General features: G+C 70.2%; 51 protein-coding genes (1 of these 51 cut by a window edge). 28 read left to right on the top strand and 23 right to left on the bottom strand.

The window, feature by feature from the left end; translation table 11 throughout:
* From H9633_RS05485 to mnhG, 7 genes are all read left to right on the top strand, one after another.
* A protein-coding gene (locus H9633_RS05485) for a LacI family DNA-binding transcriptional regulator (protein ID WP_071641067.1) crosses the window boundary here: on the top strand, positions 1-974 show its 3' portion. The gene continues 100 nt to the left of window position 1, outside the view; the window shows 974 of its 1074 coding nt (coding positions 101-1074); the start codon falls outside the window, past its left edge; it ends in the stop codon at positions 972-974.
* Between the two features lie 104 nt (positions 975-1078).
* Positions 1079-3997: a Na+/H+ antiporter subunit A gene (locus H9633_RS05480; RefSeq protein WP_191712390.1), complete on the top strand. Its 2919-nt coding sequence runs from the start codon at positions 1079-1081 to the stop codon at positions 3995-3997.
* Positions 3997-4605 carry a Na(+)/H(+) antiporter subunit C gene (locus H9633_RS05475; protein ID WP_191712389.1) on the top strand — a complete coding sequence of 203 codons (609 nt, stop codon included), beginning with the start codon at positions 3997-3999 and terminating at the stop codon, positions 4603-4605. The genes H9633_RS05480 and H9633_RS05475 overlap by 1 nt, the downstream gene beginning before the upstream one ends.
* Entirely contained in the window at positions 4602-6155 is a 1554-nt protein-coding gene (locus tag H9633_RS05470) for a Na+/H+ antiporter subunit D (RefSeq protein ID WP_071641073.1), read from the top strand. The genes H9633_RS05475 and H9633_RS05470 overlap by 4 nt, the downstream gene beginning before the upstream one ends.
* Entirely contained in the window at positions 6155-6724 is a 570-nt protein-coding gene (locus tag H9633_RS05465) for a Na+/H+ antiporter subunit E (protein WP_191712388.1), read from the top strand. The genes H9633_RS05470 and H9633_RS05465 overlap by 1 nt, the downstream gene beginning before the upstream one ends.
* 11 nt (positions 6725-6735) lie before the next feature.
* Positions 6736-6990, top strand: a complete 255-nt coding sequence (locus H9633_RS05460; protein WP_225211250.1) for a monovalent cation/H+ antiporter complex subunit F — start codon at positions 6736-6738, stop codon at positions 6988-6990.
* The gene (mnhG, locus tag H9633_RS05455) at positions 6987-7385 is read left to right on the top strand and encodes a monovalent cation/H(+) antiporter subunit G (protein WP_191712387.1); all 399 of its coding nucleotides are present in this window, start codon (positions 6987-6989) and stop codon (positions 7383-7385) included. The genes H9633_RS05460 and mnhG overlap by 4 nt, the downstream gene beginning before the upstream one ends.
* Before the next feature lie 217 nt (positions 7386-7602).
* Here the strand turns inward: mnhG and H9633_RS05450 are convergent, their stop codons facing one another.
* The 6 genes from H9633_RS05450 to argG form a co-directional block, all read right to left on the bottom strand.
* A complete protein-coding gene (locus tag H9633_RS05450; RefSeq protein WP_071644825.1) occupies positions 7603-8364 on the bottom strand; it encodes an alpha/beta fold hydrolase in 762 nt (253 codons plus the stop codon).
* A gap of 99 nt (positions 8365-8463) precedes the next feature.
* Positions 8464-11106 (bottom strand): penicillin acylase family protein, encoded by a 2643-nt coding sequence (locus H9633_RS05445; RefSeq protein WP_191712386.1) that lies wholly within the window; start codon positions 11104-11106, stop codon positions 8464-8466.
* Between the two features lie 104 nt (positions 11107-11210).
* Positions 11211-13394, bottom strand: a complete 2184-nt coding sequence (locus tag H9633_RS05440) for a YhgE/Pip domain-containing protein (protein WP_318247203.1) — start codon at positions 13392-13394, stop codon at positions 11211-11213.
* Positions 13391-16351 carry a YhgE/Pip family protein gene (locus tag H9633_RS05435; RefSeq protein ID WP_191712385.1) on the bottom strand — a complete coding sequence of 987 codons (2961 nt, stop codon included), beginning with the start codon at positions 16349-16351 and terminating at the stop codon, positions 13391-13393. The genes H9633_RS05440 and H9633_RS05435 overlap by 4 nt, the downstream gene beginning before the upstream one ends.
* Complete coding sequence (locus H9633_RS05430; protein ID WP_191712384.1) at positions 16348-17031, bottom strand: TetR/AcrR family transcriptional regulator; 684 nt, start codon at positions 17029-17031, stop codon at positions 16348-16350. Before H9633_RS05430 ends, H9633_RS05435 begins: the two co-directional genes overlap by 4 nt.
* A 188-nt stretch (positions 17032-17219) precedes the next feature.
* Entirely contained in the window at positions 17220-18650 is a 1431-nt protein-coding gene (gene argG / locus H9633_RS05425; protein WP_071644635.1) for an argininosuccinate synthase, read from the bottom strand.
* A gap of 129 nt (positions 18651-18779) precedes the next feature.
* Between argG and H9633_RS05420 the strand changes: the two genes are divergently transcribed.
* Entirely contained in the window at positions 18780-19487 is a 708-nt protein-coding gene (locus H9633_RS05420) for a ZIP family metal transporter (RefSeq protein WP_191712383.1), read from the top strand.
* A gap of 97 nt (positions 19488-19584) precedes the next feature.
* Here H9633_RS05420 and H9633_RS05415 read toward each other — a convergent pair whose 3' ends face one another.
* The 3 genes from H9633_RS05415 to H9633_RS05405 are packed head-to-tail and all read right to left on the bottom strand — an operon-like array spanning position 19585 to position 22680.
* On the bottom strand, positions 19585-20553 hold the full coding sequence (locus tag H9633_RS05415) for an acetylxylan esterase (protein WP_191712382.1): 969 nt from the start codon (positions 20551-20553) through the stop codon (positions 19585-19587).
* 5 nt (positions 20554-20558) lie between these two features.
* Positions 20559-21722, bottom strand: a complete 1164-nt coding sequence (manA, locus tag H9633_RS05410; RefSeq protein WP_191712381.1) for a mannose-6-phosphate isomerase, class I — start codon at positions 21720-21722, stop codon at positions 20559-20561.
* 34 nt (positions 21723-21756) lie between these two features.
* On the bottom strand, positions 21757-22680 hold the full coding sequence (locus H9633_RS05405; RefSeq protein ID WP_191712380.1) for an N-acetylglucosamine kinase: 924 nt from the start codon (positions 22678-22680) through the stop codon (positions 21757-21759).
* Positions 22681-22831: 151 nt separating this feature from the next.
* Between H9633_RS05405 and H9633_RS05400 the strand changes: the two genes are divergently transcribed.
* Complete coding sequence (locus H9633_RS05400; RefSeq protein ID WP_071644638.1) at positions 22832-24370, top strand: FAD-dependent oxidoreductase; 1539 nt, start codon at positions 22832-22834, stop codon at positions 24368-24370.
* A 49-nt stretch (positions 24371-24419) separates the two neighbouring features.
* Here H9633_RS05400 and H9633_RS05395 read toward each other — a convergent pair whose 3' ends face one another.
* From H9633_RS05395 to H9633_RS05365, 7 genes are read right to left on the bottom strand one after another with little or no spacing between them, the layout of a single operon-like run.
* Positions 24420-25529 carry a phage holin family protein gene (locus H9633_RS05395; protein WP_191712379.1) on the bottom strand — a complete coding sequence of 370 codons (1110 nt, stop codon included), beginning with the start codon at positions 25527-25529 and terminating at the stop codon, positions 24420-24422.
* Positions 25523-26293 carry a hypothetical protein gene (locus H9633_RS05390; RefSeq protein ID WP_191712378.1) on the bottom strand — a complete coding sequence of 257 codons (771 nt, stop codon included), beginning with the start codon at positions 26291-26293 and terminating at the stop codon, positions 25523-25525. The genes H9633_RS05395 and H9633_RS05390 overlap by 7 nt, the downstream gene beginning before the upstream one ends.
* Positions 26290-27342 carry a VWA domain-containing protein gene (locus H9633_RS05385; RefSeq protein ID WP_191712377.1) on the bottom strand — a complete coding sequence of 351 codons (1053 nt, stop codon included), beginning with the start codon at positions 27340-27342 and terminating at the stop codon, positions 26290-26292. The genes H9633_RS05390 and H9633_RS05385 overlap by 4 nt, the downstream gene beginning before the upstream one ends.
* Positions 27339-28343, bottom strand: a complete 1005-nt coding sequence (locus H9633_RS05380) for a VWA domain-containing protein (RefSeq protein ID WP_318247202.1) — start codon at positions 28341-28343, stop codon at positions 27339-27341. Before H9633_RS05380 ends, H9633_RS05385 begins: the two co-directional genes overlap by 4 nt.
* 11 nt (positions 28344-28354) lie before the next feature.
* Positions 28355-28843, bottom strand: coding sequence for a hypothetical protein (locus H9633_RS05375; RefSeq protein WP_191712376.1), 489 nt, complete (start codon positions 28841-28843; stop codon positions 28355-28357).
* Complete coding sequence (locus H9633_RS05370; RefSeq protein ID WP_191712375.1) at positions 28830-29720, bottom strand: DUF58 domain-containing protein; 891 nt, start codon at positions 29718-29720, stop codon at positions 28830-28832. The genes H9633_RS05375 and H9633_RS05370 overlap by 14 nt, the downstream gene beginning before the upstream one ends.
* Before the next feature lie 5 nt (positions 29721-29725).
* Positions 29726-30751, bottom strand: coding sequence for an AAA family ATPase (locus H9633_RS05365; protein WP_191712374.1), 1026 nt, complete (start codon positions 30749-30751; stop codon positions 29726-29728).
* 289 nt (positions 30752-31040) lie between these two features.
* Here H9633_RS05365 and H9633_RS05360 point away from each other — a divergent pair, with 289 nt between their 5' ends.
* From H9633_RS05360 to H9633_RS05330, 7 genes are all read left to right on the top strand, one after another.
* Positions 31041-32327, top strand: coding sequence for an adenylosuccinate synthase (locus H9633_RS05360; RefSeq protein WP_191712373.1), 1287 nt, complete (start codon positions 31041-31043; stop codon positions 32325-32327).
* 25 nt (positions 32328-32352) lie between these two features.
* Positions 32353-33528, top strand: coding sequence for a lactonase family protein (locus H9633_RS05355; protein ID WP_191712372.1), 1176 nt, complete (start codon positions 32353-32355; stop codon positions 33526-33528).
* A 101-nt stretch (positions 33529-33629) separates the two neighbouring features.
* On the top strand, positions 33630-35039 hold the full coding sequence (locus tag H9633_RS05350; protein ID WP_191712371.1) for a dihydrolipoyl dehydrogenase family protein: 1410 nt from the start codon (positions 33630-33632) through the stop codon (positions 35037-35039).
* A 103-nt stretch (positions 35040-35142) separates the two neighbouring features.
* Positions 35143-35964, top strand: a complete 822-nt coding sequence (locus H9633_RS05345) for an ABC transporter ATP-binding protein (protein WP_191712370.1) — start codon at positions 35143-35145, stop codon at positions 35962-35964.
* Positions 35961-36632, top strand: coding sequence for an ABC transporter permease (locus H9633_RS05340; RefSeq protein ID WP_191712369.1), 672 nt, complete (start codon positions 35961-35963; stop codon positions 36630-36632). The genes H9633_RS05345 and H9633_RS05340 overlap by 4 nt, the downstream gene beginning before the upstream one ends.
* Positions 36629-37357, top strand: coding sequence for an ABC transporter permease (locus tag H9633_RS05335; protein ID WP_191712368.1), 729 nt, complete (start codon positions 36629-36631; stop codon positions 37355-37357). The genes H9633_RS05340 and H9633_RS05335 overlap by 4 nt, the downstream gene beginning before the upstream one ends.
* 20 nt (positions 37358-37377) lie before the next feature.
* Positions 37378-38298, top strand: coding sequence for an ABC transporter substrate-binding protein (locus H9633_RS05330; RefSeq protein WP_191712367.1), 921 nt, complete (start codon positions 37378-37380; stop codon positions 38296-38298).
* Between the two features lie 63 nt (positions 38299-38361).
* Here H9633_RS05330 and H9633_RS05325 read toward each other — a convergent pair whose 3' ends face one another.
* A complete protein-coding gene (locus H9633_RS05325; RefSeq protein WP_191712366.1) occupies positions 38362-39648 on the bottom strand; it encodes an AI-2E family transporter in 1287 nt (428 codons plus the stop codon).
* Between the two features lie 93 nt (positions 39649-39741).
* Here H9633_RS05325 and H9633_RS05320 point away from each other — a divergent pair, with 93 nt between their 5' ends.
* The 7 genes from H9633_RS05320 (at position 39742) to H9633_RS05290 (ending at position 45208) form a co-directional block, all read left to right on the top strand.
* Positions 39742-40083: a hypothetical protein gene (locus H9633_RS05320; RefSeq protein ID WP_191712365.1), complete on the top strand. Its 342-nt coding sequence runs from the start codon at positions 39742-39744 to the stop codon at positions 40081-40083.
* A 4-nt stretch (positions 40084-40087) separates the two neighbouring features.
* Positions 40088-40393, top strand: a complete 306-nt coding sequence (locus tag H9633_RS05315) for a chorismate mutase (protein ID WP_191712364.1) — start codon at positions 40088-40090, stop codon at positions 40391-40393.
* Between the two features lie 125 nt (positions 40394-40518).
* The gene (locus tag H9633_RS05310) at positions 40519-41412 is read left to right on the top strand and encodes an SIS domain-containing protein (RefSeq protein WP_191712363.1); all 894 of its coding nucleotides are present in this window, start codon (positions 40519-40521) and stop codon (positions 41410-41412) included.
* Between the two features lie 33 nt (positions 41413-41445).
* Positions 41446-42432, top strand: a complete 987-nt coding sequence (locus tag H9633_RS05305) for an ROK family protein (protein ID WP_191712362.1) — start codon at positions 41446-41448, stop codon at positions 42430-42432.
* A complete protein-coding gene (locus H9633_RS05300) occupies positions 42429-43541 on the top strand; it encodes a 1-phosphofructokinase family hexose kinase (protein WP_191712361.1) in 1113 nt (370 codons plus the stop codon). The genes H9633_RS05305 and H9633_RS05300 overlap by 4 nt, the downstream gene beginning before the upstream one ends.
* The gene (locus H9633_RS05295) at positions 43538-44404 is read left to right on the top strand and encodes a class II fructose-bisphosphate aldolase (protein ID WP_191712360.1); all 867 of its coding nucleotides are present in this window, start codon (positions 43538-43540) and stop codon (positions 44402-44404) included. The genes H9633_RS05300 and H9633_RS05295 overlap by 4 nt, the downstream gene beginning before the upstream one ends.
* 30 nt (positions 44405-44434) lie before the next feature.
* Positions 44435-45208 (top strand): DeoR/GlpR family DNA-binding transcription regulator, encoded by a 774-nt coding sequence (locus H9633_RS05290; RefSeq protein ID WP_191712359.1) that lies wholly within the window; start codon positions 44435-44437, stop codon positions 45206-45208.
* A gap of 30 nt (positions 45209-45238) precedes the next feature.
* On the opposite strand, the gene H9633_RS05285 is transcribed toward H9633_RS05290, so the two are convergent.
* The gene (locus tag H9633_RS05285; RefSeq protein WP_191712358.1) at positions 45239-45721 is read right to left on the bottom strand and encodes an Lrp/AsnC family transcriptional regulator; all 483 of its coding nucleotides are present in this window, start codon (positions 45719-45721) and stop codon (positions 45239-45241) included.
* A 157-nt stretch (positions 45722-45878) separates the two neighbouring features.
* Here H9633_RS05285 and H9633_RS05280 point away from each other — a divergent pair, with 157 nt between their 5' ends.
* Entirely contained in the window at positions 45879-47102 is a 1224-nt protein-coding gene (locus H9633_RS05280; RefSeq protein WP_191712357.1) for an NAD(P)/FAD-dependent oxidoreductase, read from the top strand.
* A 189-nt stretch (positions 47103-47291) separates the two neighbouring features.
* On the opposite strand, the gene H9633_RS05275 is transcribed toward H9633_RS05280, so the two are convergent.
* From H9633_RS05275 to H9633_RS05255, 5 genes are all read right to left on the bottom strand, one after another.
* Positions 47292-48095 carry a MerR family transcriptional regulator gene (locus H9633_RS05275; protein WP_071643648.1) on the bottom strand — a complete coding sequence of 268 codons (804 nt, stop codon included), beginning with the start codon at positions 48093-48095 and terminating at the stop codon, positions 47292-47294.
* Between the two features lie 301 nt (positions 48096-48396).
* The gene (locus H9633_RS05270) at positions 48397-50283 is read right to left on the bottom strand and encodes a DUF5107 domain-containing protein (RefSeq protein WP_191712356.1); all 1887 of its coding nucleotides are present in this window, start codon (positions 50281-50283) and stop codon (positions 48397-48399) included.
* Positions 50284-50311: 28 nt separating this feature from the next.
* Positions 50312-51112 (bottom strand): ABC transporter permease subunit, encoded by an 801-nt coding sequence (locus tag H9633_RS05265; protein WP_191712355.1) that lies wholly within the window; start codon positions 51110-51112, stop codon positions 50312-50314.
* Positions 51109-52062 carry an ABC transporter ATP-binding protein gene (locus H9633_RS05260; RefSeq protein ID WP_191712354.1) on the bottom strand — a complete coding sequence of 318 codons (954 nt, stop codon included), beginning with the start codon at positions 52060-52062 and terminating at the stop codon, positions 51109-51111. The genes H9633_RS05265 and H9633_RS05260 overlap by 4 nt, the downstream gene beginning before the upstream one ends.
* The gene (locus tag H9633_RS05255; RefSeq protein WP_191712353.1) at positions 52059-52712 is read right to left on the bottom strand and encodes a TetR/AcrR family transcriptional regulator; all 654 of its coding nucleotides are present in this window, start codon (positions 52710-52712) and stop codon (positions 52059-52061) included. Before H9633_RS05255 ends, H9633_RS05260 begins: the two co-directional genes overlap by 4 nt.
* A 159-nt stretch (positions 52713-52871) precedes the next feature.
* On the opposite strand from H9633_RS05255, the gene H9633_RS05250 reads away from it, so the two are divergent.
* The 4 genes from H9633_RS05250 (at position 52872) to H9633_RS05235 (ending at position 57588) form a co-directional block, all read left to right on the top strand.
* Positions 52872-53993 carry a class I SAM-dependent methyltransferase gene (locus tag H9633_RS05250; protein WP_191712352.1) on the top strand — a complete coding sequence of 374 codons (1122 nt, stop codon included), beginning with the start codon at positions 52872-52874 and terminating at the stop codon, positions 53991-53993.
* 371 nt (positions 53994-54364) lie between these two features.
* Positions 54365-55699, top strand: coding sequence for a quaternary amine ABC transporter ATP-binding protein (locus H9633_RS05245; protein WP_191712351.1), 1335 nt, complete (start codon positions 54365-54367; stop codon positions 55697-55699).
* Entirely contained in the window at positions 55696-56625 is a 930-nt protein-coding gene (locus H9633_RS05240) for an ABC transporter permease (protein WP_396654501.1), read from the top strand. Before H9633_RS05245 ends, H9633_RS05240 begins: the two co-directional genes overlap by 4 nt.
* A 51-nt stretch (positions 56626-56676) precedes the next feature.
* Positions 56677-57588: a glycine betaine ABC transporter substrate-binding protein gene (locus H9633_RS05235; RefSeq protein WP_191712940.1), complete on the top strand. Its 912-nt coding sequence runs from the start codon at positions 56677-56679 to the stop codon at positions 57586-57588.
* Positions 57589-57671: the final 83 nt, after the last annotated feature.

The following is a 57671-nucleotide window of genomic DNA, read 5'->3' as shown; positions in this document are numbered from 1 at the left end:
TCGCAGACGCGACGCGCAAGAAGGTCGTGGCGGCTGCGGCCGCCCTCGGATACACCGGCCCCGACCCCCGCGCCGCCTCGCTGCGCACCGGTCGCAGCGGAATCGTCGGCGTCGTGCTCGGGGGAGACCTGCGGCATGCTTTCCTCGACCCGGTCACCACGGTGATGATGGACGGCCTGACCGATGCGCTGGCGTCGATCAGCACGGGCATCCTGCTGCTGCGCGACGACCCGCGTGACGACGAGCCGCCGGCGATCGCCGACGCGCCCGTCGACGCCGTCGTGCTGATCGGATGCTCGACGCGAGCTCGCGAGGTGCTCGAGGTCGTGCGGCAGCGTGGACTGCCGGTGGTGGTGATCGAGGGCGACGCAGGAGACGACGTGCCGCAGGTGACGCTCGACAACCGCGAGGCGAGCGCGACGATCGCTCGGCACGTGCGCGAGCTCGGCCACCGGCGCGCGGCCACCATCACCCTGGCCCTGGACCCCGTTCGCGAGCGTGCACCGCTCACGGCCGAGAGGGAGGCGGCGGCCACCGTCTCCATCACACTCGACCGGCTGGCAGGCTTTCGCGAGGCGTTCCCAGACGGGACGGGGATCACGGCGGCGGGCAGCCTGGTCGACGAGGGGTATCTCGCCGCGCGCACGCTGCTCGCCGAGACGGACGGGACGCTGCGCGCCGACCGGCCGACCGCGATCGTGGCGCAGAGCGACCTGCTCGCCGTGGGCGCCATCCGCGCCGCCGAGGAGCTCGGCCTGCGCGTGCCCGACGACCTCACGGTCGTCGGCTTCGACGGAATCGCCGCCGACGGTCTCGGCTCGCTCGAGCTCACGACGATGGCGCAGCCCGCGCTCCAGAAGGGTCGCGCAGCAGGGGAGCAGGTGGTCCGGATGCTCGAGGGCGAGCCGGGCGAATCCGTGCACTTCGCGTGCGAGTTCCGGGCCGGAGAGACCGCCGCGCCGCCCGCTCACTGAGCTCAGATGACGACCCGTCGCGTCATGAGTGCAGACGGACCCGTAGAATAGAGTCACATCGCCCGCCTGTGCCGGAAGGCCTCGACGAGCTTGAGGAGCCGCTTATGCTGTTGCTCCTCGCCGTGTTCCTGGCCGGGTCTCTTCTTCTCCCCGTCCTGGTGCGCTGGCTCGGAGCACAGGCGTTCGTGCTCGGGGCGCTCGTCCCCGCGGCGGCCTTCGTACACGCTCTCACGCAGGCCCCACAGGTGCTGGGCGGAGGCGATGCCCCGTTCGAGCTGTACCGGTGGATACCGCAGCTCGGTCTCGATCTGTCGATGCACATGGACGTGCTCGGGTGGGTGCTGACGCTGATGGTCACCGGCGTCGGAGCCCTCGTGCTGCTCTACTGCCGCTGGTACTTCTACGACGACGGGCGTGAGGTCGGTCAGTTCGCCGGTGTTCTGCTCGGCTTCGCCGGAGCGATGTACGGGCTGGTCCTCACCGACGACCTGGTGATGCTCGTGATGTTCTGGGAGATCACCAGCATCCTGTCTTACCTGCTCATCGGCCACTACCGGCGACGCGCGGCCAGCCGACGTGCCGCCCTGCAGGCACTCCTGGTCACCACGCTCGGCGGGCTCGTCATGTTCGTCGGCGTGATCCTGCTCGTCGTCGACGCCGGCACGGCCAGCATCCGGCAGCTGCTCGCCCTCGCCCCGACCGGACCGATCGTCGACGTCGCGATCGTGCTGCTGCTCATCGGGGCGATCTCGAAGTCGGCCCTCTTCCCGTTCCACTTCTGGCTCCCCGGCGCGATGGCGGCGCCCACGCCGGTCAGCGCCTACCTGCACGCCGCAGCGATGGTGAAGGCGGGGATCTACCTCATCGCGCGCTTCGCGCCGATCTTCGCGCTCTCGGCTCCGTGGCGTCCGATCGTCATCACGCTCGGGGTGCTCACGATGCTGCTCGGCAGCATCCAGGCGTTGCGCGAGACCGATCTCAAGCGCATCCTCGCCTTCGGCACCGTCAGTCAGCTCGGCTTCTTCGCCGTCGTGGTCGGCTACGGCACCCCGGCGGCGGGGCTCGCCGGCCTCGCCCTGGTCATCGGGCACGCCCTGTTCAAGTCGGCGCTGTTCCTCATCGTCGGCGTGATCGACCGCCAGCTCTCCACGCGCGACATCGACGAGCTGTCCGGGGTCGGGCGCCAGGCGCCGGTGATGGCGACCGCCGCGTTCATCTCGGTGGCCTCGATGATGGGCGTCGCCCCGACGATCGGCTACGTCGCCAAGGAGTCGACCCTCACCGCGCTTCTCGAGGACGCCCTGCACGGCTCCGTCTGGGGGTGGGTGGCGCTGGTCGGGGTCACGATCGGCGCGATCCTGACCGCCGCCTACGGCTGCCGGTTCCTGTGGGGTGCGTTCTGGCGCAAGAATGATGCCGACGGCGCACACCTGCCTGAGACGCCCTGGCCCGATCCGCCGGTGGGCTTCCTGTCGGCGCCGATCGTGCTCGCCGGTCTCACGATCACCGCAGGCATCGGCGCGCCCGCCGTCGACGTCGCCCTGCAGGGCTACGCGAGGACGCTCGGCTCGGGCGAGCCCGGTCACCTGGCGCTCTGGCACGGGCTGGAGCCTGCGCTGCTGCTCTCGCTGGGCGCGATCGCCGCGGGCATCGGGATGTTCATGCTCAGCATCCGCACCGGGTGGGACCGTCGCCGTCGCCTGATGCGCTTCACCGCCGCCGACGCGTACTACCTGGTCATGCGCGGCGTCGACCGCCTCTCGGTGCTGACCACCAGCGTCACGCAACGCGGTTCGCTGCCGCTGTACGTCGGAACGATCTTCGTCGTGCTGCTCGCCGCCGAGGCGACCGCGCTCGCCGCCGCGATGCCCGAGCGGCTCGCCCTCTCGGCCTGGCACACACCTGTGCAGATCGTCGTCGCGCCCGTGATGGCCGTCGCCGGCATCATCGCCGTGCGTGCCCGCAAGCGCTACACCGGTGTCGTGCTCGTCTCGGTCACCGGGCTCGGCATGGTCGTGCTCTTCGCGACGAGCGGTGCGCCCGACCTCGCACTCACGCAGATCCTCGTCGAGACCGTCACGATGGTCACCTTCGCCCTGGTGCTGCGTCGGCTGCCCTCGCGCATGGGTGAGCACAACGCCTCGGTCGGTCGGATCCCGCGGGCTGTGCTCGCCGTGGGCGTCGGGGTGGTGATGGCGTTCGTGGCCATCGTCGCCACCCAGGCGCGCATGTTCGACCCGATCTCGATCGACTTCCCGCAGCTCGCCTACGACCTCGGGCACGGCAAGAACGTCGTCAACGTCGCTCTCGTCGACCTGCGCGGGTGGGACACGATGGGCGAGCTGAGCGTGCTCGTGCTGGCCGCGACAGGTGTGGCATCCCTCGTCTTCGTCACCCACCGCGCCGACCTGCTCTCGGCCACCCGCGACCTGCCCGAGACGAAGCGCCGCTCGACCGCGCGCCGGCCCATGGTCGAGACCGACGAGGGCCTGCGGTTCCAGACCGCGGAGAACAGCGGCGCGCCCCGCGCGTGGCTGGTCAGCGGCCAGCAGATGAAGGCCGAGAACCGGTCGATCCTGCTCGAGGTGATCGTGCGGGTGCTGTTCCACACGATCATCCTCGTGTCGATCTATCTGCTCTTCGCGGGCCACAACCTCCCCGGCGGGGGTTTCGCCGGCGGCCTGGTCGCGGGAATGGCCCTCGTGATGCGCTACATCGCCGGTGGGCGGTGGGAGCTGGGCGCCGCCGCCCCGACCGACGCCGGACGACTGCTCGGCGGGGGACTCATCCTCGCGGTTGGCGCCGCCCTGCTGCCGCTGTTCTTCGGCATGGCGCCGCTGCAGAGCACGGTGTGGGAGGCGGAGGTACCGCTGCTGGGACACCTCGAGTTCGTCAGCTCGACCGTCTTCGACGTGGGCGTCTACCTCGTCGTCATCGGCCTCGTGCTCGACGTGCTGCGCAGCCTCGGCGCCGAGGTCGACCGACAGGCTCTCGAGGTGCGCAGCAAGGGGGCGGTGACCTGATGGACGTCTCGCTCACCCTCATCGTGATCATGGGCGTGCTCTTCGCCGCCGGGGCCTACGCCATGATGGAGCGCAGCCTGACCCGCGTGCTCATCGGCTTCCTGCTGCTCGGCAACGCGACCAACCTGCTGCTGCTGATCGTGATGGGCGTGCCCGGATCTGCGCCGTTCTACGGCGAGGAGGGTCCGGTGAGCGACCCGCTGCCGCAGGCGCTCACGCTGACGGCGATCGTCATCACCTTCGCCGTCTCGGCGTTCCTGCTCGCTCTCATCTACCGGTCATGGCAGCTCGGACAGGCCGACACCGTCGAGGACGACCTCGGCGACATCGCGGTCCGCGAGCGCACGGACGCGGAAGAGGATCTGTTCGACGACGAGTCCACCGCCGAGGAGGAGTCCGCGACGACCGACTTCGTCGGCGTCACCACCGCGCCGATCACCGTGCTGAACATGCGCGATCACCCCGCCATCGTCGACGATGCCCCGGTGGACGTGCCGGACGCGCCGGCGCCCGGGTCCGACGCGCGCACCGCGTCGCGACCCCGGGATGACGCGGCCCCCCGGGCCGACGAGGCTCCCCGGGCCGACGAGGGCGAGGACAGATCATGAGCGCACTCGTCCCCCTGATCGTGATGCTGCCGCTGCTCGGCGCGGCCGTCACGCTGATCTTCGGCCGCAACCCCCGCCTGCAGGTCGTGGTGACCACCGCCACGCTCGTGGCGGTCTCGATCATCGCGGCGGTGCTGCTGGTCACGGTGGACGCCTCGGATCAGCCACTGGCCGTCTCGGTGGGCGGCTGGCCGGTGCCGTTCGGCATCATCCTCTACGTCGACCGTCTCGCTGCGCTGCTCGTGCTCATCTCGAGCATCGTGCTGCTCGCGGTGCTGCTCTTCTCGATCGGTCAGGGTGCCGCAGACGGCGACGAGGAGACGCCGATCTCGATCTTCAACCCGACCTACCTGATCCTCGCCGCCGGCATCTTCGACGCGTTCATCGCCGGTGACCTGTTCAACCTGTACGTCGGATTCGAGATCCTGCTCGTCGCGTCGTACGTGCTGATCACCCTGGGCAGCACCGAATCCCGCATCCGCACCGGAGCGGTGTACATCGTCGTCTCGCTCGTGTCGTCGATCCTCTTCCTCGCCGCGATCGCGATGATCTACGGCGCCGTGGGCACGGTGAACATGGCTCAGGTCGCCGAGCGCGTCGCCCAGCTGCCGCAGGAGACCCAGCTGGTACTGCACCTCATCCTGCTGATCGCGTTCGGGATCAAGGCCGCCATCTTCCCCGTGTCGTTCTGGCTGCCCGACTCGTACCCGACGGCGCCCGCACCCGTCACGGCCGTGTTCGCCGGCCTGCTGACCAAGGTCGGCGTGTACGCGCTGATCCGCACCGAGACCCAGCTGTTCGCGAGCAACGACATCAACACGCTGCTGCTGATCGTCGCGCTCGCCACCATGGTGATCGGCGTGCTCGGCGCCGTGGCGCAGGCCGAGCTGAAGCGGATCCTGTCGTTCACCCTCGTCAGCCACGTCGGCTACATGATCTTCGGTCTCGCGATAGCGACGGAGGATGCCATCGGCGCCACGGTGTACTACATCGTGCACCACATCGTCGTGCAGACCACCCTGTTCCTCGCTGTCGGGCTCATCGAGCGCAAGGCGGGCAGCACGTCGATCCTGCGCGTGAGCGGGCTGATGAAGGCGGCGCCGGTACTGGCCCTGCTGTACTTCGTGCCCGCCATCAACCTGGGCGGTCTGCCGCCGTTCTCGGGTTTCATCGGCAAGGTGGCGCTGTTCGAAGCGGCTGCGAACGTGGGCACCCCGTTGATGATCGTGCTGATCTTCGGTGGCATCCTGACATCGCTGCTCACGCTCTACGCCCTGATGCGCGCGTGGAACCTGGCCTTCTGGCGCGAGGACGACGGGGGCGTCGAGAACGACGGCCGCATCGAGTACCTCGGCAATGCCCCGGCGGCCGACGAGCAGGGCGAGACCCGCGAGATCCCCGCGATCATGACGTATGCCACGGCAGGCATGGTCTCGGTGACCGTGGCGCTGACCGTCTTCGCCGGTCCGCTCTATGCGATCTGCGACCGGATCGGCACCGGCCTGCTGCAGCCCGTGACCCTCGAGCAGATCGACGAAGGGACGGGCTGATGAAGACCGACACCCGCCGCCGGATCATCCGCGACATCCTGCTCCAGCTGCCGTTCATGATCTGGCTGGTGCTGCTGTGGATGCTGCTCTGGCAGCAGTTCACACCGCTGGCGGTCGTCACGGGCATCCTGGTCGCGGTCTTCGTCACCCGCGTCTTCCGGCTGCCCACGGTCGAGCTGGTCGGCCGCGTGAACGTCTGGCACTCCCTGGTGTTCATCGTGCGCTTCGTCGGCGCGGTGGTCACGGGGGCGATCAGCGTGACCATCCAGGTGTTCGACCTCCGGCGCCAGCCGGGAGCCGCGATCATCGCGATCCCGCTGCGCTATGCCGACGACATCCTCACCACTCATGTCGCCGTGACCGCCTCGCTCATCCCGGGGTCGCTGGTCGTGGAGAGCGACCGCGACCGACGCATCATCTACCTGCACGTCATCGGCGTGCGCACCCGCGACGAGGTCGACAGGTTCCGCGAGGGAGTGCTCCGCTGGGAGCGCCGCATCGTGCGTGCCGTGGGCACGCCCGAGCAGTACCGGGCCCTGAAGGCCGACAAGAGCGGAGGCGCACGGTGAACCCGCTGATCATGATCATCCTCGTCGTGTTCGGCATCGCGGCGATCCTCGCCGTGATCCGCATCGTTCTCGGCCCGTCCATCCTCGACCGCACCGTCGCGTCGGATGTCCTGCTCACGGAGGTGATGTGCGTGCTCGGCGCCGACATGGCGCTGAACGGCCACACGCGCAACATCCCGGTGATGCTGATCATCGCGGCGGTCGGCGTCTTCGCGTCGATCTCGGTCGCCCGCTACGTCGCACGAAGGGACAACACGACACCATGACCGTGACATCGTTCCTCGAGATCGCCGTGCCGGCGCCCGTCGCCGAGACCATCGCTCTGGTGCTCGTGCTGTTCGGCGCGATCCTCTGCCTGTCGGCCGCCGTCGGCCTGCTGCACTTCCGCGATGTGCCCAGCCGCCTGCACGCGGGCACCAAGCCCCAGGTGCTGGGCCTCGTGCTGATCTGCCTGGCGATCGCCGTCTCGCAGCGCACGATCGGGGGCATGCTGCTCGGGCTGGTGATCGTGATCCCGGTGATCCTGCTGCAGTTCGCGACCGCGCCGCTGTCGGCGCACATGGTGGGCCGGCAGGCGTACCGCAACGGCACGATCCAGGCGCACACCCTCGTCGTCGACGAGTACGCGGAGTCGAAGCAGACCCCGCCCGCCGCCGGCTGAGCCGGTCGCGCCCGCCGCCGGGCGGCTGACGCCCCGGTGCCCGCTCGGCTGAACCGTTGACGATCCGGGGGCCGACACTCCACATGTCGGACCGATCCCGGGCATCCGTCCGACATCTGGAGTGTCGGCCCCCGGGGTGTGAACCGGGGACACCCGCTGGGGCGGCACCGGGGGCGCGGCCGGAGGGGGACGGCGGACGCCGCGGAACCGGGCGGGGTCAGAGGTCGCGGATGAAGTCGCGGATCGTGTCGGCCGCGCCACCGGAGTCGCTGATCAGCGTGCCGTGGCCATGGTCGGGGATCTCGACGAACCGGGCATCCGGAACCATGTCGACGATCTCGCGGCACCAGGTCATCGGGGCGAGCGGATCGCGCTGCCCGCGCACGACGAGCACCGGCACACCCACCCGCGGATACGCGTTCTCGGGTCGGTGCACGATCGTCGCCTTCATCTTGCGCAGCAGATGCGGTCCGCCGCGCAGGTACTCGCGCGCTCCTCGCCACAGCACTTCGGGACGCTCGTGCAGCAGGTCCCACAGCAGATATCCGGCTTGAGCCCGGATGCTGCGCGACGCGCTGTTCACCGTCGGGCCGGCGAGCACGAGCGCAGAGACGACATCCGGGTGGCGCACCGCGATCTCGGCGGCGATCTGGCTGCCCATCGAATGCCCCATGATCACCGCGTCGTCGATGCGGCGGCTGCGCAGGTACGCGGCGACGAGATCGGCGTGACGCTCCATGGTGAGCGTGCGTGCGGGTTCGGGCGCCTCGCCAAAACCCGGCAGGTCGAGACCGATGATCCGACCCCCGAGGCGCGAGGTGAGGTCGAGGTACACGCTGCGGCCCATGCCGATGCCGTGAACCAGCACGATAGGGCGCGGACCGGCGCCGAAGTCCTCGTGCACTAGCGTCGCGCCGGCGTAGGCGAACTCGCCGATGTCGGCGACGGTGCCCTCGGGTGCGAGCAGGCGTTCGGGCATCCCTCTACGGTACCCGGCCGCGGATGGGCGTCATCCGACCGACATCCCTCTTCGTCACCCGGCCGGGGGTGGACGTCACCCGACCGACATCCCGGAGCGCTACCCGGCGGGGGTGAGCACCAGCCGATCGACGGCCGCCTTCTGCACCGCCTTCGTCGAGAACGCCCACGGCTTCTGGATGCCCTTGGCCCAGTCTCCGGTCTGGTCGGTGTAGTGGGAGTTGAACGCGTGCCCGCTGGCGCCGGTCAGGTGGTTCCAGGTCGAGGCGTCGAAGTCGTCGAGGTCGATGACCATCCGCATCGACGGCACGGTGACCGTCGCGTACGACTCGCCCAGCCGCCAGCCGGTGGCGTTCACCACCGAGGCGCCGCCGCCGACCGGGTAGGGGCCGCGGTTGAAGAGCATCTCGATCGGGGCGATGCCCGAGGTGCCGAGGGTCGAATGGGTCAACGAGAGCGCGTGCAGGTCGCCCCAGCGCCACGCGGTCACGTCCTCGCCCTGCAGCTCTGCGAGCTCGTCGTAGGCCTGATCGGCAGACAGCGCGAGCATAGACTCCATGTCGTCGACGCCGAGGCGCGCGTTCTGCCACAGCGGATCCGCCGGATCCTCGAGCATCTGGCCCACGACGGTGAACAGGCGCCCCTGGTCGCCGACCGGCATCGAGACCTCGCGGTCGATGAACAGGTTGTGCACGAGGTTCGACCAGAGCACGTTCGCGTAGGCCGCGGCGGGGGAGTCGGGGGCGTTCTGCACGTCCCACGTGCGCAGCAGGTCGACGGCGGCCTTCGGCCCCGTGCGCTCGACCGGCACCGCATCCATCGCGGCCGCGAGCTGCTTGCCGATCCACATCTCATCGTCCATCTGGATGTCGCGCATGTCCTGCGCGGTGAGTGGGGCGGCCGCGGCGCGGCGCTCGATCAGGTGCGCGATGCGCGCGGCGCGGTACCCGTAGTCCCAGTCCTTCGAGAGGAAGTAGTCGTAGTCGTCGCCGACGATCGCATTGTTGGCCGTGACGATGTAGCCCTCGCGCGGGTTGTACCACACGGGCAGCTCGTCGAACGGGATGAAGCCCTGCCAGTCGTAGCTGCTGTCCCACCCCGGCTGCGGCAGGGTGCCGTCGCCGGCGCCGCGGACCGGCAGCCGCCCCGGCGCCTGGTATCCGATGTTGCCCTCGAGATCGGCGTAGATCAGATTCTGCGCGGGCACGTCGAAAAGGGATGCGGCGCGGCGGAAGCCCTCGAAATCCTCCGCCATGTTCATCGCGAACAGGGCGCTGGAGGTGGTGCCGGGGTCGAGGGCCGTCCATCGCAGGCTGACGGCGGTGTCGCCGGACGGGATCTCGGGTGCGCCCGCGAGCGGCAGCGCAGCGTCCGCGTCGCCGACCACGGGGTCCTCGCTGATGGCGGTGAAGTCGTCTGCGAGGCCGGAGATGATCGGGCCGTGGGCGGTGCGCCGGATGGTCAGCGGCACGTCGTCGCCGCCGGCGACCTTGATGACATCCTTCTCGATCTCGAGCGGGACGAGGGCGCCGTCACGCCAGTACGAGTCGCCGTCGATCTTCTCGACGTACAGATCGGCGACATCGGTGGTCAGGTTCGTGAACCCCCACGCGATCTTCGCGTTGTGCCCGATCACCACGCCCGGCATCCCCGAGAACGAGAACCCGCCGACGTCGAACGGGCAGGCCTCGCTCACCTTCCGACACTTCAGCTGCACCTGATACCAGACCGACGGCAGCGCGGCGCCCAGGTGCGGATCATTGGCCAGCAGCGGCATCCCGCTCTCGGTCAGATCGCCGGACACGACCCACGAGTTCGACCCGATGCCCTCGCCCGCGCCACCGAGCAGCATGCTGGCGGCCTCGATGACGCTGTCTGCCTCGTGCCACTCGACGGTGCGCAGCGCGTCGGTGATCTCGGCCTCGCCGCCCGTGGAGAACGATGCCGGAACCGCGTCGGTCGCGACCGGATCGACGGGCGAGATCTCGGGCACGATGATCGGGTTCTTGTCGAACGGGTAGTCGGGGTAGAGCTTCTTCACCAGCTCGCCCGTCTGCTCGGCGGTGTCGCCGGCGTCGACGAGCCGCGCCGCGAGCAGGGCGCGATCGGTCTCGTCCTCGATGTTGGTGCGGAGGTCCCAGGCCATCGCCTTCAGCCACGCGACGGAGTCGGCGGGCTCCCACGGCTCGGGGCGGTAGTCGGGGTTCTGCATGCCGAGAACGGCATACTCGAGAGACAGCTCGGCGCCCGACCGCGACGACAGGTAGGCGTTCACGCCGTCGGCGTAGGCCTGGTAGTAGCCGAGCGTCGTCTCGTCGAGCGCCTCGACCTCCTGCTCGGCGACCGTGCGCCAGCCGAGCGTCCGCAGGAACTTGTCGGTGCCGACCTGCGAGGCGCCGAACATCTCCGCCACGCGTCCCGAGGTCACGTGCCGGCGGAAGTCCATCTCGAAGAAGCGGTCCTGTGCGTGCACGAAGCCCTGGGTGAACAGCAGATCCTCGGCGGTGGAGGCGGTGATGGTCGGGATGCCGCGGTCGTCCCGCTGCACGGTCACCGACTTCTCCAGACCTTTCAGCGCCAGCTCTCCCGACGTCTGCGGGAAGGATCGCTGGATCGTCCAGGTGAGGAAGAATGCGGCGGCGACGGCGATCACCACGAGGGCGGCGACGACGAGGAACGCGATTCTTCCGATGCGGGCGGCAAGGCTGCGGGGTCGCCTCGCAGCGGGGATATCAGTCGTCATCGGCGGAAGGTCCTCAAGGGTAGGTGGGACTGCGTGTCACGTAGTCCGGGTGCGCGTCTCGGGAAAGCGCGCGCCCTGGCATACTACCCATTCACCGAACGAGATCACATGAGCTTCGTCGACTGCAGGGCCGCCAGCATCTTCTGATTGCTGCGGATGAACGGGCGTCGCAGCACCAGGCCCAGCAACAGGGCGGGAACGGCGAACGCGAGCAGGCAGCCGAGCGAGATGACGTAGTCGTTCTGGTGGATGCCGGCGATGGTCGAGCGCATGGCGTTCACCGCATGCGTCGCGGGCAGGAACGGGCTGATGCTCTGGAACCACGGCGGCAGCACCTGCAGCGGGTACGCGCCGCCCGATCCCGAGATCTGCATCACCAGCAGAAGCACTGCCAGCGCTTTGCCGGCGTTGCCGAAGGTGACGACGAGCGTGTAGATGATCAGCGTGAACACCAGCGACGCGACCCACCCGGCGAGGATCAGCAGGAGCGGATGCCGCGGCTGCACCTGCGTGAACAGCACGCTGCCGAGACCGAGCAGCGAGCTCTGCAGGAATCCGACGACGGCGAAGATGCCGAACCGGCCGAGGTAGGTCTCGGTGGGGGAGAGCTCGGGCAGTCCCGTGGAGCCTCCGCGCGGCGGGTCGACGCGGATCGCGACCGCGGTCAGCAGCGCACCGACCCACAGTGCCAGCACGGTGTAGAGCGGCGTCATCGCGGCGCCGAAGCTGATCACCGAGTACACCGGCACGCGGGTGAGCTCGACGGGCTCGGCGAGATGCGTCGCGAGCGCGTGGGGATCGGCGCCGATCAGCTCGGTCAGCTCGGTCAGATCGCCGGTGTCGCGAGCGGTCGCGAGCGCCGAGGCGAGCTCGTCGAACCTGGCCGCGGTCTCGGTGAGCGAGTCGGAGATGCCGGCGGTGAGCGCCTCGGCGTCGGACAGCGCCGAACCCGTCGACGAAGAGCCGGTGAGCGAGCCGGCGGTGCTCGACAGGTCGCTGCCGATCGTGTCGACGCCGGTGCTGATGCGCGCGAGCGTCGATGCGAGGGCGTCGAGCTTCGGGCGCAGGCTGTCGGTGTACGAGCGGCGCGCGTCGTCGACCGCGGCCTTCGCCTGAGCGGTGAGCTGCTCGATCTCGGCGCGGGTGCTCTGGCTCGCGGTGCCGGCGATCGTGATCTGCGTCGCGGCCTCGTCGAGGCGCTCCTGCAGCGCCGTCTGCCGCGCGACGGCCGCGTCGATGGCCGACACCGATGCGTCGAACGCGTCGAGCGCGGTCTCAGGCAGCAGCGGCCGCACGTCCCGCACGAGTCCGTCGCGCAGGCTCTGCAGCTGATCGACCTGAGTCTGCACTCGGTCCGCCAGGGCGGTGATCGTGCGCGCCGCGCTCGCCGACTGCGTGTCCATGGTCTCGAACACCTGGTCGATGCTGTCCGACACCGACTGGTAGCTGTCGGACGTGCCTTTCAGCGCGGCATCGAGCGATGCGGTGGTCGACGACAGCACGTCGTCGAGCGAGGCGGCGGCGGCCGTCCCGCCGCCGAGCGCACCGCGGGCGTCGCGCAGCGCGTCGCCGGAGGCGCTCACCAGGCCCGAGGCGCTGTCGACCAGTGGTCTGCTCGACGAGATGAGCGACGTGAACATGTCGGCGGTCCCTGCCCCTGCGCGCAGCTGCGCGGCGACCGATTCGACTCGCGCCTGCAGCCTCGACAGCGCCGCCTGGGTGTCGGCGTCGTCGAGGTAGTTCGACAGGGAGGTGATGATGTTCAGCCCGGCTTCGCTGAGCGTCTCGGTGAACACCTCGTTGATGCTCTTAGTGACTTCGCTGGCGCCCTGCCCGGTGATCTTCGGGGCGAGCGCGTTCTTCTTCTCGTTGAGGTAGTAGTCGATGCGGGTGCGATCGCCGTCGTTCGCGTAGAACGTCATCATGTCGGCGCTGAAGGTCGTGGGCAGCACGATCGCCGCGTAGTACTCGCCCGACCGGGTGCCGTCGATCGCGTCGTGCTTCGAGGTGATGACCCAGTTCAGGTCGTCGTTGGCGCGCAGTACCGACACGACCTGTTCGCCGACGTTGATGCGCAGCGGCATGAGGTCGCTCTGATAGCCGTCGTCGGTGTTCGCCACCGCGACAGTGAGGTTGCGGGTGTTCTCGAACGGGTTCCAGCTCGCGATCACGTTGAACCAGGTGAACAGCGACGGGATCACGACGAGCCCGAAGAGGACGATGACGGCCATCACGCTGCTCATCGCCCGTCGGAGGTCGTGCCGCATGACGGCGAGGACGTTGCTCACTTGTCGTCCTCCATCGGGTCGGGCCGGTCGGGTTCATCGGATGCGGGACGGTCGGGTGCCGGTTCCGGATGCTCGGCGACCGGCGGGGCCGCCGGCTCGGCGACAGGCTGGGCCGCCGGTTCGGCGAGATCGGCCCGGTCACCGGCATCCACGGTCTGCGGCGCTTCGTCGGCGAACAGCTCGTCGAGGGCGATCGTGTCGTCGTCGGGGCCGGTGGCGTCGACGCTCCGCTGCTCGGGAGGGGCGTCGGGTCGGGTTCCCGGATGCTCGAGCACCGCCGTGCGCGTCGACGTCGCGGCGTCACCACCGGCAGACGTCGCCGCCGCGGCGGCATCGGCGGAGACGGCGGGACCCACGGAGGGTGCCGAACCGGCATCCGGGTCTGCGAGCACATCGCGCCGTGCGGAGTTCTCGACGGCGAGGGCCCGGCGCAGCTCGGCATCCGGCATCTCGCCCACCTCGGCGGCCTGCTCGATGCTCTGCCTGATGTACTCGAGCGCGACGAGGAAGCCGATCAGCAGCAGGCACCAGAGCGCGCCGAGACCGAGCACGACCGCCTTGGCGCCCGGGATCAGCCAGCCGCACAGGGCCAGCACGACCACACCCGCGGCGCCGACGAGCAGTGTGAGGCGCAGGCGCGTCGCGTAGTGCTCGCTGAAGCGCCGCGCGCGCTGCGCGACGTCGGCGCGGAAGCCGTCGCCGTCGGTGAGCGCCCGGATGATCTCCGGTGTGCGACGGCGTCCGGTGATCTGCACGTCTTCGCTGACCATCAGCTCGGTCTCGGCCAGACGTCGGTTGAAGAGCAGCGTGAAGTTGCCCAGGCGGCCCCGCAGGAACAGCCCGAGCCCCCACGCCAGCGCCACGAAGATCGCCAGCATGCCCATGAAGCCCCACCAGTGACCGCCGTAGAAGCCGCTGATGGCCTCGCGCATGGCGTCGATACCGTACGTGAACGGAAGGAAGGGGTACAGCGCGCGGAAGAAGTCGGGCATCATCTCGATCGGGTACAGCCCCGAGGCGCCTGGGATCTGGACGATGACCAGCAGGATGCACAGGCCCTTGCCGACGATGCCGAAGCACACCGACAGGGCGTAGATGATGCTGAGGTACGCGAGCCCGATCAGCACGCCGGTGCCGACATAGGCGACCGGGTTCGCGGTCTGCACCCCGATCACGAGGTTGCCGACGCACACCAGCACCGCCTGGAACACGGCGATCGTGGCGAACAGCAGCCAGCGGCCGATGTAGGCCCGGCGCACCGTGATGCCCTCGACGCCCTCTCTGTCGACCTCGACCCTCATGATCACCATCAGCACGAATGCGCCGATCCAGAGCGAGAGATTGGTGAACAGCGCAGCCATCGCCGAGCCGTAGGCAGCGGTGGGGAACATCGTCTTCGTGTTCACCTCGACGGGCGATGCCATGAATCGCGCGATCTCATCGGGCTCGAGGCCGCTGACCGCGCTGAGCCTGTTCCAGATCTCGGCGGATCCGAGGGCGAGCACGTCGGTGCGAACGGTGCCGAGCGCGGTCTCGGCGGTGGCCAGGTCGCCGTCGAACGCGGCGAGAGCGTCGGCCGTGCCGGCGAGCTGACTCTTCAGGCCCCCGAGCAGGCTCTGCGCCTGGGCGACCTGGCTGCGCTGCGCGCCGAGAGCCGAGGAGAACGCATCGGCGCTCGCCGCGAGCTGCGACATCACGCGGTTCAGCTGCGGCACACTCCGGGTGAGGGCGTCGCGGATGGCGGTCGCCGAGGTGGCGGCCTGGCCGACGGCGCCGTTGACACTGTCGGCAGCGCCGGTCACGGCGGTGATCGTGCTCGACACGTCGGCCGTCAGCTGCGTGAGGTCGGCGAGCACCGTCTGGTCGGCCGCGATGCGCTGCTGCAGACCGACGATCGCCTCGCTCAGACGCTGCGCGGCAGCGGATCCGGGTTCGGCGCGCTCGAGCGCCGCCTGCAGCTCGTCGAGGGCGGCGGCGTTGGTCTCGATCACCGCGTTCAGATCGTCTGCGGTCGTGCCGACGGCGGCGTTCGCCTGCTGCAGACCGGATGCCAGGGTCGCGATCGAGCCGTTCATCCTCGCGGCGGCATCGGCGATGAGCGTCGAGCCCGAGACGTATGCAGAGGTGACGCTGTCGGTGACGGCGAGCAGCTCCTGCTGCGCCTCTCCTGCGATCTGCTGCGCCTGCGCCACGGCCGTCTGCACGTCGGCGAGCGTTCGGTCGACCTTGCCGAGAGAGCGCGATGCCCGGTCTATGCCGTTTGCGGCATCTATCAGCCCTGTCTGCAGGTCGGCGAGACGCTCGCGAGCTGAAGAGACCTTGCCCGTCGCCTCGTCGAGCGCCCCCACGGTGGAATCCCGTGCGCCGGTGAGGCGGCCTTCGGCATCCAGCCCCGCGTCCTTCAGCTGCTCGCTGACCGCCTCGGCGACCGTCGAGACGAAGGTGCTGTTGATCTGGTTGTCGAGAGTGGACGCGCCGACGTCGGTGATCTTCGGCGCGATCGCGCTGGCCTTCTCGTTGACGTAGTACTTCAGCTCGGGCCGGGTGAACTCACCGGTCGTGATGCTGACGAAGTCGCGGCTGAAGTCGGACGGGATGATGATCGCCGCATAGCTGCGTCCGCTGCGCACGGCATCCATCGCCTCGTCCTCATCGACGAAGTCCCAACCCAGCTGATCGTTCTGCCTCAGCTGTTCGACGAGTTCGCCGCCGATGTCGATGCGGCCTGTGAGCTCGGACGACGCCCCTGCGTCCTGGTCGACGATCGCGACGCTCACCTGCTGCGTGTTCGAGTACGGGTCCCAGAACGCGACGATGTTGAACCAGGCGTACAGCGACGGGGTGACGATGACGCCGATGATGATGATCCACGCCTTGCTGACCCGCGCCAGCCGGCCGAGGTCACGGCGATAGACGCTCCAGGCGTTCGGCCTGACGGCGGTGCTCGTGCCGCTCACGCGGGGCTCTCCGTGATGGCGGGGTGCGCGGCGATGGCGGGGTGTTCGGTGATGTCGGGGTGTTCGGTGATCTCGGGGTGTTCGGTGATGTCGGGGTGGGAGGCGAGCAGCTCGTCGGTCTCGCGCCACGACAGCCCGGCGATGCTCAGCACGGTGCGGACGGCGAGGTTCGCGGCGCCGCTGCTGGAGGCGTCGGTGCGGGCGACGACGGTGCGCGCGATCTCCTCGATCAGGCGCGAGAGCGTCGGGGCTGCGAGGTCGGTGCGGAAGCTGCCGTCATCCTGACCGCGCTGCACGAGCTGTGCGACGGCCCGGCGCAGCGGCGCCAGGGCGGAGGCGGTGTGCTCGACGTGAGCTTCGTCGAGGGCGAGCGCTGCGCTGACCTGCACGTGCGCGGCCTCCTGCCACAGACGCGCGGCGAGGCGGGCGAGGGCGATGCGGGCATCGGCGTCGGTGATCGATTCGGCGATCGCGTTGAAGCGCTGGGCGCCGGTGCTGATCAGCTCGCGGATCAGCGCGTCACGGTCGTCGAAGTGACCGTACAGGGTGCGCCGGCTCAGGCCCGCGCTGCGGGCGATGACGTCGACGCTGGCGTAGGGATCGAGCGCGAGCGTGCTGCGAGCGGCGTCGAGGATGCCGGCGCGGTTGGCGCGTGCGTCGGAACGAGGTTCACGGGGCATGCTTCGATGTTAGTTATGTTGCACAGTGGTGTGCAACATAGTGCGGTGAACTCTCAGCGACGCCGGTACGAAACGGGGCCGACACTCCAGATGTCGGACGGTCCCGCGAGAAGCGTCCGACATCTGGAGTGTCGGCCCCCGACGTGGCGGCACGGCCCCGCCCGCGTGGGGCGACCGGGGCGTGGGGATCAGTCGGTGCCGGAGTCGAAGGCCGCACCCTCGGATGCCAGGTCGACCGCCTCCGCGAGCTGCTCGTCGTCGCTCTCGGATGCCGAGATCTCGGCGGCCTGACCGGCGGTGACCTTGCCGACGAGCTCGCCCGTCGCGCCGCCGACGAGGCCGAGGCCCGCGTACTGCTCGAGCCGCGAGCGCGAGTCGGCGATGTCGAGGTTGCGCATGGTGAGCTGGCCGATGCGGTCGACCGGGCCGAACGCCGCGTCGCCCACGCGCTCCATCGACAGCTTCTCGGGGCCGTACGAGAGGTTCGGCGAGACGGTGTCGAGGATGGTCCAGTCGTCGCCGCGGCGCAGGCGCAGGGTGACCGTGCCCGAGATGGTGAGTCCCACCCAGCGCTGGATCGACTCGCGCAGCATGAGCGACTGCGGCTCGAGCCAACGACCCTCGTACATCAGCCGGCCGAGGCGACGGCCCTGCTCGTGATAGGTGGCGAGGGTGTCTTCATTCAGGATGCCGTTGACCAGGCGCTCGTAGGCGATGAACAGCAGCGCCATTCCGGGGGCCTCGTAGATGCCGCGCGACTTCGCCTCGATGATGCGGTTCTCGATCTGGTCGCTCATGCCGAGCCCGTGGCGTCCGCCGATGGTGTTGGCCTCCATCACGAGGGCCACCGGATCGCTGTACTCGGTGCCGTTGATCGCGACCGGGCGGCCGCCCTCGAAGGTGACGGTGACGTCTTCGGTGTCGATCTGCACCGACGGGTCCCAGAACTTCACGCCCATGATCGGGTCGACGGTCTCGAGCGACACGTCGAGGTGCTCGAGGGTCTTCGCCTCGTGCGTGGCGCCCCAGATGTTGGCATCCGTCGAATACGCCTTCTCGGCCGAGTCGCGGTAGGGGAAGCCGCGCTCGACGAGCCACTCGCTCATCTCCGCACGCCCCCCGAGCTCGGTGACGAAGTCGGCGTCAAGCCAGGGCTTGTAGATGCGCAGGCGCGGGTTGGCCAGCAGGCCGTAGCGGTAGAAGCGCTCGATGTCGTTGCCCTTGTACGTCGAGCCGTCGCCCCAGATGTCGACGCCGTCGTCGCGCATCGCGCGCACGAGCAGCGTGCCGGTGACCGCGCGTCCGAGCGGGGTGGTGTTGAAGTACGTCTTCCCGCCCGAGCGGATGTGGAAGGCGCCGCACTGCAGCGCGACGAAGCCCTCTTCGACGAGTGCCGTCCTGGCATCCACCAGTCGCGATTCCTCGGCGCCGTACTCGAGCGCACGGCCGGGGATCGAGGCGATGTCGCTCTCGTCGTACTGCCCCAGATCGCCGGTGTACGTGTAGGGCACCGCGCCCTTCTCGCGCATCCACGCGACGGCGACGGAGGTGTCGAGCCCTCCGGAGAAAGCGATGCCGACCTTTTCGCCGACGGGGAGGGACTGGAGCACCTTGGACATGGCTTCAAGTCTATCGGCGCGCGGCGTGTCGCCCCGGCCCCGTTTCTCCCCTTCGAATCGCTTGAATGGCGGCAATCCGGGCCGCCGAACCGCCATTCAAGCGATTCGAAGGCGGGTAGCCTGGGCCGCATGGGCCAGGCGGTGCTGTGGGGCGCGGTTGCGGCAGCGCCGCTGCTCGTCGGGGCGCTGCTGGCGCTGGTGCGCCGGTGGCCCGATCGGCTGCTCGGCATCATCCTCGGTTTCGGCGCCGGTGCGCTGATGGCGTCGATCGCCTTCGAGCTGTGGGAGCAGGGTGTGGATCTCGGCGGTCACCTGCCGCTGATCATCGGCGTCGCCGCCGGGGCGCTCTGCTACTACATCGCCGCGCGGATCCTTGATGCGCGGCAGGCGAAGAAGAAGGCGGATGCCGGTGGCGGGGCGCTCGCGATCGGGGCGCTGCTCGACGGCATCCCGGAGCAGCTCGTGCTGGGCATCGGACTCGCGTCCGGCGAGGGGGTGGGCGTCGCGCTGATCGTCGCGATCGTCGTCTCGAACCTGCCGGAGTCGATCGGCTCGGCCTCGGACCTGCTTGCCGACGGTATGCGGCGCAGCCGCGTGGTGCTGCTGTGGGCAGGGGTGGCCGTGCTCTCCGTGCTCGCCACCGCAGGCGGATTCGCGCTGGCATCCGTCGTCGACAACAGCTTCCGCGCCGGGGCCAACGGATTCGCCGCGGGAGCCCTGCTGGTCATGCTCGTCGACTCGATGGTGCCCGAGGCGCAGAAGAAGGCGACCGAGTCGACGGGGCTCGCGACGGTCATCGGCTTCGCGTTCGCCGCCTGGCTCGCGCTCGCCGCCTGACCCGCCGGCCCGGACCCGCCTCCGACGGGCGCTCAGCCCAGACGCTCAGCTCAGACGCTCAGCCCAGACGCTCAGCCCAGACGCTCAGCTCAGACGCTCAGCCCAGACGCTCAGCCAGCCACGCCGCCTGGCGCTGCCACTGCACGCCGAGCCCGCCCTCGTGCTCGTTGAACGCGTACTCCACGACGTCCGCCCCGCCGCGGTGATGATTGGCCGCGGCGAACACGGTCGATGGCGGGCATACGGGATCCATCAGGGCGACCGAGTACAGCGCAGGAGCGTCGGCCCGCGCGGCGAAGTTCACGCCGTCGAAGTACGACAGGGTCTCGAAGGTCTGCGTCACGGCATCGCGATGCACCGCCAGATAGCGCACGATCTCCTGGTACGGATCGCTGTCGGTCAACCCGACCGCCCGCTCGAAGTGGCAGAGGAACGGCACGTCGGGCATGACGCCGACGAGCCCGGGGGTGAGACCGGCGGCGGCGATCGCGATGCCGCCGCCCTGGCTGCCGCCGGTGACCGCGATGCGGTCGGCGTCCACCTCGGGGAAGGCGCGCACGGCGTCGATCAACAGCGCGGCGTCGGTGAACACGCGACGGTAGTAGTACTGCTCCGGGTCGTCGATGCCGCGAGTCATGAACCCGGGAGCCGAGGCGCCGGTGCCGTGCGGGTCGGGGGTCGAGCCGCCGGTGCCCCAGCCGCTGCCCTGGCCGCGGGTGTCCATGAACACCCACGCGTACCCGGATGCCGCCCAGCCGAGGCGCTCGTGCGGCAGCCCGCGCCCGCCGCCGTAGCCGTTGTACTCCACCACCGTCGGCAGGGGTCCGGTCGCGCCGGCGGGTACGACGTACCACCCGCGCACGCGGTCGCCGCCGAACCCGCTGAACGTCAGGTCGTACACGTCGACCAGCGTCAGGGGCGTCTCGACTCTGGTGCGCTCGGCCGGCGCGGCCAGCCGGCGCGACGAGTCGAGCGTGCGCTGCCAGAACGCGTCGAAGTCGGCGGGCTCGGCGACGGTGGGCCGGTACGTGCGCAGCTGGACGGGAGACAGATCGAAGCGAGGCATGACGATCAGCCCGCCGCCACGAACAGGCGTCCGGCGCCGGTGATGCGCACCGTGGCGGGGCGCGAGATCAGCGCCGCGCGACCACGCGGCATCGCGATGTGCTCGTCGTCGGATGCGAGCTCGAACTCCCCGTCGGTCGCGAGCGCGATGCCCGCGCCGTCGAGCACGATCTCGCCGTCGGATTCGATCGCGTACAGCTCGAACCCGGGAACGTCGTCCGTGCCGCGCTCGACCGGGCGGAAGACGCGGAGACCGTCGGAGACGACCTCGGGAGCGAGCCGCGGGTCGCCGCCTTCACGAGCGTCGAGAACTCGGTCGAGTTCGACCTTGTCGATGTGCTTGCCGGTGAGACCGCCGCGCATGACGTTGTCGCTCGGGCCCATCAGCTCGATGCCCGAGCCGCGCAGGTAGGCGTGGATGTTGCCCGCCGGCAGCCACAGCGCCTCGCCGGCGCGCAGCGTGAGGTGCTGCAGCATGAGCGCGCCGAGGATGCCGGGGTCGGCCGGGTGCGCCTCGGCGATCCGCGCGAGGAGCGCGAAGCGGGCATCCCGTTCCGCGACCGCGGTCACGGCCGTGACCAGCGCCGGCAGGCTCTCATCTCCCGAGAGCAGCCACAGGAACGCCCGGCGGATGCCGTCGGCGCCGGCCAGGTGCTGCTGCCAGGTCTGCAGCGCCGCCGACGCGTCGGGCGCAGCGTCGATCAGCCCGGCGAGAGTCCGCAGGTCGGCCTGCACCTCGGCGGCGGGCCGGAAGCCGCACAGTGCCTCGAACCCGTCGTGCAGCGCGACGATCAGCTCGGGCTTCGCGTGCGGGTCGCGGTAGGTGCGGTGCGGGGCGTCGAGCGGGATGCCGCGGGCGTTCTCGCGGTCGAAGCCCGCCTGTGCCTGTGCGGTGCTCGGGTGCGCCTGCAGAGACAGCGGCTCTGCCGCGCACAGCACCTTCAGCAAAAACGGCAGGGTCGCCCCGGTCTCGCTCTCCCACGCCTCGAGCGTCGACCACGGAGCGCCGCCGACGATCCTGCTCGGCGCGGACGGGTGCGCGCCGAGCCACAGCTCGGCCTCCTTGCGTCCGGTCGGTGCGGTGCCGCGCACGTGCGCGACGCCGTCGACCAGCCCCCAGGCGTAGTCGCGGGGCGTGTTGTCGATCTCGAGGAACAGAGGGTTCGTCATGATGCGGCTCCGATCGGGTGGTCAGGTCGAGGTGTCAGCGGGTGCGCTCGGCGAAGCGCTCGTGCAGCGGATGCCCGGGGCCCAGGTGGGCGAGGGCCACGGCGCCGCCGAGGCCGGACCCGGCGGCCGGGACGAACCTGGCATCCGGGCGCTCGGCGCGCACGGCCTCCTCAAACGCCGAGCGGACGAGGTCGGAGCCGAGGACGCCGCCGATCGCTCCGACGGCGGCATCGGCCGGCGCGTCGGTGACCCTCAGCGCCGCGAGCACAGCTGTCGCGAGCTCGGCTGCGGCGGCGCGGCAGATGCCGATCGCGACGTCGTCTCCGGATGCCGCGTGCGCGGCTGTCGGCGCGGCGAACGATGCCACGGTGCGCACGCGATCCTCCGACGACTGCAGGGCGACGTACGCGGTCTCCAGGTCTGGCCAGCGCTCCTTCACGACCGCGGTCAGCGCCGTCGCGGGGCCGCGCCCGTCGTGCGCGCGCATCACGGCATCCAGGGCCGCTCGGCCGATCCAGTACCCGCTGCCCGCATCTCCCATGATGTGGCCCCAGCCGTCGACGCGGGTGGAGTGCTCCGGCCCGACGCCGAGCGTGACGACCCCCGTGCCGGCGGCCACCACGGCGCCCTGCCGGTCGCCGAGCACCCCGAGGAACGAGGTGACCGAGTCGTGGGTCACGACGATGCGGTGCACGTCGGCGAGATCAGGGTGCCGCATCAGCGCATCCGCCTCGGCCTCGGCGGAGGTGAGACCCGAGACGCCGAAGGTCACCGTGTGCGGCGCCTCGTTCGTCACACGGGTGACCTCGGCGACGACGGCCGCGAGCTGAGCCAGCAGCGGCCGGTCGGTGAGCACGCCGGGGAACAGCCACTCCTGAGCGGTGTCGTCGGGTGCGACGAGGCGGGTCTTGATGCCCGTCTGGCCGGCGTCGATGGCGAGAAGCGTGTGCTCGGGCACGTGGACTCCCTGTTGATCGAGGGCCGCGACGCGGCCAGAAGCCAGCGTAGGACACCCGCCGTGCTCGCGTCGGTCGTGATGTCAAGCCCTGTTGCTCGCCACCGCGCTCACGGTGTACTGGGACTCACTCGCCCCCAGCGAAGGAGACACCGTGACGTCCTTATGGCTCGACGACCAGCGTGAGCGCATTCCCACCGACGCCTTCGAGCCCGACGCCCGCTACGACGCCGTGGTCGCCGGAGCGGGTCTCACCGGACTGACCACCGCCCTGCTGCTCGCGCGAGCCGGCCTGTCGGTGGCGGTGCTGGAGGCCCGCTTCGTGGGTGCCGCGGCGACCGGCAACACCACCGCGAAGCTCAGTCTGCTGCAGGGAAGCGTGCTCTCGGGCATCCGCTCGCGCGGGTCGGATCGGGTGCTGAAGGCCTACGTCGAGGGCAACCTCGAGGGGCAGCAGTGGATGCTGCGCTATCTCGGCGAGCACGGCGTCGCCGTCGAGCGTCGCGATGCGTTCACCTACGCGGGAACCGAGGACGGTGCGCGTTCGATCGAGAAGGAGTACGAGGCGTGCCTGGCGGCGGGACTCGACGTCGAGCGGGTGAGCGAGCTCGAGCTGCCGTTCCGCGTGCACGGCGCCATCCGACTTCGCGAGCAGGCGCAGTTCGACCCGATGGACGTGCTGCGCGCGCTCGCCGCCGATCTGCGCGAGCGGGGCGGGGTGATCGTCGAGGGCGTGCGGGTGAAGGACGTCGACACCGGCGAGCCCAGCCGGGTGATCACCTCGGTCGGCGACGTGCACGCCGGCACCGTCGTGCTGGCCACGGGTGTGCCGGTCCTCGACCGGGGCCTGTACTTCGCCAAGCTCAAGGCCAACCGCTCCTACGCGCAGGCGTACCGGATGCCGGACGCCGCCCGGATCCCGCAGGGCATGTACCTCTCGGTCGATGCACCGACCCGGTCGCTGCGCACCGCCTCGCACGACGGCGAGCAGCTGCTGCTGGTCGGCGGCAACGACCACGACGTGGGCCGCGCGGCCGATACCCAGGCCCTGGTCGACGATCTCGAGCACTGGACGCACCGTCACTTCCCCGGCGCGGAGCGCACGCACGCCTGGGCTGCGCAGGACTACCAGTCGCTGAACATGGTGCCGTTCGTCGGCTGGATGCCGCGCACCGGCAAGCACGTCAAGATCGCCACCGGCTACAACAAGTGGGGCATGACGAACGCCGTCGCGGCGGCGCTGAGCATCACGGCGGAGGTGCTCGACGGCAGCATCCCCTGGGCGCAGACGCTGCACCATCGCATCACCACGCCGAAGGATCTCGCGCAGGGTGCGGTCGCCGGCGCGGAGGTGGCGCGCGACGCCGCGACCGGGTGGATCTCGGCCGAACGGCATCCGCTGCCCACGACGCCGCCCGCGGAGGGCGAGGGCGTCGTGGGCAGCGCGGGGATGAAACCGGTGGCGGTCTCGACCGTCGACGGCGTCACCTGCCGCGTGTCTGCCGTGTGCACGCACCTGGGCGGCATCGTCACCTGGAACAGTGCCGAGCGCTCGTGGGACTGCCCGCTGCACGGCTCGCGCTTCGCCGCCGACGGCACGGTGCTCGAGGGTCCCGCGGTCGACGATCTCAGGCTCGTCGACGAGCCGGAGCTGCCCGGCGACGAGCACGTGCCGGTGGCAGACCTGCCGTAGGGCGGTTGTCAGGCCGGATCTCGGGCGCCGCGGGAGCGCAGCTCCGACCTCAGAACCCCGGGTACTCCTGCAGGCGCTGCTCGAACTCGGCCCGGTCGGCCTCGGGCAGCACGCGGCGGGCGAAGACGATGAGCTGGATGCCCTCGAGGGGCTCGCCCGTCTGCGCCGCGATCGCCTCGCGCTGCAGGCGGAACTCCCCGGTGGGGTCGTTCGACAGGTCGTACGCGTACGCGTAGAAGCGCATCGGCCCGGGGTAGGTGTCGCCGTAGTACTCCCAGGTGTGCTGCCGGGACGGCTCGGTCGAGCCGTACAGCTTCGCCACCATGTCGGGCGAGATGCCGGTGTCGATCTCGTTCAGCGGGTACAGGTCGCTGAGACCGCGCTCGAGGAGCACCTCGCCGATCGCCTGCATGACCTCGCGTTTGCGTGCGTCGTCCTGCACGGGCTGCTCGGTCGTCCACGCCGTCGACGTGTACCGGCGCAGCATCGACTCACCGCCGTACCCGTTGCGCTCGGGGCTCACGTCGACCGTGCCGCTCTGCACCCACGTGTAGCCGTAGCGATCGCTCAGCCGGGCGCGGATCGCGGCCATCAGAGCGTCGCCCTCGGCCTGCACCTCGTCGAGAGACGGTCCGTTCAGGGCCTCGTCGGGCGAGTAGTCCTTCACGCCGGGATACGCCTCTTCGTGCCGCTGCTGCTCGGACTTCGTGCCGCCGTACGCCTGGGTCGCCGAGGAGTACAGGGCGCCCACGGCGCCGACGGTCGCGACGTTGCAGACGAGCGAGACGGCCAGGGCGATCGCCCCCAGCATCCGGCCGCGTCGGGTGAGCAGCGCCGCGACGATCACGCCGACGATCGCGAGCTGCAGTACGAGCAGCGTCACGCCGTACAGCGCGTCGGTGCCGCCGGCGAGCATGAGCAGCAGCAGGATCACGGCGAAGACGGCCGTCGCCGAGATGGCGGCGAGCCCGACTGCGTTGACCCCCGTCTTGCGGACGGCCGCCGGGTCGGTGTATGTGACTCCGGATGCCGTGGGCAGGCCGGCCGCGGCATCCAGCCCTCCCCGCGCACGGGCAGCGCCCGCGTAGCCGCCGACCGGGGGCAGGGGAGGGGCGCCTTCGGAGCCGCCGACGTATCTGCTGCGCTGATGATCTACCACGGCTTGTCCGTTCCCCCACCGGAGCCGTCGTCGCCCTGCCCGCCGCCGAGCTGGTCCTCTCGCTCCTGCGCGCCCTGATTCAGGCGGTCCTCGATGTCGTCGAGCTTGTCCTGCGGCGTCTCTCCCTGCTCTCCCTGGTCTGGCTGCTGCGGCTGCTCGGGTGGCGGCTGCTGGCTCTGACGCTGCTTCTCCTGCTGGCGCCGCTGATTCTCGTCGAGCGTGTCGCTCATGTCGCGGTTCGGCTGCGGCGACTGCTGCTGGGCTGCCTCGCTGCGGCACTCCTCCGGCGTCTCGACGGTGATCTCGAGCGCTTCGCCGTACAGCTCGGCGGCTCTCGCGGCGTCGCCGTCGGCCTGCGCGGCGTCGCCCTGCCGCTCGACGACGAGCGACAGGTTGATCAGCACGGGGCACACCTGCAGCCCCTGGGCGAGGGGCAGCGCGCGCTCCAGCTCCGTCCGGGAGGCACCGAGCTCGTCTGCGCCGCCCAGCGCCGTGCCGATGTTGTACGGCGCGGCGAACGGCTCGAACCAGTTGGCGATGTCCTGCCCGCGGGCGGCCGACTCCGACTCGGCGTACGCACCAGACACGAACGTGCTGATCGACGTATGCGCGAACGCGTACATGCTCAGCAGCTTGGCCACGAGCAGCAGTGCGGCGAGCGTGAGGGGGAGGGTCGCGATCGCGACCCAGCGGCGGATCCGACGGCGGCGCCGGTTGACGGCCAGCAGGGCCGCAGCGGCATCCGCCTGCGATGGCGTGCTCATCCGATGCCCCCCTTCGGCGGCGTCGGGGCCGGCGGCGTCGGGGCCGGCCGCGCCGGCATCGGTGGCGCCGGGGCCGGCTGCGGTCGGGCGAGTCCGCGCAGCCGCACGACCGAGATGGTCGCGAGCGCGACCTCGACCGCCAGCATCGCGATCAGCGCCAGCGCCCCGATCCAGTACAGCTCGACGACGTTGCCGACCTCGCCGGAGGCCGCGTAGTCGGTGGTGCTCGTCGGCGCTTCGGGCAGGTCGATCTCGGCATCCGCCGCCCTGGCCCGGTACTCGATGCCGAGCTGCTCGGACACCCGGCGCAGGTTGTCTTCATCGATCACCGACCGGGCGGGCTGTCCCTGGTACTCGATGTATCCACCGCTCTCCGAGCCCTGGCCGGTCGTCTTCCGCATCGGCCCGCCCTCGGCGGTGCCGTAGCCCAGCACCGCCCCGCCGTCGACGTACTTCGCGCTCGAGGCGAATGACTCCGGCTCGCTCGACGCCGTCTGCTCGCCGTCGCCGAGGTAGAACACCATTCGCCCGCGCTCGGGCGACGCCTCCGCCGCAGCCGCGAGCGTGTCGGCCAGCATCCGGTTCGCGATGCCGATCGACGATCCGCGCGACTGATCGGTCACCTCGGGCCGCAGCACGTCGAGCGATGAGATGAGCGCGGTCGCATCCGTCGTCAGCGGCAGACGCAGCTGCGCGGCCGCGTCGAAGCTGATCAGCGCGAACCGCGCCCCCGGGTACTCGTCGACGATGGCCTGCACGTCGGCGCGGACGCCGTCGATGCGGGGGCGGTCACCTGCCCAGTCCTCGGCGACGATGCTCGCCGTCGTGTCGACGACGATCACGACATCGGTGTCGGTGGCGAGGGTCTCCGAGGTGCCACCGGGGATGCCGGGCCGCAACAGCATGACGAAGACGACGACGATCATGCCCAGGCGCAGCGCCCACAGCCCGCGCGAGGGCCCCCTCACGAGTGCGCGCACGACGAAGAACGCCGGCACCGCGCACAGCAGCGCGAGCAGGATCGGATGCAGGACGGGCTGGAGGATCACGGGCGCCTCCCTCCGGCATCCCGAACCACGCTCAGCAGCACGACGAAGCCGAGCACCGCCACGAGCATCAGCGAGATCCACAGGTTCGGGCTGTCCACCAGGATCACCTGCGCCTGACCCTTCAGCGTCGTCGCCTCCTGCTTCTGGATCTCGGCGATGATGTCGCCCACGGTGGTGGTCGCCCGCAGCGCGTACGACTGCCCGCCGGTGAGTGCCGCCGCGTCGGCCAGCTGCGCGCTGACCTGCGCGTCCTTGCCCTGCACCGGGTTCAGGGCGAAGACACGCACGCGCTGCTCCTTCGCGTACTGCGCCGCCTCGTCGAGCGTGAGGATCGACGCGCCCGCGAGCTCGTTGTCGGTCGCGAGGATCACCGAGCGGCTGCGCTCGTCGTCCTGATGGTCGAAGCGCATCGTGCACGCGGCGAGGCCGTCGCCGATCAGCGAGGCGCCGGGGCCGTTGAGCGTGCCGACCCAGTGCTCGGGCGTCTCGTCGACATAGTCGAAGCTGCTGCGCACATTCTGGAGTTGCTCCTTCACGAACGCGTAGTCGTCGGTGAGGGGGAACACCTGCACGGGCGAGCTGTTGAAGATGGTCAGTCCGATCCGCTCGCCCTCGAACCCCTCCAGCAGCTCTTTGAAGACGCTGAGCACCTCGACGTCGACGTCCGACATCGATCCCGACACGTCGAGGCAGAGCATGATGTCGCGGCTGGCGTTCACGGGCTGCACGGTCTTCGGCGCCATCGGACGGGCGGCGACGACCCCGCCGAGCAGCACGGCGATCGCGCCGAGCGCGACGATGCCCGACAGCAGCGCCGTCCGCCGCCGCACCGCGGCGCGGAACGAGGGCAGCGCGCGCAGTCGCTCCGCGCGCGAGACCAGTGCGGCCGGCCGGGCGTCGGCACGTCGGCCCGAGCGGATGCCGATGACCGCCCCCACCGCGACGGCTGCGGCGAGCACGCCGAGGGCGACCAGCGGCATCCACCAGATGTTCAGTGTCACGTCGTCACCCCTCAGTGCCAGCTCGTGACGACGGTGCGCGCGGCGTCGGCGCCGTAGACCGGATCGATCGCGGGTCCGCGCTGGAAGATGCTCGGGTAGTAGTGCCGGCGGATCGCGTCGATGAGGGCGGGATCGACGCCGCGAGCGACGAGATCGTCGAGCGCGAGCACCGGCGCCTCGAGCCCGGAGTACTCGTTGACGAACGCGCGCACGGTGCGGCTCAGCTCGAGATTCGCCTGTCGCGGCGTCATATTCCCCGAGCGGTATGCGTCTTCGATGCGCTGGACGTCGGCCAGGTACTCCCCGCGCAGCTGATCGAGGACCGCCGCTGCCGGCGGTGCGAGTGCGGCCTCTCCCGGCAGGGTGATGCTCTGCCTCGGCCTGGTCAGCGCGATCAGCAGCCAGGCGCCGCCGGCGAGCAGCAGCAGGATGCCGATCGCCAGCACGAGCCAGCCCCAGCCGTACTGAGCGGGCGGATACAGCTCATCAGGTGCGGGCATGCGACCTCCTGTTGAGCATGGCGAGCAGCGTGGGCACCGCCGCGCTCTGCGCGCCGAACTCGGCGTGCGCGATCTCGAGCCGTCGCAGCGTGGCATCGCGCGCGGCGGTGTGGGCCGCCTCGTCGGCGGCCAGCTCGGCCATCACCTCCACGTCGCCGTGCACGAAGTCGGGAATGGTCCAGCCGCTGTCGACGTCGCGTCGGTGCGCGCCCGCGCTGCCCGGCCGGATGACGGGGTCGGCGTCGCGCACGGTCATCCAGAGCACATCGTGCTGCACGGTGAGCCGGCGCAGCAGACCCTCGGTGTCGGGCGTCAGCGGCGCCTCGTCGGTGACGAGCACGACGATCATGCGCCGTGCGATAGTGCGCGCGGTGTAGCGCAGCAGGGCATCCCGATCCCCCGCCGCCGTGCTGGAGTCGATCGCCGCGCTCACCGTGCGCAGCGCGTGCTCGAGGGCGCCCTCGCTGCTGCCGGTCGCCAGCCGTCGCACGCGAGCGCTGTCGCCGTAGACGACGGAGAAGTCGTCACCGTGACGCACGGTGAGGAAGCCGAGGGCACCGGTCAGCAGCACGGCGAGATCGCGCTTGCCGCCCTCGTCCTCCGCGAGCGCGCGCATGCCGCGACCGGTGTCGACGAGGAACAGCACCGTGTGCTTGCGGGTGGCCTTGGTGCGCTTGATCAGCGGCTCGCCGTGACGGGCGGTCGCGCGCCAGTCGATGTCCCGCACCTGATCGCCGAACTCGTAAGGTCGCAGATCCTCGAAGTCGAGGCTGCGTCCGCGCAGCAGCGAGGCGTACGCGCCGTCCAGCGCGTGCATCGACTTCTGCGACGAGCGGATGAAGAGCGTGGCCTTCACCTGGGTGATCAGACTCGCCATGGGCGCTACGGGGTCGGCACGGACGCGAAGATCTGGTCGATGATGTCCTCGCTGCGCACGCCCTCGGCATCCGCCTCGAAGGTCAGCAGCACCCGATGGCGCAGCACGAGGTGGCGCAGCGACCGGATGTCCTCCGGCAGCACGTGGGTGCGGCCGTTCAGCAGCGCCAGGGCGCGCGACGCCTGCAGGAAGGCGATGCTCGCGCGAGGGCTGGCCCCGTACTTGATGAACCGGGCGCGTTCCTCGCCGATGTACGGCGCCGGATTGCGGGTGACGTAGGCGATCTGCACGATGTAGTTGCGGATCGCCGGGTCGATGTACACCCGCGAGGCGACGTCCTGCAGGTCGTGCACATCGTCGAGGCTGATCGCGCCGGCCACGTGCCGGTCGGGGTCGAGCGCCCCCGAGTCGATGCGGTTGAGGATCTCGAACTCCTCGGCGGGGCTCGGGTACTCGACGATCGCCTTGAGCAGGAAGCGATCCATCTGCGCCTCGGGCAGCTCGTAGGTGCCCTCCTGCTCGATCGGGTTCTGCGTAGCGATCACGAGGAACGGGCGCGGCAGCGGATGCACCTCGCCGCCGATCGTGGTCTGCCGCTCCTGCATCGCCTCGAGCATCGCCGACTGGGTCTTCGCGCTCGAGCGGTTGATCTCGTCGAGCAGCACGAAGTGGGCGTGCACCGGGCCGAGCACGGTGCGGAAGCTGCCGGTTCCGGCGTCGTAGATCTGGCTGCCGGTGATGTCGCTCGGCAGCAGGTCGGGAGTGCACTGGATGCGCTTGAAGCTGGCTTTCACGGTGTCGGCCAGGGTGCTCGCCGCCGTCGTCTTCGCAAGGCCCGGCACCGACTCGAGCAGGATGTGCCCGCCGGCGATGAGGGCGATGAGCAGGCTGGCGCGCAGGCTGTCCTGCCCGACCATCTTGGTCGCGTACGAGTCGGAGATGACGGTCAGGATGCGCTGCGCGCGAGCCAGATCGTCCGCTCCGGCGGGGGGCGCCTGCGAGGTCGATCCGGGATTCGGGAACTCAGACATCTCTCACTCCTCGTGCGCGTCGGGCGCTCGTCGACGACCGAGAACCCCCGGTACAGGGTAACCGCCCAGCTGACGCGCGAGCCGAAGGGCGGCATCGTGCAGGTGCGGTTCCCGATCCGGTTCACTCCGGCCGGCTGAGGGGCGAGGGGCGTCGCAGGGCCCCCGCGGGTTCGTGCCGATGCGCCAGGGGCCGTCGCAGGCCCTCCGATAGGATGGTCACGCCCGATCAGGGCCAGCTCATCTGCCGGTGCAAACCCGGCGAAAGCGTGCAGCACCAGGGGGTACACGCATGCCAGGAATCGTGATCGTCGGCGTCCAGTGGGGCGATGAGGGCAAGGGCAAGGCCACCGACCTGCTCGGCGAGCGCACCGACTGGGTGGTCAAGTTCAACGGCGGCAACAACGCCGGCCACACCGTCGTCATCGGCGACGAGAAGTACGCCCTGCACCTGCTCCCCTCGGGCATCCTGAGCCCCGGGGTGAACCCGGTGATCGGCAACGGCGTGGTCGTCGACCTCGCCGTGCTGTTCCAGGAGCTCGACGCGCTCGAGGCGCGCGGCGTCGACACGTCGCGCCTGAAGGTGAGCGCCAACGCGCACATCATCACGGCGTACCACCGCACGCTCGACAAGGTCACCGAGCGCTTCCTCGGCAAGCGCCGCATCGGCACCACCGGCCGCGGCATCGGCCCGGCGTACGCCGACAAGATCAACCGCGTCGGCATCCGCGTGCAGGACCTCTTCGACGAGAACATCCTGCGGCAGAAGGTCGAGGGCGCCCTCGACCAGAAGAACCACCTGCTGGTGAAGATGTTCAACCGCCGCTCGATCACCGTCGACGAGATCGTCGACGACCTGCTCTCGTACACCGAGCGGCTGCGTCCGCTGGTCGCCGACACCGGGCACCTCGTCGACGAGGCCCTGAACCGCGGCGAGGTCGTCGTGTTCGAAGCCGGTCAGGCAACCATGCTCGACGTCGACCACGGCACCTACCCGTTCGTGACCTCGTCGACCGCGACGTCTGCGGGAGCGGCATCCGGCTCGGGAGTCGGACCCAACCGCCTCGACCGCATCGTCGGCATCGTCAAGGCGTACACCACCCGCGTCGGCTCGGGCCCGTTCCCCACCGAGCTCGAGGACGAGATGGGCGAGTGGCTGCGCAAGACCGGGTTCGAGTACGGCACCACCACGGGTCGCGACCGCCGCACCGGCTGGTACGACGCCCCGATCACCCGCTACGCGACGCGCGTGAACGGCATCACCGATCTCGTGCTCACCAAGCTCGACGTGCTCACCGGACTCGAGCAGATCCCGGTGTGCGTGGCCTACGACGTCGACGGCACGCGCTTCGACGAGGTGCCGGTCAACCAGACCGACTTCCACCACGCGAAGCCGATCTACGAGAGCTTCCCCGGCTGGAGCGAGGACATCTCGACGGCGCGCACCTTCGACGACCTGCCGCAGACGGCGAAGGACTACGTGCTCACCCTCGAGCGGATGAGCAACACCCGCATCTCGGTGATCGGCGTGGGCCCGGCCCGCGACCAGGTGATCGTGCGCCACGACCTGATCGACTGATCCCGCAGCCGGGAGAGGACGCAGCATGACGCGGTTCTGGATCGGCGGCTACGGCTCCGACACGGAGGGCGATGCCGAGGGCATCGGCATCCTCTCGGTCGACGAGGGCCGCGGACCGTCGACGCTGCGCCATCGCGGCACGGCCGCGCCGGTGGCATCCCCCTCGTGGCTGGCGGCGCATCCGACGCTCGACGTCGTCTACGCCGCCCAGGAGGGTGCAGGGGTGGTGCAGGCGTTCGCCCGCGCCGGAGAAACGGCGCTGCGTCCGCTCGGCGGTCCGCTCCCCGCCGGCGACTCGGTCTGTCATCTCGCCGTCTCGCCCGGCGGACGGATGCTGATCGCCAGCTGCTACGGCGACGGACGGGTCGTCCGCTTCGGCATCGCCGACGACGGCGCGCTCGTGCCGGCCGGCGTCGACAAGGCCGCGGCCCTGCGCGCCGCGCTGTTCGGCGACGGTGGGGCCTCGGGCTTCTTCGACACTCCGGGGGCCGACACTCCAGATGTCGGACCGGATGCCGTGAACCGTCCGACATCTGGAGTGTCGGCCCCCGATGTGCATCGCGCCCGCGACCCGCACCCGCTTCCCGCGGGCGAGGAGCCGCGGGTGTCGCACGCGCACGCGGCGGTGTTCCTGCCCGACGGGCGCATCGCCACCACCGACCTCGGGTTCGATCTGGTGCGCATCTGGCGGGCATCCGGCGCGGGGCTGACGGTCGATCACGACGTCGTGCTGCCGCGCGGCACCGGGCCACGCCACATGGTGCTGCACCCCAGCGGGCATCTGCACGTGGTCACCGAGTACTCGTGCGAGGTGTTCACCCTGGCATCCGCCCGCGACGGAGTCTGGGGCCTCGTCTCGGCCACCACCGCGTCGCCGATCGCCCAGATCGGGGTCGACTTCCCCGCCGAGCTCGCGGTCTCCCGCGACGGAGACACCCTCTACACGGCGCTGCGCGGCAGCAACACGCTCGCGGCTCTCCGCGTGCGCGGTGGCGGCGAGATTCTCGAACCGTTCGCGCTCGCCGACTCGGGCGTCGACTGGCCCCGCCACCATCTCGTGTACGACGGCACTCTGCTCGTGGCGGGACAGCGGTCGGGCACGGTCAGTGTGGTCGATCTGGACGAGCGCACCGGAGCCCCGCGCGACGTGCGCCACGTCACCGACGCGCCGACGCCGACGGTGATCCTGCCCGCGCGCTGAACCGGCCGGCCGGTGCCGACGCGCGCCGTCCGCCGCACGGGCACGCCGCTGCCCGTGTCAAGCCCCGTCGACGAGTCGCCGCACTCGGCGAGACTGACGGCATGAGCGACGAATACGACCTCATCGTCCTGGGTGCCGGCCCCGTCGGCGAGAACGTGGCCGACCGAGCGGTGCAGGGCGGCCTCACCGCCGTCATCGTCGAGAGCGAGCTGGTCGGCGGCGAGTGCTCCTACTGGGCGTGCACGCCGTCGAAGGCGCTGCTGCGGCCCATGCAGGCGCTGCGTGCGGCGCAGCGAGTGCGGGGAGTCGACGGCGGCAGCATCGCGCCCGCCGAGGTGCTCGCCCGGCGCGACGGCTTCGTCTCGCACTGGTCGGACGAAGGCCAGGTCACGTGGCTGCAGAGCGCCGGCATCGACCTGGTGCGCGGGCACGGCAGGCTCACCGCCGAGCGCGAGGTCACCGTGACCACCGACGAGGGCGAGCGGGTGCTGCGGGCGCGGCACGCGGTCGCGGTGGCGACCGGATCGGATGCCACGATCCCCGACATACCCGGTCTCGCCGAAGCCCACCCGTGGACCAGCCGCGAAGCGACCGCCGCCGAGCAGGTGCCCGAATCGCTGGCCGTCATCGGCGGCGGCGTCGTCGGCGTCGAGATGGCGACGGTCTACGCCGGACTCGGCGCGGCGGTCACGCTGATCGCCAGACGCGGCCTGCTCGAGCGGATGGAGCCGTTCGCCGGTGAGCAGGTCGCCGAGGGGCTGCGCGGGCTGGGCGTCGACGTACGGCTGAACACGCAGACCACCGCCGTGCGCCGCGAGGGCGATGCGGTGACGCTGACCCTCGATGACGGTCACGAGATCACGACCGCCGAGGTGCTCGTCGCGACCGGACGAACGCCGCGCAGCGCCGACATCGGACTCGACGTCGTGGGGCTGCGACCCGGCCGCTCGATCGAGGTCGACGACACGATGCGCGTGCCGGGCAGCGATTGGCTGTACGCCGTCGGCGACGTCAACGGCCGCGCACTGCTGACCCACCAGGGCAAGTACCAGGCGCGCGCTGCCGGCGATGTCATCGCGGCCCGCTCTCGCGGCGAGGTCATCGCCGACGACGCGTGGGGCCGTCACGTCGCGACGGCCGATCACGCCGCGGTGCCGCAGGTCGTGTTCAGCGAACCCGAGGTCGCCTCGGTGGGGATGACCGCGGATGCCGCGCGCGACACGCGACAGCAGATCGCGGTCGTCGACTACGACCTCGGCTCCGTGTCGGGCGCGGCGCTGCACGCCGACGGCTACCAGGGACAGGGGCGGGTGGTGATCGACACCGAGCGCGACGTGATCGTCGGGGCGACCTTCGTGGGGCCCGACGTCGCCGAGATGCTGCAGGCTGCGACGATCGCCGTGGTCGGGGAGGTGCCGATCAGCCGGCTCTGGCACGCCGTTCCCGCCTATCCGACCATGAGCGAGATCTGGCTGCGGTTCCTCGAGCAGTACGGCAGGCAGTCCGCATGACAGGTCGGTGCGATTCCGCCGCAATGTCGGCGATGTCGCCTACCCTCGAAGGGATGCCAGGAGGTACGTGCATGAGAGCTGTCCCCGCAGGAGCCGAGACGCGATGATCGAGTTCCGGTCTGTCACCAAGAGGTTCCCCGATGGCACCCACGCCGTCGACGATTTCAGCCTGGTCATCCCGTCACGCAAGACGACCGTCTTCGTCGGCTCGTCCGGCTGCGGCAAGACGACGCTGCTGCGCATGATCAACCGCATGGTCGAGCCCACCTCCGGCGAGGTCGAGATCGACGGGAAGAGCGTGCTGGGCGGCGACCCGGTCGCACTGCGACGCAGCATCGGCTACGTCATGCAGAACTCCGGTCTGATGCCGCATTTCACCGTGCTCGACAACGTGGCGACCGTGCTGCGCCTCACCGGCGTCTCGCGTCGCGACGCACAGGTGCGCGCGCGCGAGATGCTCACCACGGTCGGTCTCGACCAGTCGCTCGCCGACCGCTACCCCAGCCAGCTCTCGGGCGGTCAGCAGCAGCGGGTGGGCGTCGCGCGGGGGCTCGCGGCAGACCCGAACATCCTGCTCATGGACGAGCCGTTCGGCGCCGTCGACCCGATCGTGCGCGCCGACCTGCAGCAGGAGCTCATCCGCCTGCAGGACGAGCTCGACAAGACGGTCGTCTTCGTCACGCACGACATCGACGAGGCCTTCCTGCTCGGCGACCAGGTCGTCATCCTCGATCGCGGAGCGCGGATCGTGCAGGTCGGCAGCCCGAGCGAGATCATCGAGAACCCGGCGGATGCCTTCGTCGAGGCGTTCATCGGCGCCGAGCGCGGCCGCCGCGCTCTGACCGTGAAGCAGACGCCGAACGGCGCGGTCGTCGTCGATTCGGAGGGTCGCACGCAGGGCCGCCTGGTGGAGGACACCGCATGAACTGGGTGGTGGACAACCTCGGGCTCATCGTCGAGCTCACGGTCATCCACCTGCGCCAGAGCCTCATCCCGATCGTGCTCGGGCTCGTGCTCTCGCTGCCGCTCGGCTGGGTCGCCTGGCGCTACCGGCTCGTGCGCGGGCCGGTCATCGTGCTCACCGGCCTGCTGTACACCATCCCCTCGCTCGCCCTGCTGATCCTGATGCCCGCGGCGCTCGGGTACTCCGTGATCAGCGAGCAGAACCTCGTCGCCGCGCTGACGATCTACGCGGTCGCCATCCTCGTGCGGGCCGTCGCCGACGGACTCGACTCGGTGGATGCCGACGTGCTGCAGGCGTCGACGGCCATGGGGTACGCCGCGCCGCGCCGGTTCTTCACCATCGAGCTGCCGCTCGCCGGCCCCGTGATCCTCGCCGGGCTGCGGGTGACCGCGGTGTCGACGATCTCGCTCGCCACGGTGGGCATCCTCATCGGCGTGACCAACCTCGGCTACCTGTTCACGAACGGGCAGCAGCGCCGGCTCATCCCTGAGGTGCTCGCCGGCGTCGTGGCGGTGGTGGTCATCGCCCTGCTCGTCGACGCCCTGCTGATCCTCGCGGGGCGGGCGCTGATGCCGTGGACCCGAGCGACAGCCATCGCGACTCGGCGGGCGAAGGCGGCCGGCGCATGAACCTCTTCGCCGACGCGCTCGCCTGGCTGTTCTCGCCCGATCGCCTGGTGGGCACCTACGCCCTGCCGACCCTGCTCGCCCAGCACCTGATCTACACGATCGTCTCGGTCGCCGTCGCCGCCGCGATCGCACTGCCCGCGGGGTGGCTGATCGGCCACACCGGTCGCGGGCGCGAGATCGCCGTCGCCATCTCGGGCGCCGCGCGCGCGATCCCGTCGTTCGGGCTGCTCGTGCTGCTGGTGCTCGTGCTCGGCATCCTGCAGACCCCGCTCGCCGCCGTCATCACGTTCGTGCTGCTGGCGATCCCCTCGCTGCTCGCCGGCGCGTACACGGGGCTCGAGGCCATCGACCGCCGAGTCATCGATGCGGCGCGCGCGATGGGCATGACCGAGTGGCAGATCTTCACGAAGGTCGAGCTGCGACTCGGACTGCCGCTGCTCGTCGGCGGGCTCCGGTCGGCTCTGCTGCAGGTGATCGCCACCGTCACGATCGCCGCCTACGTCAACCTCGGCGGACTCGGGTGGCCCATCATTCAGGGCATCCCGCTCAGTCGTTTCGACCAGGTGCTCGGCGGGGCGATCCTCGTCGCGGCCCTGGCTCTCATCGTCGACCTGCTGATGGCGCTCGCGCAGCGAGCCGCCGTCCCTGCGGGGCTGCGCACCCCAGCATCCGCCAGTCCGTCTTCGCCGTCGCGCGCTCGCCGCGCGGCATCCGCCCCTGCCTGACCCACACCGAAAGGCCCGCCATGTCCACACACAGCAGAACCCGCACCGCCGTCACCGCCGGCATCGCCATCGTCGCCGCCCTGTCACTGGCCGGCTGCGCCTCGGATTCGAACCCGCTCGACAAGCCCAGCGCCGACAGCAGCGACACGGGCGGCGACACAATCGTCGTCGGCTCGCAGGCGTACTACTCGAACGAGATCATCGCCGAGATCTACGCCCAGGGCCTGGAGAATGCCGGCTTCACCGTCGAGCGCACGTTCAACATCGGCCAGCGCGACGCCTACATGCCCGAGGTCGAGTCCGGCAACATCGACGTCTTCCCGGAGTACACCGGCAACCTGCTCGAGTACCTCGACAAGGAGGCGACGGCCACCAGCCCCGACGACGTGTACGCCGCCCTGAAGGACGCACTTCCCGACGGTCTCACCGCGCTGCAGTACGCCGACGCCAGCGACCAGGACACCTACACGGTGCTGACGTCGTTCGCCGACGAGAACGAGCTCACCTCGATCGCCGATCTGTCGAAGCTCAGCGAGCCCGCCACCATCGGAGCCGCGCCCGAGTTCGAGCAGCGCCCGTACGGCCCCGCGGGCGCGAAGGAGGCGTACGGCATCGACCTGACGTTCTCGGCCACCGGGCAGGGCACCCTCGAGGCGCTGCTGGCCGGCACGGTGCAGGTGGCAGACATCTACTCCGCCGACCCCGCCTTCCAGACCGAGGACATCGTGGCGCTGGAAGACCCCGAGAACATGATCCTGGCCTCGAACGTCGTGCCGCTCGTCTCGAGCGACATCGCCGACCAGGTCAGCGAGGTCATCGACTCCATCAGCGCCGAGCTGAGCGCCGAGGACCTCGTCGCGATGAACGTGCAGAGCACGGTCGACCAGAAGTCGTCGGCCGACATCGCCGAGGCATGGCTGAAGGACAAGGGTCTGATCTGACCCTCGTCACAGCGCCGGCGCGGCCGGGTGGGTTCGCCCGCCTGGCCGCGCTCGCGTTGCGGGTCAGACGCGCTCGTCCTGCCGCGGGATGAAGATCTGGTTCAGGACGATGAGGATGGATGCCGTGGCCGGCACCGCGACGAGCGCACCGAGCAGTCCGAGCAGGGTGCCGCCGACCAGCGCGCCGAGCACGACCAGCAGGCCAGGCACCTCGAGGGTGCGGTTCATCACCTTCGGGGTGAGGACGTACGCCTCGATCTGGATGTAGATCAGGTAGACGACACCGAAGATCAGCGCGTGCACGGGGTCGGCCAGCAGCGCGACGACCGTGCCGATGGCGAGGAACAGCAGCGGGCCGATCAGCGGGATGAGCGTCACGAGGAACGCGACGACCGCCATCAGCGGGGGGAACGGCAGACCCAGCAGCAGGTAGAGCACGAGCGCCACCATCGAGTTCGCGAACGCCAGGATGACCATGCCCTGCACGTAGCCGCCGACCGACTCGGTGATCTGGTCGACGATGCCGCGGGCCTGCTGGCGCTTGCGGGCCGGTGCCAGGCGCAGCATCGAGGTGATGATGCCGGGCAGGCCGACCACGAAGTACAGCGTGAGCACGAACACGATGACGAAGGCCGAGACGCCTTCCGCGATCGAGGTGCCGACCTTCAGGGCGCCGCCGCCGAGCGCGGTGAGCGTCTTGCCGTCGGTGAGCAGCTTCTCGCCGTCGGTGAGCAGCGAGCCGATCTGATCGCCGAACTGCTTCTCGAGCAGCAGGTACAGGTCGGTGTGCACGAAGTCGTCGATGACCTTGGGCACCGACTTCACGAACGAGGCGATCTGCTCGACGACGACGGGCACGATCAGCACCAGCACGAGTCCGACGGCCGCCACGAGGGCGACGATGACGATGGCCACGCTCACCCCGCGGGAGAGCCCGCGCCTCTCGAGCAGCCGCACGGCCGGATTCAGGCCCAGCGCCGCGAACAGGGCGATGGCGACGTAGACGAGCACCGTCGACAGGCTGGTGAGTGCGAGCGCCACGAGGAACGCCGACAGACCGCCCAGGGTGAGCAGGAAGCCGAGCCGATACGGACGGTCGATGCGGGTCCACATCGACCGGCGCGGGGTGGGGGCGTCAGCGGGCGAGGGGTGCTCCGCGGCCTCGGCCGCGGCAGCCGCGGCATCCGCTTCGTCGGCTGCCGCACTGGCCTCGTCGGCTGCGGCGTCGGCCTGGATGGCCGCTCCCACCTCCGCGGCCTCCGCAGCATCTGCGGCGCGGGTCGCCCTGGCGGCCGCGCGGGAGTCGCTGCGGTCGGAGGCCGCGGGCGACGTGGGGTCTTCAGTGCTCATGGCGACACTCTACGGCGGCGCCGAGGTGACCCTGCCTTCGGCGCCGGGGCTTGACTATCGTGAGAGGTGCGACCACCCCCTTTGGAGGATCCCATGTCCGACGAACACGCACACGACGCATCCGAGCCCCCCGCGGGCGAGTACACGGATGCCGACCACGGCGACGGCACGACGACCGGCAGTCACGCCGCGCATGTCGGCGACGCCGAGGGCGAGTACACCGACGGCGTCTACTCTGCCGACGGCCGCGAGCAGCACCTGCCCCATCACGGCGAGGGCGCGTACACCGACGCCGAGCACTCCAGCGACCACGCCGGTCACGCCGGTGACGCCGGTCGCACCGGCGCCCACGTCGATGAGGAAGAGGGCGAGTACACCGACGGACGCTACCCCGACGACGGCGACGCGGGTCGCGCCGACCGCCGGCACAGCTGACGCCGTGGGTGACGCCGACGCGCGCGAGGCGCGCGCTGAACTGTTGCGCCTGCGCGCCAGCATCGACAACATCGACGCCGCACTGATCTTCATGCTCGCCGAGCGCTTCCGCTGCACGCAGCAGGTCGGGCGGCTGAAGGCGGAGCACGACATGCCGGCCTCCGACCCTGGGCGGGAAGAGCAGCAGACCGCCCGCCTGCGCGCGCTCGCCGAGGAGGCGCACCTCGACCCCGAGTTCGCCGAGAAGTGGTTCAACTTCGTCGTCGCCGAGGTCATCCGCCACCACACCGAGGCGGCCGAGGGCCGCTGACACTCGGCGCGGCGCCGCGGTGGGAACCAGACGGGGGATGCCGTCTTTCAGCGCGCCTCCGATCTATGCGACAATATGATCGATATCTGGTTCTAAACGTCAGAAACAAGCATTCAGGAGTCGCCATGCACACCACCGCCGGCGCGCACATGCGCGCAGAGCTCACCTCGCAGCCCGAGACCTGGGCGCGCGCAGCCGCCATGCGCGATGAGCAGGCGCTGCTCCCGGCATCCGGCGCCCGCATCGCCGTCGTCGGCTGCGGCACCTCCTGGTTCATGGCGCAGTCGTACGCCGCGCTGCGCGAAAGCGCCGGTCACGGCGAGACCGACGCGTTCACGGCATCCGAGTTCCCCTTCGGCCGCGGCTACGACGCGATCGTCGCCCTCACGCGCTCGGGCACGACCACCGAGGTGCTCGAGCTGACCGAGCGCGTGAAGGGCAAGACGCCCGTCATCGCTGTCGTCGGCGACACGAGCTCGCCGCTGGTCGATATCGCCGACAGTGTGATCGGCCTGCCCTTCGCCGATGAGCAGTCGGTCGTGCAGACCCGCTTCGCGACCACGGCGCTGGCCCTGTTCCGCGCGTCGGTCGGTGAGAGCCTCGACGCCGCGATCTCCGACGCGCAGGCCGTGCTCGACGGCACCGACGACGACGCTCTCGCCGAGGCCGAGCAGTACAGCTTCCTCGGTATGGGCTGGGCGATGGGGCTCGCTCACGAGGCGGCGCTGAAGATGCGCGAGTCCTCGCAGTCGTGGACCGAGTCGTACAGCTCGATGGAGTACCGCCACGGCCCGATCGCGATCGCCGCGCCCGGACGCATCACCTGGCAGCTCGGCTCCGCCCCCGAAGGCCTGCAGGCGCAGGTGGAGGCGACGGGCGCTCGTTTCGTGCAGCACCCGATCGACCCGATGGCCGACCTCGTGCGTCTGCACCGCGTCGCCCTCGACCGCGCGGTCGCGAAGGGGCTCGACCCCGACCAGCCACGCAACCTCACCCGCTCGGTGGTCCTCGACGGCTGACACCCCACGACGGACGGATGACGGAGGGCACGCATGTCCGAGCAGAGCGACATCCCCGAGGTGGTCGGCGACGAGTCCGGTGAGCGGCTCGCCGCTGGTGTCTCGATCGGCGCCGGCGCGCCCGTGCTGGCCTTCGACGTGGGCGGCACCGACATCAAGTCGGCGCTGTTCGACGCCGACGGCACGGTCCTCGGGCTGCGGCGCACTCCGACCCCGGTGCGCGGCGAAGACAGCCCCGCCCGGCTGATCGAGCGGCTCGCCGAGCTCGCCGACGAGCTGCGCGCACAGCATCCGGATGTCGTGCCGCAGGCCGTCGGACTCGTCGTGCCCGGCATCGTCGACGCCGAGAGCGGCATCGGGGTGTTCAGCAGCAACCTGGGCTGGCGCGATGCGCCGATGCGCGACCTGATGGCGGCGCGATTCGGGATGCCCGTGGCCTTCGACCACGACGTGCGTACGGCCAGCTGGGCCGAGCACGTGCTCGGCGGCGCCCGCGACTACGCGAACGCGGTCGTGCTGATCATCGGCACCGGCATCGCCGGTGCGCTGCTGGTCGACGGACGTCCGTACACCGCGGGCGGCTACGCCGGCGAGATCGGCCACTCGCCGCTCGGGGAGTGGCCGTGCCCGTGCGGAGCACGCGGATGCCTGGAGGCCATCGCGTCGGCCGGCGCGATCTCGCGCCGCTACACCGAGGCCACCGGCGACCCGGTCGACGGCGCCCGCGACGTGATCGCCCGTGCTGCGGCGGGTGATGACACCGCCGCGCGCATCTGGAACGAGGCGCTCGACGCGCTCACGATGTCGATCGCCCAGCTCACGGCGGTGATCGCCCCGCAGGCCGTCGTCATCGGCGGGGGCCTGTCGCGTGCCGGGAGTGCGCTGTTCGACGAGCTGCGCACGCGCCTCGCCGACCGGCTCAGCTTCCACCGCATCCCGGCGCTGGTCCCGGCCGAGCTGTCCGGCGATGCCGGCATCCTCGGGTCGGCGCTGCGCGCACGGCAGGCGGTGCAGGCATGATCGTCACCGTCAGCCCGAACCCCGCCCTCGACCTCACCTGGCACGTCGCCTCGCTCACGATCGGCGACACGCACCGGGCGGATGCCGGACAGGCGCGCGCCGGGGGTAAGGGACTCAACGTCGCCCGCGTCGCGCACGCGCAGGGGGCGGACGTGCTCGCCGTGACCACCACCGGCGGCGCGACCGGCGAGGAGTTCGCCGCGGAACTCGCCTCGTCGCGGGTTCCGCACGTGCTCGTGCCGGTCGAGGCATCCACCCGGCGCAGCATCGCCCTCGTCGACGAGGCACTCGGCGACACGACCGTGGTCAACGAGCGGGGCGTCGCCCCGTCTGACGCGGAGTGGCAGACCCTGCGGGATGCCGTGGCCCGCGCCCTCGCTGCCGGTGCCCCCGGTGCCCCGACCCCTGGCGCCCCCGCCGCCGGTGACGAACGGGGGGCCGACACTCCAGATGTCGGACGGATCCCGCGAGAACGTCCGACATCTGGCGTGTCGGCCCCCGGTCCGGACTCGCCCGGCGCACGGGTCCTGGTGATCTCGGGGAGTCTGCCCCCTGGCATCCCGAACGACGCCCTGCCCGACCTCATCCGGCTGGGCCGCGAGGCGGGAGCGACCGTGATCGCCGACACGTCCGGCCCGGCGCTGCTCGCCGCGGCGGATGCCGGGGCATCCGTCCTCAAACCGAACGAGCACGAGCTGCGCGACGCGACCGGCCTCGACGACCCGATCGACGGCGCACGCGAGCTCATCCGACGCGGAGCCCAGTTGGTGCTGCTCTCGCTCGGGGCCGACGGGATGCTGGCGGTCACGCCCACGGCATCCGGTGATGTCGGCGTGCTGCACGCCCGTCTCGGCGAGGTGCTCGCCGGCAATCCCACAGGAGCGGGGGATGCCGCGGTCGCCGCGTGCGCGGTGCTGATGGATGCCGGCAGCCACGACCCCGCTCAGATCCTGCGACGCGCGACCGCCTGGTCTGCTGCCGCGGTGCTGATGCCGCTGGCCGGCGAGATCCACCCGTCCTGGCCCGACCTGGAGTTCGCGCTGACCGTCACCGCACGGCCGGCCGGACCCACCGCTGATTCCGCACCCCACCCCGAGGAGACCCGATGACACTCGCATCCGCACGCGATCTGATGCGCGAGGCAGCCGAGGCCGGCACCGGCATCGGGGCGTTCAACGTCATCCACCTCGAGACGGCGGAGGCGCTGGTCTCAGCGTCCGAACGCGCGAATCTCCCGGTCATCCTGCAGATCTCGCAGAACTGCGCCGACTACCACGGCGGCCTCGAGCCGATCGGTGTGGCGACGCTCGCCGTCGCTCGACGCGCCGCCACGCCGGTCGCCGTGCACCTCGACCACGCCGAGCGGCCCGAGCTCGTCGACGAGGCCATCGCGCTGGGCTTCGGATCGGTGATGTTCGACGGCGGCAAGCTCGACTACGACGAGAACGTCCGCATCACCGCCGACGTCGCCTCGCGCGCCCGCGCCGCCGGCGTGTACATCGAGGCGGAGCTGGGCGAGGTCGGCGGCAAGGACGGCGCTCACGCACGCGGTGTGCGCACTGATCCCGACGAGGCGCGCGCGTTCGTCGAGGCCACCGGCGTCGACTCGCTCGCCGTCGCGGTCGGCTCGTCGCACGCGATGCTCGACCGCTCGGCCTCGCTCGACATCGACCTCATCGGCCGCCTCAAGAGCGCCCTCAGCGGCATCGGCCGCTCGGGAGGCGACGTCCCGCTCGTGCTGCACGGCTCGTCGGGCGTCTCAGACGATGTGATCGTACAGGCGGTCCGCGCCGGGATGACGAAGATCAACGTGTCGACCCATCTGAACGGCTTCTTCACGCGCGCGATCCGCGAGACGCTCGCCGCCGACGAGAAGCTCGTCGACTCACGCAAGTACTTCTCTCCCGCCCGTGAGGCGGTCGCCGAGGAGGCGGCGCGGATGCTGCGCCTGTTCGCCCTCGAATCCGCCTGACGGCGTGCGGACTGACACACTGAAACCGTCATGAAGCGCGCCGCCAGACTCACCGCCATCCTCGACCTGCTCGCAGACCAGGGTGAGGTGAGTGTCGACGATCTCGTCGAGCGCTTCGGCGCGTCCGCCGCCACCACCCGCCGCGACCTCGACAGCCTCGCCGAACGTCGCCTGCTGACCCGCACGCACGGCGGTGCGGTGGCGCAGTCCGTCGCCTACGAGCTGCCGATCCGCTTCCGCAGCCACCACGCCACGGGCGCCAAAGAGCAGATCGCCGCGGTGGCGGCATCCCTCGTCGAGCCCGGACAGGTCGTCGGCCTCTCCGGCGGCACCACCACCAATGCGATCGCGACGGCGCTCGCCGCGCGCGACGATCTGGCCGATCGCGGCATCACCGTCGTCACCAACGCCGTGAACATCGCCGCACAGCTGGCCATGCGCCCCGAGTTCAAGGTCGTCGTCACCGGCGGAGTGATCCACGCGCGCAGCTTCGAGCTGGTCGGTCCGTTCGTCGAGCAGCTGCTCTCGGGCATCCGGCTCGACACGGCGTTCATCGGCGTCAACGGTCTGTCGGCCGAGTCCGGCGCCACCACCCACGACGAGGCGGAGGCCGCTGTGAACCGCATGATGGCGCAGCGCGCGGATCGCCCGGTGATCGTCGCCGACGCCTCGAAGATCGGCCGTGCCGCGTTCGCCCACGTCGGCGGTGCCGACCTGTTCCCCCTCGTCGTCACCGATGCGGCAGCGACAGACGATCAGCGTGCCGCGCTGGTGGCCGTCGGGTTCGAGGTGCTCGCGGGCTGAGACGCGGCGGGCGTCTCGCGGCCGCGACGGTCAGAGCCCGCGCGGCCCGGCCGCCTGGGCGAAGATCAGGCTGGTGCTGGTCGACGCCACCTCCGGCTTCAGGCTGATGGTGTCGGAGACGAGTTCGCGCAGCGCCCCGGCATCCGGAACCGCGACGTGCACGAGGAAGTCGCGGTCGCCGGCGAGGAAGTACACCCGCTGCGTCGCGGGGAGCTGTTCGAGGTAGGTCTGGAACCGGCGCAGATCCCCGCGGGCGTGGGCGTGCAGGCGGATGGTGATCAGCGCCTCCAGGTGCAGGCCCAGCGCCTCGGGCGAGATCTCGGCGTGGAAGCCGACGATCACTCCGTTCGCCTGCAGGGCGCGGACGCGCTTGAGGCACGTCGACTCGGCGATGCCGGCGATCGCGGCGAGCTCGGTGTTCGAGATGCGGCCGTTGCGGCTCAGCTCCGAAAGGAGGATGCGGTCGACGGCGTCCAGGGGGGTCTGGCCGGATGCCGAAGAATAAGGGGCCATGTGCGCACTTCCTCGTCGTGAGATGAAGAATTTGATCAGGTGAGCGCGATTCTACGCAGAATCTTCGACGCAGCATCCGCAGATCGCCAGAATCCGCATAATCGCAGGCAGGGGTGTCCGCTTTCGCGCCTCTCATCAGCTCTCTCAGGAGGACGCAATGACGCGCACGATCATCGTCGGTGCTGGAATGGTCGGACTTGCCACGGCGTGGCATCTGCAGGAGCGCGGGGTCGACGTCACGGTCATCGACCGGGTCGGCGTCGCCGCCGGATCGTCGTGGGGCAACGCCGGGTGGCTCACGCCGGGCAAGACCATCCCGCTCGCCGACACCGGTCTGTGGACCTACGGGCCGAAGGCCCTGCTCGATCCGGACGCCGCGCTGCACGTGCCGTTCCGGGTGGATGCCGGGCTCTGGTCGTTCCTCGCACGGTTCGCCGCCCACGGCACCCACCGCGCGTGGGACAGGACGATGGCCGATCTCACGCCGATCGACAGGATCGCGCTGGAGTGCTTCGACGAGCTGATCGACGGGGGTGTGCAGTCGTGGACCCGCGAGGGCCCGTTCGTGATCGGCTTCAAGGAGAAGGACCACGCCAAGGGGTTCCTGCACGAGATCGAGGGCGTGATCCGGCACGGGCAGGACGTGCCGTTCGAGCGTCTCGAGAACCCGCGCGAGCTGGCGCCGGTGCTGTCGGATGCTGTGACGCATGCGTACCGGCTCGACGGGCAGCGCTTCTTCGAGCCGGCGCCGTTCGTCGAGGCGCTGGCTGATGCCGTCGTCGGGCGGGGTGCCGAGTTGATCACCGGGTACGAGGTCACCGACGTCTCGTCGACCCGCCGTCCCGTGGTGACCATGTCGAACGGGCAGCGGCTCGAGGCCGATTCTGTCGTGATCGCGACCGGCGCCTGGATGCCCGCGCTGGCCCGCAAGCTCGGGGTGCGCACCCGTGTGCAGGCCGGCCGCGGATACTCGTTCGCGGTGGCCACGTCGGTGCCGCAGGAGCACCCGGTGTACTTCCCGTTCCAGCGCATCGCGTGCACCCCCTACCAGGGGCGCTTCCGCATCGCCGGCACCATGGAGTTCCGCCGTCCCGACGAGCCCTTCCAGCCGCGGCGCGTGCAGGCGATCATCGCGCAGGCGCGCGAGATGTTCCAGGGTCTCGACCTCGACGACCGTCAGGACGAGTGGGTCGGCTCCCGCCCTGTCACCCCCGACGGTCTGCCGCTGGTCGGCGCGACCCAGGCGCCGAACGTTTACGTCGCCGGTGGTCACGGAATGTGGGGCATCGTGCTCGGCCCCGCGACCGGCAAGCTGCTCGCCGAGCAGATCACCACGGGCCGCATCGCCCCCGAGATCCGCCCTTTCAACCCCCTCCGCTGACCCGAGGCCCCCGCTGCCGGCATCCGGGGTCGGTTTCGGACGCCGACGCGGCCTAAACCGTACGCGATCGACCCCGCACCGGCGGAATCCAGCCCCGCGTGCCTGCATCCGCGGTCGGGGATGTGTTCGTCCGGTCAGGCGGATACCCGAACGGAGAGATGCATCCCTGACAGGCGCGACTCCGCTTGCTCAGGCCCGCGAGACGGGCTGCTGCAGCTCGGTGACCCAGCGGGATTCGTCTTCGAGGGGCCACGACCGCACATACAGTTCACGGCACGGACCCGAGGGCACGAAACCGCGGGCGAGCATCTCGGTGTGCAGCCCGTGCCAGGTCTTGCGGATGCCCGACATCGCGCCGAGATGGATGCCGCACACCGCGCGCTCCTCCGCGGCGAGCTCGATGATCTCTAGACCTTCGACGGGATCGCCGGCATACGCGTAGCCGATGGTCAGCAGCACCCCGTCATCGGTCGGTCGGTACTGCGCGATCGGCGTCTCGAGCATCCCCTCCGTCTCGGGCAGGCCGTCTTCGACCTCGCCGAACATGGCTCCCACATGCCGGCCGACCTCGTCGGCGGGCACGGTCGCCGTGCGGGCGATGAGGCGGACGGCGGGCAAAGGCTTCTCGATGAACTCGGCGGATGACATGCGATTCTCGCTTTCGATCAGGTGGAGGCGCCGTTCGACGTCGACGAGCCGTTCGGTCGCGATGCGGTGCTCGCGTTCCACCGCATCGCGGTGTCCGCGCAGCATCTGCATGAGTCGATCCCCGTCGATGCCCTCATCGAGCATGACGCCGATCTGCTCGAGACCGAACCCCAGCTGGCGCAGCGCGACGATCCGGTGCAGTCGGTGCAGCTGTGAGGGATCGTACGAGCGGTAGCCGCTGTGCTCGTCCACGTGGGCGGGTACGAGCAGGCCTGCGGTGTCCCAGTGTCGCAGCATGCGGTGGGTCACCTGGCCGATCTGCGCGAACGCTCCGATGGACAACATGGCTCCACTCGACCGCCTCTCACCGTGTCAGGGTCAAGTCTGGCTGATGGATGCGAAGAAGCATCGATCTCGCATCACGGCGAAGTGGTCGCGGTGCTGGTGAGCCCGCAGCGGCTGCGGAGCCGCCGCGCTCAGGAGGCGTGGCAGCAGACGGATGCGCTGCGTGAGCGCTTGGCGCGAGCACGCTCAAGCAGCCTGAGAGAGCGCCGCCCGGCATCCGGGGTCAGTTTCGTACGCTCATGCGGGCGAAACCGTACGCAATCGACCCCGCACCGGCGGAATCCAGCCCGGCGGCGCGGCGTCAGGCCATCGAGAAGTCGTAGCGCTCCGGCACGGGGCGGTCGGGGAAGGTCTCGCGCCAGACATCCGACATGCTCAGCTCACCCTCGCGGATGTCGGGCACATCGAACTCGTCTTCCAGCATCCGTCGTGCCTCGTCGTGCGCTCCGGATGCCAGCGCCGCGCGCACCGCGAGCACGCGGAACCGCCCCTGCTCTCGGACCGCGGGAGCAAGCGCGGCGAGGAATCCGGATGCCTCCTCCGCCCGCCCCGCGATCAGCAGAGCTTCGCCGAGTTCCATCGCGAGCGGCGCGAGATCGGGCGCCAGAGACGCGGCGTCGGTGAGAACGTTGATGCCCGCATCCACCTGGCCCTGGGCGATGCGCACCAAACCGAGCCCGCGCAGCGCCCACGCGCTGCGACGCTGCCGCAGCGACGCCTCGTAGTGCGCCGCCGCGCGGTCGACGGCCCCGGCGGCGTGCGCGATCACGCCGCGGTGGTAGTGGGTCAGCCATGTCGCCGGCGCGGCCCCGAGCAGGCGATCCCAATCTTCTCCGGCGACGTACGACACCGGGGCGTCCACGCCGGCATCGGGCGCCGATCCGTCGAGCAGCGCGCGCCAGTATTCGCCCTCGTCGCCCGCATCCCGGTCGAAGCGCACCCCGGGCAGGGCGTCGAAGCCGCGACCCAAGCGCGCGGCGAGCTCGGCCTCGAGGGCTCCCCAGGCGGCGCCGCGGTTCAGCATCCGCTCCGGTGCGGCGTCCGCGACCGCATCCAGACGTGATGAGTCGCAGCCACTGGCCGCCCGCTGCACCTGCGCGCCCACCACGGCAGAGGCGTCGGCCCAGGCCCCTTCGGCACCGTCGACCTGCAGCGGCACGAAGGTCTCGGTCCACTCCCAGGTGGCGCCGCCCGGCATCCGCAGGTGCTCGTACTGCGTGGTCGCGAGGCCGCCCTGGATCTCGAAGTACGAGCCGCCGAGCCACTCCTGCCAGTGCCGACCCCCGGCGGTGTCGCCCCAGACGAAGAGCTTGCGTCCCGACAGGCGCGGGGTCGAGACGTGCGCGAGTCCGGTGCCGTCCGGTTCGAGCGCAGCGATCCACGACATCTCCGTCCCCGAGAGGTCGTAGAACCAGTCGGCGGCGGCCGGTGCCTGCGCCGGTCGGCTCACGTCGGGCGCCGCGACGTCCACCCGCGCGAGAGTCCCGTCGTACTGCGTCTGATACGCGTGCGTCGCCGGGGCGAACACCCGCGAGCCCTCGGTCTGGGCGACCGCGATGTTCGTCCACCAGTACATGCCGGTCTCCTCGGCATGCGGATTGCGCACGCGCACCCGCACGTGCAGGGCCGCCACCTGCGAGTCGAGCGTGGCGTCGATCTGCACGATCAGCCCTCGGATGCGCTCGTACTCCCACATGCGCAGCACCGGTTCACCATCGGGCGCGGTCAGCGCGGCGGCGTACAGCGGTGCGCAGGTGAGCGGCCAGTGGCCGCGCATGCCGATGTTCCACTCCACCCCGCCCGAGAACCAGGCGTCTCGCAGCCCGAGGTTCGCGGGCTGGAACACCGTGTTGCGGTAGACCAGATCGCGCCCGGTCGTCTTGTCGAGCAGGCGCACCAGGCGCCCGCCGAGGTCGACGGCGAACTCGGCCCGCATGAGATCGTTCTCGAGCACGGCGACGCGCATCGGCGAGTCGGTGCGCTCGCGGGTGTACTGATCCTGCAGCAGATACGGGTGGATGCTGCTGACCTGGCCGTACCGGATGTTCTCGGCCAGGTCGTCCGGCAGCCCGTCCGTCGCCGCCTCATACGGCGCCTGCGGCATCGCGGCGACCGCGGGCAGCGGATTCGGCGCGCCGACCGGCGCCGACGGGAGGGTGACGGAGTCGAGCGTGAGGGTGGCAGTCATGATGACGCTCACGCTAGCGCTCGCGGCGTCATCCCCGCAGGTCTCGGCGCGAAAGGGCGAAGGCGGATGCCACGGCCAGCGCCACCGCGACACCCCAGACGAGCAGCAGGCCACCGGCGTCGACGCCGTCCTTCAACGGTGGCTGGCGGTACACCCACGCGTACGGCGAGAGCGCGTTCAGCCATTCGAGGTCGTCCGACTGCCTCGCCACGGCCTGGAACACGTAGCCGAGCACGGCGACGGCTGCGGCGGCGCCGGTGGCCCACGCCTTGCGGCCGGTGAGAGCTCCGGCGAGCAAGCCCACGGTTGCGCTGAGGAAGGCGAGCCCGGTGAGGGCGAGCGCAGCGCCGGCGATGTGCGGCGGATGGATGCCCAGCTCCGCCGGCTCATTCAGCGCGTACACGATCGCCCCCGACAGGGCACCCAGCCAGAGCAGCCGCACGAGCACGGCGATCGTCGACTCGGCGGCGTACTGCGCCCGGCCGATGCCGTGTGCGAGGTCGAGTTCGAGGCGGCCTGATTCCTCGGCACCCGCGATCGCGGCCGAGCCCCACAGTACGGCGGCGATCGTCAGCAGCAGAAAGCCCATCAGTCCGTAGAAGGTGCTCTGCGCGTAGCCGGCGCCGGTGGCGATCTGGTCGTAGCCCAGTGTCTCGATGAGCTGCGACGGCAGGGCCTTGATGATGTCTTCGAGCTGCCCGCTCGCGCCGAAGCTGGGGTACAGCGGCAGGTACAGCAGCAGCACCGCCGCGATGCCGACGCTCCAGCCGATCACGCCGCGCCACGACTCCCGGATGCTGCGCCGGAACACCGGCAGCGCGGCGCTCATCGTGCGCCTCCCTCGTGACCCGCGGTTCCGATCGATGAGGCAGAGCCGGCGGAGTACAGGCGCAGCACGCTCTCCTCCAGATCGGGCTCCTCGACGGTCAGGTCGTGCACGGTCATCTGCGCGAGCGCCTTCACGAACGGGTCGATCGGGCCGTCTACGGTCGCGGTGAGGTGCAGCACGCCGCCGCGCGGAAGGAGGTCGATCTCGCGCACGCCCGGGATGCCCATGAAGCGGCGGCGCACGGCATCCGGATCCGATCCTTCGAGCGAGGCCCGCACTCGCCGCACCGAGCCGAGGCGCAGCGAGGCGACGTCGCCGCTCGCGACCACGCGCCCCGCCGCGAGCACCGCGACCTCGTCGGCGACCTGCTGAATCTCGCTGAGCACGTGCGAGCTGAGCAGCACGGTCTGCCCGGCATCGCGCGCTTCGCGCACCATCGAGAGGAACTCGCGCTGCATCAGCGGATCGAGCCCGCTGGTCGGCTCATCGAGGATGAGCAGCTCAGGCCGGTGCATGAACGCCTGGATGAGACCGATCTTCTGCTTGTTGCCCTTCGACAGGCTGCGCACCGGGCGTGATAGGTCGACGCCGAGGCGCTCGGCGAGCTCGGACGTATACCCGCGATCGACCGGGTCCGACACCTCGGCGTAGAACGACAGCATCCGGTGCCCGGTGACGCGCCCCTCGAGATGCAGCTCGCCGGGCACGAAGCCGATCCGTCGTCGCAGTCGGGCGCCGCCGTGCCGCGGCTCCTCGCCGAGCACGCGCACCTCGCCGGAGGTGGGACGGATGATGTCGACCAGGGTGCGCAGGGTCGTCGTCTTGCCCGCGCCGTTCGGCCCGATCAGGCCGTAGATCGTGCCGCGCTGCACATGCATGTCGAGGCCATGCAGGGCAGTGCGCCACCCGAAGCGCTTGTGCAGCGCGGTGATGTCGATGACGGAACTCATGATGCGCCTCCTTCGGAGGGCTTATCGGATGCCAGGGCTTGGCGTGCCCCGTCGAGGAATGCGGTGCTCGAGTAGATGCCGTGCGTGAGCAGCTCGAGCGTGGGAAGCGTGGTGCGCACCATGCCGGCCGGACTCAGCTGGTCCTGACCGAGCATCCGGCCGACCTGCGCTCGCATCATCACGGGCGCGAGGCCCATCATCACCACGAGCAGCGTGGTCATCTCGGGGTCGCTCATCTCGACGAGGAGTCCCGCTTCGCGCTGCTCGTCGAGCATGTCGCGGGTGACGCGGACGATCTCGTCGAACAGGCGGTCGGCGGCCGGCGACCGGTCGCCGAGCATGCGCCCGAGGTAGTCGATGTACGGTCCGTAGCGCTCGACATCGTGCAGCGCGGCGCGGACGCGATCGGCCGTCGGCGTCTCGATCAGCTCGTGCTTGTCGTCGATGAACGCGGCGACGACGTAGTCGTCGCAAGCGGTGCGCAGCGCGTTCTTGTTGCCGAAGTGGTGCACGATCAGGGCGGCGCTCACGCCCGCTTCCTTCGCGATCGCGCGCAAGCTCGCCGCGTCGAACCCGTCGCGCGCGAAAGCGCGGATCGCGGCCTCGCGGATGCGGGCTCGCGCGGTGAGGTCGTCAGATGCTGAACGCATGTAGAGCAGACTAAACGCGCGTTCAGTGCGTGTCAATCTCCCTGCCTCGCGAAAAGGAGAACCACCCCTCGCTCCGGTATGACTTTCTGCCGCCTGAAGCCCTCTTGAGCGGCACGAACTCATACCGGAGCGAGAAGCGGTTCTCGATAGTGTGAGCAGGTGCCCGAGCTCGACTACAGCAGACTGCGGCGATCTCCCGACGTCGAGGCCGCGAACCTGCAGGCGTGGGATGCCACCGACCAGCTGCTCGTGCAACGCGCGCTCGACACCGGAATCGCCGGCGGTGAGACCGCGATCATCGGCGACGAGTACGGCGCGATCGCCCTCGCGCTGGCGGATGCAGGCGTCCAGGGTCTCCGCGCGCATCAGGACCTCATCACCGGCCGACGTGCGCTCGCCGCCAACGCCCGGGCGCTCGATCTGCCGATGCCCGCGGCGCACGAACTCGACAGCTCGCTGCTCAGCGGCGCGCGTCTCGTGCTGCTGCAGCTGCCCAAGGGGCTCGCCGAGCTCGAGGAGATCGCCGACGCGGTCGCCCGCTGGGCGGCGCCCGATGTCACGCTCGTCGCGGGTGGACGGGTGAAGCACATGGCGCTCACCCAGAACGAGGTGCTCGGGCGGTACTTCGCGGCTGTGCAGCCGCAGCGCGCGGAGCGCAAGTCACGGCTGATCGTGGCATCCGGCCTCCTGCCCGTGCCCGACCAGCCGCCGTTCCCGGTCAGCCGTCAGCACGACGGCTTCACCCTGTGCGCGTACGGCGGCGCGTTCGCCGGCCCGCGCCTCGACATCGGAACACGGGTGCTGATCGACGTGATGCCGACCCTCGCTCCGCCCGACCCGCCTGCGCTGCACGTCGTCGATCTCGGGTGCGGCACGGGGGCGCTCGCGGTCGCGTTCGCGCAGCAGCATCCGGATGCCAGGATCACCGCCACCGATCGGTCGGCCTCCGCGGCGCGCTCGGCTCAGGCATCCGTCGTCGCCAATGGCCTCGCCGGGCGCGTGACCGTGACCCTCGACGACGCGGGCTCCGAGCTGCCAGACGGATCGGCCGACCTCATCCTGCTGAATCCGCCGTTCCATCTCGGGACGAGCGTGCACGAGGGTGCCGGTCATCGCCTCATCCAGGCGGCGGCGCGACTGCTGCGCCCCGGTGGCGAGGTGTGGACGGTGTTCAACTCGCACCTCGATCATCGCGGCGTGCTGACCCGCGACGTGGGCCCGACCGAGCAGGTCGCCCGCACCCCGAAGTTCACCGTCACGCGCAGCGTCCGCCGCGGCTGACCCACCGCTTTCGAATCGCTCATATTGCCGTGTTCCGACCAGGAACACGGCAATACGAGCGATTCGAACTGAGGGGGAGAACCCCCGGTGACACGCGAAAACCGCAATCAGGATTTGCCACCGGATCAGCCATTCGTTAGCGTGGCTAGGTGGCCGAGAGGTCACAGTGACCAGTCCGCGGCCGCGTCCTTCCTTCGACACGAGCTGTACATGAAGAGGCGTGGGCGTACGGTCGATGTTCTGTCGCGGGGGTCCGAAATCCCCGTCCGTGCCGCTGTGCAGCATCTGTCGAAACGGCCTTGAGAACGTCACCCGGGCGTAACCGAAGCGGCCCGCCGAGACCCGAAGAATCGGTGGGCAACGGGGGAAACGTGTCCGAAACCGCTCTTGAAGCGCGCAATATCTACAAGGTCTTCGGTCGTAATCCGCAGCAGGCCGTGAAGCGTCTGAAGGCCGGTGAGACCCGCACCGAGGTGCAGGACGTCGGCACCGCAGCCGTCATCGACGCGAGCTTCACCGTGAACCGCGGTGAGATCTTCGTCATCATGGGCCTGTCGGGATCCGGCAAGTCGACCATCATCCGCATGCTCAACGGCCTGCACGACGCCACCGCGGGCGAGATCACGATCGGCGGAGACGCGATCACCGGCATCCCGGCCTCGCGCCTGCGCGACATCCGTCGTGACCGCGTGTCGATGGTGTTCCAGCACTTCGCGCTGCTGCCGCACCGCACGGTCGCCGACAACGTGGCCTACCCGCTCGAGCTGAAAGGCGTCGGCAAGACCGAACGGCTGCGCAAGGCCGACGAGATCCTGTCCCTGGTGGGTCTCGACGGCTGGGGCGACAAGCTGCCCAGCGAGCTGTCGGGCGGCATGCAGCAGCGCGTCGGCATCGCCCGCGCGCTCGCCGCCGACACCGACATCCTGCTGATGGACGAGGCGTTCAGCGCCCTCGACCCGCTGATCCGCCGCGAGATGCAGGAGCAGCTCGTCGAGCTGCAGGGGAAGCTGCGCAAGACCATCGTGTTCATCACGCACGACCTCAACGAGGCCATGTTCCTCGGCGATCGCATCGCCGTAATGCGCGACGGTCGCATCGTGCAGATCGGCACGCCCGAAGACATCCTCACCGACCCCGCGAACGACTACGTGGAGCAGTTCGTGCAGGACGTCGACCGCGCCCGCGTGCTCACCGCGTCGAACGTCATGGAGCGCCCGCGCCCCGTCGTGGCCGAGTCGTCGGGACCCCGCACGGCGCTGCGCCAGATGCGGGATGCCTACATGTCGGCGACCTACGTGGTCGGCCGCGACCGCAAGCTCGTCGGCATCGTCACCGACCGGGATGCCGTGAAGCTCGTGCGCAAGGGCGAGTCCTCGCTCGCATCGATCATCAAGCCGGTGCCGCAGAAGGTCGACGAGAACGAGGTGCTGATGAACCTCTTCATCCCGTCGGTCGAATCCCCCGTTCCGCTCGCGGTGACGGATGCCGAGGGGCGCCTCACCGGTGTGATCCCGCGCGTCACCCTGCTCGCCGCCCTCGGCCCCGGGCCGGGAGCGACGGGCGAGCTCACCCTGCCCCTGAACCCCATGCCGCAGGCCGTCATCGACGAGGTGCTCGCCGAGGCGAGCTCGTTCACCGAGGCGGCCGTAGAGCCGGCCGTAGACGACACCCCTGCCGGCACCGCTGACACCGAGGAGGTGCGCTGATGGATTTCCGCATTCCGATCGGAACCTGGGTCGCCGGCATCGTCGACTGGGTCAAGGACAACCTCGACGGTCTGCTCGATGGCATCGCGTTCGTCTTCGGCTTCCTCGTCAACGGACTGACTGACGGTCTGCTCTCGGTGCACTTCATCGCGATCATCGCGATCGCCGCGCTCATCGCGTGGCTGGTGCGCTCGTGGCAGCTCGCAATCGGCACCGCCGTGTCGTTGCTGCTGATCGTGGGCATGAACCTGTGGGTCCCCGCCATGCAGACCATGTCGCTCGTGCTCGTCGCGACGGTCGTCGCGGTGCTGATCGCCGTGCCGCTGGGCATCTGGTCGGCCCGCAATGCCACGGTGCGTGCGCTGCTGAAGCCGGTGCTCGACTTCATGCAGACCATGCCCGCCTTCGTCTATCTGATCCCCGCGATCGTGTTCTTCGGCATCGGCGTGGTGCCCGGCATGGTCGCGACGATCATCTTCGCGCTGCCTCCCGGTGTGCGACTCACCGAGCTCGGCATCCGCGGCGTCGACGCCGAGACGGTCGAGGCCGGTCAGGCGTTCGGCGCGAAGCCCGGGCAGATCCTGCGCGGCATCCAGCTGCCGCTCGCGATGCCGACCATCATGGCCGGCATCAATCAGGTGATCATGCTCGCCCTGTCGATGGCGGTCATCGCCGGCATGGCCGGCGCCGACGGCCTCGGCAAGATGGTCGTCGAGGCGATCTCGACGATCAACATCGCCAAGGGCGTCGAGGCGGGCCTCGGCGTCGTGCTGATCGCCGTCTTCCTCGACCGGGTCACCGCCGCCCTCGGCGCACCGGCCGAGAACCACGCGTCGCTGCTCGGCGTCCTGGCGCGTCGCCGTGAAGCGCGGCGCCGCGCCTCGGCATCCGTCACCGCACCGGATGCCGTGCTGCAGCCTGCCTGAGACGGCACCCTGCAACACCCCGCAATCACACATACGCAACAGAAAGAGAACATCGTGAAGAAGAAGATCACTGCACTTCTGGCCATGGGCGCCATCGGCTCGCTCGCGCTCGCCGGATGCGCCTCGGGTGGCGCCGGCGGAACGGGCGGCACCGGCGGCGACGCCGACGGCGGCTCCCCGGGCGACAAGGGCACCATCACGCTCGGCTTCCTGCCATCGTGGACCGACGGCCTCAGCACCGCGTACCTGCTCGAGAACAAGCTCGAGGAGATCGGCTACGACGTCGAGATGAAGACCCTCACCGACGCCGGCCCGCTGTACACCGGACTCGCGCAGGGCGACGTCGACATCTACCCGTCGGCGTGGCCCGAGCTGACCCACAAGAAGTACATGGACGAGTACGGCGACGACATCGAAGACCTCGGCACCTACTACGAGAACGCGAAGCTCACCATCGCGGTGCCCGAGTACTCCGAGCTCACCTCGATCGAGGACCTCAAGGGCAAGGCCGCGGACTACGACGGCAAGATCATCGGCATCGAGCCGGGTGCCGGCCTGACTGAGCAGACCACCAAGATGCTCGAAGAGACCGGTCTGAACAGCGAGTACGAGCTGGTCACCTCGTCGACCGCAGCCATGCTCACCGAGCTGAAGAAGGCGACCGACAAGCAGGAGGACATCGTCGTCACGCTGTGGCGTCCGTTCTGGGCCAACGACGCCTTCCCGGTGAAGGACCTCGAAGACCCGAACGGCCTGATGGGCGAGGCCGAGGGCCTGCACTTCCTGGGCACGAAGGGCTTCGCGGACAAGTACCCCGAGGCCGCCGAGCTGATCGAGAGCATCAAGCTCGACGACGAGCAGTACGGCTCGCTCGAGGACATGGTCGTGAACGAGTACGGCGAGGGCAAGGAGCGCGAGGCCGTCCAGGCATGGCTCGAGGAGAACCCCGACGTCATCAAGTGACCCGCTGACCGGCTGACGCTGCACCCTCAGCAGGTTACGATCCGGGGGCCGACACGCCAGATGTCGGACGGAACGCCATGTTC

Source organism: Microbacterium commune (assembly GCF_014836945.1).
In the GTDB taxonomy this organism is placed as follows: domain Bacteria; phylum Actinomycetota; class Actinomycetes; order Actinomycetales; family Microbacteriaceae; genus Microbacterium; species Microbacterium commune.
Note: the sequence above shows the minus strand (reverse complement) of the source record. Positions and strands in the feature narration are given on the sequence as shown.

What these genes read in the sequence shown, in the direction of transcription:
- H9633_RS05330 (WP_191712367.1), top strand. Translation starts at nt 37,378, where the DNA reads ATGTCCACACACAGCAGAACCCGCACCGCCGTCACCGCCGGCATCGCC.
- H9633_RS05300 (WP_191712361.1), top strand. Translation starts at nt 42,429, where the DNA reads ATGATCGTCACCGTCAGCCCGAACCCCGCCCTCGACCTCACCTGGCAC.
- H9633_RS05390 (WP_191712378.1), bottom strand. Translation starts at nt 26,293, where the DNA reads ATGAGCACGCCATCGCAGGCGGATGCCGCTGCGGCCCTGCTGGCCGTC.
- mnhG (WP_191712387.1), top strand. Translation starts at nt 6,987, where the DNA reads ATGACCGTGACATCGTTCCTCGAGATCGCCGTGCCGGCGCCCGTCGCC.
- H9633_RS05295 (WP_191712360.1), top strand. Translation starts at nt 43,538, where the DNA reads ATGACACTCGCATCCGCACGCGATCTGATGCGCGAGGCAGCCGAGGCC.
- argG (WP_071644635.1), bottom strand. Translation starts at nt 18,650, where the DNA reads ATGTCCAAGGTGCTCCAGTCCCTCCCCGTCGGCGAAAAGGTCGGCATC.
- H9633_RS05465 (WP_191712388.1), top strand. Translation starts at nt 6,155, where the DNA reads ATGAAGACCGACACCCGCCGCCGGATCATCCGCGACATCCTGCTCCAG.
- H9633_RS05270 (WP_191712356.1), bottom strand. Translation starts at nt 50,283, where the DNA reads ATGACTGCCACCCTCACGCTCGACTCCGTCACCCTCCCGTCGGCGCCG.
- H9633_RS05340 (WP_191712369.1), top strand. Translation starts at nt 35,961, where the DNA reads ATGAACTGGGTGGTGGACAACCTCGGGCTCATCGTCGAGCTCACGGTC.
- manA (WP_191712381.1), bottom strand. Translation starts at nt 21,722, where the DNA reads ATGACGAACCCTCTGTTCCTCGAGATCGACAACACGCCCCGCGACTAC.
- H9633_RS05350 (WP_191712371.1), top strand. Translation starts at nt 33,630, where the DNA reads ATGAGCGACGAATACGACCTCATCGTCCTGGGTGCCGGCCCCGTCGGC.
- H9633_RS05255 (WP_191712353.1), bottom strand. Translation starts at nt 52,712, where the DNA reads ATGCGTTCAGCATCTGACGACCTCACCGCGCGAGCCCGCATCCGCGAG.
- H9633_RS05260 (WP_191712354.1), bottom strand. Translation starts at nt 52,062, where the DNA reads ATGAGTTCCGTCATCGACATCACCGCGCTGCACAAGCGCTTCGGGTGG.
- H9633_RS05450 (WP_071644825.1), bottom strand. Translation starts at nt 8,364, where the DNA reads ATGCCCGAACGCCTGCTCGCACCCGAGGGCACCGTCGCCGACATCGGC.
- H9633_RS05310 (WP_191712363.1), top strand. Translation starts at nt 40,519, where the DNA reads ATGCACACCACCGCCGGCGCGCACATGCGCGCAGAGCTCACCTCGCAG.
- H9633_RS05370 (WP_191712375.1), bottom strand. Translation starts at nt 29,720, where the DNA reads ATGGCGAGTCTGATCACCCAGGTGAAGGCCACGCTCTTCATCCGCTCG.
- H9633_RS05460 (WP_225211250.1), top strand. Translation starts at nt 6,736, where the DNA reads ATGATCATCCTCGTCGTGTTCGGCATCGCGGCGATCCTCGCCGTGATC.
- H9633_RS05345 (WP_191712370.1), top strand. Translation starts at nt 35,143, where the DNA reads ATGATCGAGTTCCGGTCTGTCACCAAGAGGTTCCCCGATGGCACCCAC.
- H9633_RS05355 (WP_191712372.1), top strand. Translation starts at nt 32,353, where the DNA reads ATGACGCGGTTCTGGATCGGCGGCTACGGCTCCGACACGGAGGGCGAT.
- H9633_RS05275 (WP_071643648.1), bottom strand. Translation starts at nt 48,095, where the DNA reads ATGTTGTCCATCGGAGCGTTCGCGCAGATCGGCCAGGTGACCCACCGC.
- H9633_RS05470 (WP_071641073.1), top strand. Translation starts at nt 4,602, where the DNA reads ATGAGCGCACTCGTCCCCCTGATCGTGATGCTGCCGCTGCTCGGCGCG.
- H9633_RS05265 (WP_191712355.1), bottom strand. Translation starts at nt 51,112, where the DNA reads ATGAGCGCCGCGCTGCCGGTGTTCCGGCGCAGCATCCGGGAGTCGTGG.
- H9633_RS05305 (WP_191712362.1), top strand. Translation starts at nt 41,446, where the DNA reads ATGTCCGAGCAGAGCGACATCCCCGAGGTGGTCGGCGACGAGTCCGGT.
- H9633_RS05420 (WP_191712383.1), top strand. Translation starts at nt 18,780, where the DNA reads ATGGGCCAGGCGGTGCTGTGGGGCGCGGTTGCGGCAGCGCCGCTGCTC.
- H9633_RS05290 (WP_191712359.1), top strand. Translation starts at nt 44,435, where the DNA reads ATGAAGCGCGCCGCCAGACTCACCGCCATCCTCGACCTGCTCGCAGAC.
- H9633_RS05365 (WP_191712374.1), bottom strand. Translation starts at nt 30,751, where the DNA reads ATGTCTGAGTTCCCGAATCCCGGATCGACCTCGCAGGCGCCCCCCGCC.
- H9633_RS05375 (WP_191712376.1), bottom strand. Translation starts at nt 28,843, where the DNA reads ATGCCCGCACCTGATGAGCTGTATCCGCCCGCTCAGTACGGCTGGGGC.
- H9633_RS05335 (WP_191712368.1), top strand. Translation starts at nt 36,629, where the DNA reads ATGAACCTCTTCGCCGACGCGCTCGCCTGGCTGTTCTCGCCCGATCGC.
- H9633_RS05280 (WP_191712357.1), top strand. Translation starts at nt 45,879, where the DNA reads ATGACGCGCACGATCATCGTCGGTGCTGGAATGGTCGGACTTGCCACG.
- H9633_RS05285 (WP_191712358.1), bottom strand. Translation starts at nt 45,721, where the DNA reads ATGGCCCCTTATTCTTCGGCATCCGGCCAGACCCCCCTGGACGCCGTC.
- H9633_RS05480 (WP_191712390.1), top strand. Translation starts at nt 1,079, where the DNA reads ATGCTGTTGCTCCTCGCCGTGTTCCTGGCCGGGTCTCTTCTTCTCCCC.
- H9633_RS05415 (WP_191712382.1), bottom strand. Translation starts at nt 20,553, where the DNA reads ATGCCTCGCTTCGATCTGTCTCCCGTCCAGCTGCGCACGTACCGGCCC.
- H9633_RS05475 (WP_191712389.1), top strand. Translation starts at nt 3,997, where the DNA reads ATGGACGTCTCGCTCACCCTCATCGTGATCATGGGCGTGCTCTTCGCC.
- H9633_RS05320 (WP_191712365.1), top strand. Translation starts at nt 39,742, where the DNA reads ATGTCCGACGAACACGCACACGACGCATCCGAGCCCCCCGCGGGCGAG.
- H9633_RS05360 (WP_191712373.1), top strand. Translation starts at nt 31,041, where the DNA reads ATGCCAGGAATCGTGATCGTCGGCGTCCAGTGGGGCGATGAGGGCAAG.
- H9633_RS05325 (WP_191712366.1), bottom strand. Translation starts at nt 39,648, where the DNA reads ATGAGCACTGAAGACCCCACGTCGCCCGCGGCCTCCGACCGCAGCGAC.
- H9633_RS05430 (WP_191712384.1), bottom strand. Translation starts at nt 17,031, where the DNA reads ATGCCCCGTGAACCTCGTTCCGACGCACGCGCCAACCGCGCCGGCATC.
- H9633_RS05445 (WP_191712386.1), bottom strand. Translation starts at nt 11,106, where the DNA reads ATGACGACTGATATCCCCGCTGCGAGGCGACCCCGCAGCCTTGCCGCC.